General features: G+C 43.3%; 43 protein-coding genes (1 of these 43 only partly in view). 24 read left to right on the forward strand and 19 right to left on the reverse strand.

Annotation, left to right across the window (positions count from 1 at the left end; translation table 11 throughout):
• The 4 genes from DN068_RS20090 to DN068_RS20105 all read right to left on the reverse strand — a co-directional run.
• Positions 1 to 346, reverse strand: partial view of a pyruvate dehydrogenase complex E1 component subunit beta gene (locus DN068_RS20090; RefSeq protein ID WP_111000738.1) — the 5' portion only. It extends 638 nt beyond the left edge of the window; only the first 346 of its 984 coding nucleotides appear in the window; it begins with the start codon at positions 344 to 346; the stop codon falls past the left edge of the window.
• A gap of 134 nt (positions 347 to 480) precedes the next feature.
• The gene (locus DN068_RS20095) at positions 481 to 1,002 is read right to left on the reverse strand and encodes a hypothetical protein (protein WP_123985425.1); all 522 of its coding nucleotides are present in this window, start codon (positions 1,000 to 1,002) and stop codon (positions 481 to 483) included.
• 182 nt (positions 1,003 to 1,184) lie between these two features.
• Positions 1,185 to 2,252, reverse strand: coding sequence for a DUF4476 domain-containing protein (locus DN068_RS20100; protein ID WP_111000740.1), 1,068 nt, complete (start codon positions 2,250 to 2,252; stop codon positions 1,185 to 1,187).
• Position 2,253: 1 nt separating this feature from the next.
• Positions 2,254 to 2,754: a biotin/lipoyl-containing protein gene (locus DN068_RS20105; protein ID WP_111000741.1), complete on the reverse strand. Its 501-nt coding sequence runs from the start codon at positions 2,752 to 2,754 to the stop codon at positions 2,254 to 2,256.
• Positions 2,755 to 2,966: 212 nt separating this feature from the next.
• On the opposite strand from DN068_RS20105, the gene DN068_RS20110 reads away from it, so the two are divergent.
• From DN068_RS20110 to DN068_RS20120, 3 genes are all read left to right on the forward strand, one after another.
• Complete coding sequence (locus DN068_RS20110) at positions 2,967 to 5,552, forward strand: M1 family metallopeptidase (RefSeq protein WP_111000742.1); 2,586 nt, start codon at positions 2,967 to 2,969, stop codon at positions 5,550 to 5,552.
• Positions 5,553 to 5,870: 318 nt separating this feature from the next.
• Positions 5,871 to 7,445 carry a T9SS type A sorting domain-containing protein gene (locus tag DN068_RS20115; RefSeq protein ID WP_165836471.1) on the forward strand — a complete coding sequence of 525 codons (1,575 nt, stop codon included), beginning with the start codon at positions 5,871 to 5,873 and terminating at the stop codon, positions 7,443 to 7,445.
• 204 nt (positions 7,446 to 7,649) lie between these two features.
• A complete protein-coding gene (locus tag DN068_RS20120) occupies positions 7,650 to 9,239 on the forward strand; it encodes a T9SS type A sorting domain-containing protein (RefSeq protein WP_111000744.1) in 1,590 nt (529 codons plus the stop codon).
• A 125-nt stretch (positions 9,240 to 9,364) separates the two neighbouring features.
• On the opposite strand, the gene coaE is transcribed toward DN068_RS20120, so the two are convergent.
• From coaE to DN068_RS20155, 6 genes are all read right to left on the reverse strand, one after another.
• The gene (gene coaE / locus DN068_RS20125) at positions 9,365 to 9,958 is read right to left on the reverse strand and encodes a dephospho-CoA kinase (protein WP_111000745.1); all 594 of its coding nucleotides are present in this window, start codon (positions 9,956 to 9,958) and stop codon (positions 9,365 to 9,367) included.
• Positions 9,959 to 9,986: 28 nt separating this feature from the next.
• Positions 9,987 to 10,328 carry a preprotein translocase subunit YajC gene (gene yajC, locus DN068_RS20130; RefSeq protein ID WP_111000746.1) on the reverse strand — a complete coding sequence of 114 codons (342 nt, stop codon included), beginning with the start codon at positions 10,326 to 10,328 and terminating at the stop codon, positions 9,987 to 9,989.
• 25 nt (positions 10,329 to 10,353) lie between these two features.
• Positions 10,354 to 10,848 (reverse strand): DUF1573 domain-containing protein, encoded by a 495-nt coding sequence (locus DN068_RS20135; protein ID WP_111000747.1) that lies wholly within the window; start codon positions 10,846 to 10,848, stop codon positions 10,354 to 10,356.
• Between the two features lie 12 nt (positions 10,849 to 10,860).
• Positions 10,861 to 11,850, reverse strand: coding sequence for a transcription antitermination factor NusB (nusB, locus tag DN068_RS20140; RefSeq protein WP_243630346.1), 990 nt, complete (start codon positions 11,848 to 11,850; stop codon positions 10,861 to 10,863).
• Positions 11,851 to 12,196: 346 nt separating this feature from the next.
• On the reverse strand, positions 12,197 to 12,712 hold the full coding sequence (locus tag DN068_RS20150) for a hypothetical protein (RefSeq protein WP_111000750.1): 516 nt from the start codon (positions 12,710 to 12,712) through the stop codon (positions 12,197 to 12,199).
• A gap of 230 nt (positions 12,713 to 12,942) precedes the next feature.
• A complete protein-coding gene (locus DN068_RS20155; protein WP_111000751.1) occupies positions 12,943 to 14,025 on the reverse strand; it encodes a glycosyltransferase family protein in 1,083 nt (360 codons plus the stop codon).
• A 127-nt stretch (positions 14,026 to 14,152) separates the two neighbouring features.
• Between DN068_RS20155 and DN068_RS20160 the strand changes: the two genes are divergently transcribed.
• The 6 genes from DN068_RS20160 (at position 14,153) to DN068_RS20185 (ending at position 27,039) form a co-directional block, all read left to right on the forward strand.
• A complete protein-coding gene (locus tag DN068_RS20160) occupies positions 14,153 to 16,126 on the forward strand; it encodes an LTA synthase family protein (protein WP_111000752.1) in 1,974 nt (657 codons plus the stop codon).
• A 153-nt stretch (positions 16,127 to 16,279) separates the two neighbouring features.
• Positions 16,280 to 19,636, forward strand: a complete 3,357-nt coding sequence (locus DN068_RS20165) for a glycosyltransferase (protein WP_111000753.1) — start codon at positions 16,280 to 16,282, stop codon at positions 19,634 to 19,636.
• Between the two features lie 41 nt (positions 19,637 to 19,677).
• Positions 19,678 to 19,986, forward strand: coding sequence for a YciI family protein (locus DN068_RS20170; RefSeq protein ID WP_207799067.1), 309 nt, complete (start codon positions 19,678 to 19,680; stop codon positions 19,984 to 19,986).
• A 13-nt stretch (positions 19,987 to 19,999) separates the two neighbouring features.
• Positions 20,000 to 20,602 carry a tRNA-(ms[2]io[6]A)-hydroxylase gene (gene miaE / locus DN068_RS20175; RefSeq protein ID WP_111000754.1) on the forward strand — a complete coding sequence of 201 codons (603 nt, stop codon included), beginning with the start codon at positions 20,000 to 20,002 and terminating at the stop codon, positions 20,600 to 20,602.
• Between the two features lie 327 nt (positions 20,603 to 20,929).
• Positions 20,930 to 26,245 (forward strand): S8 family peptidase, encoded by a 5,316-nt coding sequence (locus tag DN068_RS20180; protein ID WP_111000755.1) that lies wholly within the window; start codon positions 20,930 to 20,932, stop codon positions 26,243 to 26,245.
• Between the two features lie 191 nt (positions 26,246 to 26,436).
• The gene (locus DN068_RS20185; RefSeq protein WP_111000756.1) at positions 26,437 to 27,039 is read left to right on the forward strand and encodes a T9SS type A sorting domain-containing protein; all 603 of its coding nucleotides are present in this window, start codon (positions 26,437 to 26,439) and stop codon (positions 27,037 to 27,039) included.
• 565 nt (positions 27,040 to 27,604) lie between these two features.
• Here DN068_RS20185 and DN068_RS20190 read toward each other — a convergent pair.
• Positions 27,605 to 28,537 carry a DUF4249 domain-containing protein gene (locus DN068_RS20190; protein WP_111000757.1) on the reverse strand — a complete coding sequence of 311 codons (933 nt, stop codon included), beginning with the start codon at positions 28,535 to 28,537 and terminating at the stop codon, positions 27,605 to 27,607.
• A gap of 286 nt (positions 28,538 to 28,823) precedes the next feature.
• Here DN068_RS20190 and DN068_RS20195 point away from each other — a divergent pair, with 286 nt between their 5' ends.
• A complete protein-coding gene (locus DN068_RS20195) occupies positions 28,824 to 31,103 on the forward strand; it encodes a T9SS type A sorting domain-containing protein (protein WP_111000758.1) in 2,280 nt (759 codons plus the stop codon).
• A 119-nt stretch (positions 31,104 to 31,222) separates the two neighbouring features.
• On the opposite strand, the gene DN068_RS20200 is transcribed toward DN068_RS20195, so the two are convergent.
• A complete protein-coding gene (locus DN068_RS20200) occupies positions 31,223 to 31,996 on the reverse strand; it encodes a L,D-transpeptidase family protein (RefSeq protein WP_123985426.1) in 774 nt (257 codons plus the stop codon).
• Between the two features lie 307 nt (positions 31,997 to 32,303).
• Here DN068_RS20200 and DN068_RS20205 point away from each other — a divergent pair, with 307 nt between their 5' ends.
• Together DN068_RS20205 and DN068_RS20210 are read left to right on the forward strand one after the other, a co-directional pair.
• Positions 32,304 to 34,142, forward strand: a complete 1,839-nt coding sequence (locus tag DN068_RS20205; RefSeq protein ID WP_123985427.1) for a hypothetical protein — start codon at positions 32,304 to 32,306, stop codon at positions 34,140 to 34,142.
• A 10-nt stretch (positions 34,143 to 34,152) separates the two neighbouring features.
• Positions 34,153 to 35,061, forward strand: a complete 909-nt coding sequence (locus DN068_RS20210; RefSeq protein WP_123985428.1) for an OmpA family protein — start codon at positions 34,153 to 34,155, stop codon at positions 35,059 to 35,061.
• Between the two features lie 87 nt (positions 35,062 to 35,148).
• Here DN068_RS20210 and DN068_RS20215 read toward each other — a convergent pair whose 3' ends face one another.
• The 3 genes from DN068_RS20215 to DN068_RS20225 form a co-directional block, all read right to left on the reverse strand.
• Entirely contained in the window at positions 35,149 to 37,458 is a 2,310-nt protein-coding gene (locus DN068_RS20215) for a PKD domain-containing protein (RefSeq protein WP_111000762.1), read from the reverse strand.
• A gap of 363 nt (positions 37,459 to 37,821) precedes the next feature.
• A complete protein-coding gene (locus DN068_RS20220; protein WP_111000763.1) occupies positions 37,822 to 39,615 on the reverse strand; it encodes a PKD domain-containing protein in 1,794 nt (597 codons plus the stop codon).
• Between the two features lie 291 nt (positions 39,616 to 39,906).
• On the reverse strand, positions 39,907 to 40,701 hold the full coding sequence (locus DN068_RS20225; RefSeq protein WP_123985429.1) for a hypothetical protein: 795 nt from the start codon (positions 40,699 to 40,701) through the stop codon (positions 39,907 to 39,909).
• Between the two features lie 162 nt (positions 40,702 to 40,863).
• On the opposite strand from DN068_RS20225, the gene bla reads away from it, so the two are divergent.
• Positions 40,864 to 41,754, forward strand: coding sequence for a class A beta-lactamase, subclass A2 (gene bla, locus DN068_RS20230; protein WP_111000765.1), 891 nt, complete (start codon positions 40,864 to 40,866; stop codon positions 41,752 to 41,754).
• 50 nt (positions 41,755 to 41,804) lie between these two features.
• On the opposite strand, the gene DN068_RS20235 is transcribed toward bla, so the two are convergent.
• Positions 41,805 to 42,566, reverse strand: a complete 762-nt coding sequence (locus DN068_RS20235) for an SDR family NAD(P)-dependent oxidoreductase (RefSeq protein WP_111000766.1) — start codon at positions 42,564 to 42,566, stop codon at positions 41,805 to 41,807.
• Positions 42,567 to 42,654: 88 nt separating this feature from the next.
• The gene (locus DN068_RS20240) at positions 42,655 to 43,407 is read right to left on the reverse strand and encodes a carbonic anhydrase family protein (protein ID WP_207799069.1); all 753 of its coding nucleotides are present in this window, start codon (positions 43,405 to 43,407) and stop codon (positions 42,655 to 42,657) included.
• A gap of 184 nt (positions 43,408 to 43,591) precedes the next feature.
• Here DN068_RS20240 and DN068_RS20245 point away from each other — a divergent pair, with 184 nt between their 5' ends.
• The 11 genes from DN068_RS20245 (at position 43,592) to DN068_RS20295 (ending at position 55,655) form a co-directional block, all read left to right on the forward strand.
• Positions 43,592 to 44,800, forward strand: a complete 1,209-nt coding sequence (locus tag DN068_RS20245) for a retropepsin-like aspartic protease (RefSeq protein WP_111000767.1) — start codon at positions 43,592 to 43,594, stop codon at positions 44,798 to 44,800.
• A gap of 180 nt (positions 44,801 to 44,980) precedes the next feature.
• Entirely contained in the window at positions 44,981 to 45,544 is a 564-nt protein-coding gene (locus DN068_RS20250) for a TetR/AcrR family transcriptional regulator (RefSeq protein ID WP_111000768.1), read from the forward strand.
• 1 nt (position 45,545) lies between these two features.
• Positions 45,546 to 46,991: an MFS transporter gene (locus DN068_RS20255; RefSeq protein WP_111000769.1), complete on the forward strand. Its 1,446-nt coding sequence runs from the start codon at positions 45,546 to 45,548 to the stop codon at positions 46,989 to 46,991.
• A 55-nt stretch (positions 46,992 to 47,046) separates the two neighbouring features.
• The gene (locus DN068_RS20260) at positions 47,047 to 47,571 is read left to right on the forward strand and encodes a methylated-DNA--[protein]-cysteine S-methyltransferase (protein ID WP_243630350.1); all 525 of its coding nucleotides are present in this window, start codon (positions 47,047 to 47,049) and stop codon (positions 47,569 to 47,571) included.
• 14 nt (positions 47,572 to 47,585) lie between these two features.
• Positions 47,586 to 48,272, forward strand: coding sequence for a DNA-3-methyladenine glycosylase family protein (locus DN068_RS20265; RefSeq protein WP_111000872.1), 687 nt, complete (start codon positions 47,586 to 47,588; stop codon positions 48,270 to 48,272).
• 213 nt (positions 48,273 to 48,485) lie between these two features.
• Positions 48,486 to 48,956 (forward strand): hypothetical protein, encoded by a 471-nt coding sequence (locus tag DN068_RS20270; RefSeq protein ID WP_123985430.1) that lies wholly within the window; start codon positions 48,486 to 48,488, stop codon positions 48,954 to 48,956.
• Between the two features lie 269 nt (positions 48,957 to 49,225).
• Positions 49,226 to 50,260, forward strand: coding sequence for a helix-turn-helix transcriptional regulator (locus DN068_RS20275; RefSeq protein WP_111000771.1), 1,035 nt, complete (start codon positions 49,226 to 49,228; stop codon positions 50,258 to 50,260).
• The gene (locus DN068_RS20280) at positions 50,247 to 51,251 is read left to right on the forward strand and encodes a helix-turn-helix domain-containing protein (RefSeq protein ID WP_111000772.1); all 1,005 of its coding nucleotides are present in this window, start codon (positions 50,247 to 50,249) and stop codon (positions 51,249 to 51,251) included. Before DN068_RS20275 ends, DN068_RS20280 begins: the two co-directional genes overlap by 14 nt.
• Before the next feature lie 277 nt (positions 51,252 to 51,528).
• Positions 51,529 to 53,529 carry a T9SS type A sorting domain-containing protein gene (locus tag DN068_RS20285; RefSeq protein ID WP_123985431.1) on the forward strand — a complete coding sequence of 667 codons (2,001 nt, stop codon included), beginning with the start codon at positions 51,529 to 51,531 and terminating at the stop codon, positions 53,527 to 53,529.
• Positions 53,530 to 54,048: 519 nt separating this feature from the next.
• On the forward strand, positions 54,049 to 54,522 hold the full coding sequence (locus DN068_RS20290; protein WP_111000774.1) for a DUF4142 domain-containing protein: 474 nt from the start codon (positions 54,049 to 54,051) through the stop codon (positions 54,520 to 54,522).
• Between the two features lie 143 nt (positions 54,523 to 54,665).
• Positions 54,666 to 55,655, forward strand: coding sequence for a catalase family peroxidase (locus DN068_RS20295; protein WP_111000775.1), 990 nt, complete (start codon positions 54,666 to 54,668; stop codon positions 55,653 to 55,655).
• Positions 55,656 to 55,720: 65 nt separating this feature from the next.
• Here the strand turns inward: DN068_RS20295 and DN068_RS20300 are convergent, their stop codons facing one another.
• Both DN068_RS20300 and DN068_RS20305 read right to left on the reverse strand, forming a co-directional pair.
• The gene (locus DN068_RS20300) at positions 55,721 to 56,716 is read right to left on the reverse strand and encodes a sigma-54 interaction domain-containing protein (protein ID WP_243630351.1); all 996 of its coding nucleotides are present in this window, start codon (positions 56,714 to 56,716) and stop codon (positions 55,721 to 55,723) included.
• Positions 56,717 to 56,723: 7 nt separating this feature from the next.
• Complete coding sequence (locus DN068_RS20305; protein ID WP_262508866.1) at positions 56,724 to 57,206, reverse strand: GAF domain-containing protein; 483 nt, start codon at positions 57,204 to 57,206, stop codon at positions 56,724 to 56,726.
• Between the last annotated feature and the right edge of the window lie 465 nt (positions 57,207 to 57,671).

Raw genomic sequence — 57,671 nt, forward strand, 5'->3', positions numbered from 1 at the left:
GGAAAACGATCGGACAGCTAAACTGGCCACCGCTCATAGAAAGCATTTTTGCAGCGTGGTTCAGAATCTGATCCAGTGCCAGTACGGCAAAGTTCCAGGTCATAAACTCAACAATCGGACGGAGGCCGTTAGAAGCCGCGCCTACGCCGATAGCAGCAAAACCAAGTTCTGCGATTGGAGTATCGATAATTCTTTTGGCGCCAAATTCATCAAGCATACCCTGACTTACTTTATAAGCACCATTGTACTGAGCCACTTCTTCACCCATCAGAAATACATTCGGATCACGGCGCATTTCTTCTTCCATTGCTTCACGCAAGGCCTGACGAAAAGCTATTGTACGCATATTTTCTTTTTAGTTTGTTTGTGTTTATTTTTTTGGTTCTTGTAAAGTCGGCTGGTTGCAAATTTGTAAAGTCAACTTTGCGTATGAACAACTTAACGATGTTACAAAAGGCGACCAAAGATAAGCAATCAGCTTTATTTTTTCATCGGTTTGAAAGTTGCTGTGCTGGTAATTCCATCTTCGGTATATTTTAATTTCAATAAGGTATCATTCAGCGTCACAATATCCATTTTTGTTTTGTCGCCAGCGCCTTTCATGGCCATGTCATCCAGTATCAACGCTCCTTCGTCATCAAAATACCAATTTGCCGAGTCGGGATTGCTACCAAAGCTTAGTACTGCTACTTTATCTGGTCTGAATTCAAATATGGTATGTTCTAAAGTATATTGCTGTACCATTTTTGCTTCATCCATCTGTGCACGCAATATGGTTTTGATCGTGTCTGTATTCGGAACGCCATACAATGCCATGTTCATCTCCGGCGTCGTATGCTGTCCCACAGTATCCATAAACTGCTGTTTCTCCGCCATGTCCTTATCGAGCGTCTCGTTTTCCAGACTGATAGCCTGCCATTTTCTGGTGATCAGATCTCTTTTCTGATCGCCGCAAGAAGCAAATACCAAGGTGAAAGAAAGTAATAAAAAGGTATTTCTCATATTCTTATACAGGAATGTGCTTTAATGTGTTTAATATGGTGAATGTGTTTTTAATGGGGGTGATTATTGTGTTTTTAAAACTAGCACATTCATCACATTTCCCACATTCATCACATCATCTCATTTATGTATTTAAGTGTGGGCACACATTCATCACATTGCCCACATCAAACACATTCAATCTATCGTTTTACCAGTTGCTGAAAATAGGCTTTCCACTGTGGATCGGTAAATAAAGCATCAAGATTGCCATAATTGGCCTGATCTGTAGTGCGTGGATACAATTTTTTAAGCAGGGTATAGCGTGCCGCATCGCTGTCCATCGTTTTTGCGAATGCTCCTACCTGTTTTGTGTTGAAGCAACCACCGATCTGTTGGTTCAAATAACCGAGGCGCGCTTCTTCCGAACTCTGTGCCATCACTTTTTGGTAAATCGCATCAAATGTAGCATCGGAGATTGGATCAGGACAGTCGCTATTGACAATTGCGGCTTTGGGTGCATTGTCCGTAGCTGCGGGAGCTGCCGTTGCCGGTGTACTTGCATTGTCTTTATTGTCGTCTGCGTTGTTTTCGGATGCCGGCTTTGCAACGGTACCCACAACTGCGGCACCGGCTACAACTGCCGTCGCCACGTTGCCTGCTGTGTTATGGTCGTTGCTCAGTTCTATATTATCCAGAAACTTCGGCTGCCCGTCGTTTGCTGGTTTCGTTTGTGTTGCCGCTGTTGTTGATTGCGTTGCTTTTGCGGGTTGCGGTGTATCATTTGCTGCTGGTGCAGGTTCGGAAGGTACCGTTGCCACAGGAACCGCGGCGGCTGCTACCACATTCGGTGGCGGCGGCGTTGGCGTTTGTCCTGCATTAAATAAAGGTGCATGATCGTCGGTTGCGGCATTGCCGGCCTGCAGATAAAACTGCTGTTGCAGATCATATAATGCAAACTGGCCATTTCGTTGCGTCAGCATAAAACCACGATAACCGTTTTCGGGAACCTGTACAATAAAATGCTGCGCCGGATAAGCGTTTTGCTGAAAAAGAATGTCAATATTTACCTCGCCGGCAACCAGCTTTGGTATAATGCAGTAGTTTTTGCCATAGCGCGGCAACATTTCGCCCTCCAGCTTTACATAGAAAGGCGTTTGTTTATCGCCCTGTATATATATATAGGAGTACGACTGTGCCGCTAGTTCAGTGATGGAAAAAGCAAACACGAGCAAAAAAAGCAATTGTTTGCTTAGGAAGGTTTTCAGCATATTATTCCATTTCTATAAGAATCGCACCTTTTTCTACAGCGGTACGTTCATTTACTTTGATCGCCTTTACTGTAGCGGGCGCAGTAGCCTTCAGCACGTTTTCCATTTTCATTGCTTCCAGAATCAGCAGGCCGTCACCTTTATTGATCTGCTGGCCCGGTTCTACCAATACTTTCAGTACCATGCCCGGCATTGGCGCTTTGACAGGTTCTATTTTCTGCATGGCTTTCAGATCCAGACCCATGCTCGTGAGCAGTTGATCGATCGGCTCTTTTACCGCCACTTTATATATTTGTCCGTCAATACGGAGCGACAATTCTTTGTTTTTAAGGTCCACATTTTCAACCATCGCCGTATAACTGCCACCGTTGTACAATATGCTGATCAGTCCGTTTGGCTGATGTTGAATATCCAGTTCCGCAGCCTGTTCGTTGATCGTCCAGTTTGTTTCTTCCTTTGCAACGGCAAATCCGTTCTTGTCATTAATAGTAATCTGCAGCATGATGCTGATGTGTTTAAGCTCACAAAAATAGTCAATGTATTTGATGTGGGAAATGTGATTTTAATGTGATAAANNTTTATCACATTAAAATCACATTCGGGCACATTGAATTAACCCTCTTTTTCCCTTACCGCTTAGTTTACTAATTGCACCCAAAAAAACTACTTTCGCATGATCAATCATTTTTTTACTGCAAGCAGCAGTTATTATTTATGAAATACACGCTCCCGATTTTAGGAATAAGCACAGCGCTTTTGTTTAGTTGTGGTCCTTCCAAAAAAGTTGTTACCCAGAATATCGTGATGGATACGCTCACGGTTAGTGCAAAGAATAATCCGCTGGATATTTACAGAGCTGCTTCGCCAATACGCTGGCAGATTGCCAATACCCGCGTCGCACTCAGTTTCAATTTTAAGGAAAAGACGGCAAATGGCCGCGAATGGATCACCATGCATCCTTACAACTATGCACAGGATACCATTTTGCTTGATGCTAAAACGATGAAGATCGACAGCGTGTGCATCGTAAAAGGTATCACCATGAAGCAGATTCCTTTTCAGTATGCAAACGATCAACTGCGTCTGAAACTGGACAGAACATACACCTCCCGCGATTCCGTGCAGTTATATATTCGTTACACAGCGATGCCTTACGAAGCAAAAGAAGGCGGTAGTGCAGCGATTACAGAAGATCGCGGATTGTATTTTATCAATACTGATTATAAAACACCAAACAAACCAACGCAGATCTGGACACAAGGTGAAACCGAAGCCAACTCACATTGGATGGTGACTTTCGATAAACCAAACCAACGTTCTACTTTCCAGATTGAACTTTCCGTTCCGGATAGTTTCCAGACTTTGAGCAACGGTGCAGTCGTGCAAACCAGCAAAGCCAACGGCATGCGCACCGATGTATGGCGGATGGATATGCCGATTCAGGTGTATGCTGCAATGTTTGCCATCGGTAAATACGCGATTGTAAAAGATGAGTGGAAAGGCAAGGAAGTAAATTATTATGTAGAAGAAAAATATGCGCCTTCCGCAAAACTGATCTTCAACAACACGCCTGAAATGATTGGTTTCTTCTCTGACATCACCGGCGTTCCTTATCCCTGGAATAAATATGACCAGGTTATTGCGCGCGATTATGTTTCTGGTGCGATGGAAAATACAACTGCCAGCTTGTTCGGCGAATTTGTAAACCAAAACGCGCGTGAAATTGCGGATAATAATTATGAAGACGTAGTATCGCATGAATTGTTTCACCAATGGTTTGGCGATTATGTTACTGCAGAGTCGTGGTCAAACGTTACGGTCAACGAATCATTTGCCAACTATGGCGAATACCTCTGGCGTAAACATAAATATGGCAAAGAATGGGCGGATCAGCTCGCACTGGCCGATTTGAACAAATACCTGGATGCGTCGGCTTACAACGATCCAACTCTGGTTCGTTTTTACTACCGTGATAAAGAAGATCTTTTTGATCGTATCTCTTATGAGAAAGGCGGCGCTACGCTGCATTATCTGAATGCATTGCTTGGTGATTCTACTTTCTACAAAGCCATGAAAATCTATCTGACGAAAAATGCATTGCGTCCGGCAGAAGCAACTAACTGGCGTTTAGCTGTGGAAGAGGCGAGTGGTGAAGACTGGAACTGGTTCTTTAATCAATGGTATCTGAAAGCTGGTCACCCGAAACTGGATATCAGTTATACATACAATGACTCTGCCAATAAACTGGAAGTAACTGTTGTGCAAAAACAGGCAGACAGCCAAAACAAGCCTTATAAAATGCCGCTCAAAGCTGTCGTAATTTATGGCAATAATGTGTCGGTAATTGACTGGACGGTTAAAGACAAGAAAGAAGTATTTTCTTATCCTTATCAGAATGGTGTGAAACCAGTATTTGTACCAGATGCAGAACATTGGCTGCCGGGCGAAATTGTAGAACACAAACTTCCTGCGCAATGGCTGGCACAATTCAAAAACACCGCTGATTATATCAATAAACAACGTGCGCTGAAAAACTCCTACAAAGTGGATGACAGCAGTACCACAGCGTTGTTTGATCTTGCATTGAACGATAAAAGTAAACTGATACGAAAATATGCATTGAACCTGCTGGCGGTTTCCAACAATAATAAATGGATCGACAGATGGCGTTCACAAGTAATGCAGATGGCGGTAAATGATAACAATAACAACGTTCGCGCAGCAGCATTTACAGTATTGTCTGCATGGAAAGTAAATCAGGCGAAACCTGATATGATCCACGCGGTAAATGACAGTTCTTATTTTGTTGCAGGTGAAGCATTGGCTGGTGTAAACGCGTTCGACAAAGACACTGCTTATATTCTGGCGAAAAACCTGATGCATACGGATCCGCAAAGCACCCTGCGTTCTGCGATTTTCAAAATTATCGGCGACAAAGCCAATGGCAGCGATATTGATTTCTTCGCCACACAATCGACTTCTGTGAGCGGTACTCGTAAGTTTGAATACGCAACCAGTCTGGTTACTTACCTGAAGAACGTGAAAGAAGAAGATGCTTTCGAGAAAGGCATTAAAATGTTGGGTGATCTCTGTGTACAGGAAGCGATTTCTTCTTACAAAGGTTACCTGAGCAATAATATTTTTATGGTGGGTAAATATTATAAAGATAAAATCGGAAAAGCGGACAATGCGCAAAAGCGTCTTGATCTGGTAAAAGTACAGGAGCAACGTATGATCGATGCAGAAACAGATGCTGATGCGAAAAAAGCACTGGAAAAGCAGATGAAAGACAATTCTTAGATACCAGTAAGTTCATTGATTAAAAAAGCTCGTCTCCGCAATTCTGTGGAGACGAGCTTTTTTATGGCCGGTCGATTCCTGGTCGTCTGACCACTCTCTAAATCCTGTACAGGACTTGTTCCATTTCTGTACAGGATTTGTGCAAGTCCTGTACAGAAGTTGACTAACTCTTCCGTATGATTTGGAGAAAAAGTACAGACTTTTTGGTCGCATCTTAAGGGGACTCTTTATCACGCGTTTGTAAATATTTTATTTTCTCAGGTCTAATGCTTTCTCCTTTCCGGAATGTGTATTAATTTAATATCAAACCTTTTCGATATGACCCTCAAAACCTTTACTCTGTCGATAGCGGCTTCGCTATCACTTCTTAGCTTCGGCAACTCAAAAACAAACGCGCAGGCACTGCCCATCGCCTGGCAAAAAGTAATCGGCTGCAGTGGTAATGAAACGCCAAGATCATTTATTGTTGACGATCAAGGCGATTATATCGTAGCCGGAAGTGCGAGTGACTCCTGCGAATTTACAGGACCCTTAACCAGCCTCAATAGCGCATGGATTATTAAACTGGATAGCGGTGGCAACAAAATATGGTCTGCTGCGCCCGGTGGTTTTGGTACGCATGCCTTTAATAAAGTTCGGCAAACACCGGACGGCGGCTATATAGCTGTAGGTTTTGGCGCTCCGGGTACAGCACAGGATTATGATTTCTGGATTGTGAAATTTGAGCGTAATGGCAACATGCTTTGGGAAAAATATTATGGTAGTTCCGCGGCAGATTGGGCGAGTGATGTTGTAGCAACTGAAGACGGTTTTATGATAGCTGGCATAGCCGGGCACTCGGGCAATGTACCCGACGATGGTGATGTGACTGGCTACAAGGGGTTGGGTTCTGACGGTTGGGTCATTAAACTGGATACGCTGGGGAATCTTTTATGGGAGAAAACGTATGGCAGTAGTATGTCAGATGGTCTGACCAGTATTCTGCAGACGACCGATTCGAATTTTGTGGTTACTGGGACGGTTAGTGCAATGGATAGCGATGTAGTAACCCCACTACACGGCGGTAATGGAGCATGGTTGGTGAAAATAAATCCTACAGGGCAGATTTTATGGAGTAAGACTTATGGCGGATCAGGCAGTCAATCGATCTATTCCGTTTTACAAACTCCGGATGGCGGTTATTTGCTCGGCGCTTCGACAAACTCAAATGATTTTGATGTGTCGGTTAACTATGGGAATTATGATATGTGGGCCATCAGAACGGACGACACAGGGAAGATCATCTGGCAGAAAAGCTATGGTGGAAACAATGCCGATAATTTTGTATCGTTCACTAAAAGTATGGAAGGCGGTTATTTGTTGATCGGCGCGTCAAGCTCAACCGATGTGGCAAATACAACAAACCATGGCGCTCTGGATGCCTTCGCTATTAAAGTAGATGATAACGGTGTGGTAGAATGGAATCAGATGTACGGAGGCAGTGCCAGCGAAACGCCTTGCGATATACATCAGCTTTCCGATAGCTCATATCTTGCGGTAAGCGCCAGCAATTCCAGTGATGGAGATGTTCCAGTAAATTATGGTGCTAATGACGCCTGGTTGATGCGTTTAGGCAACAAAATTATCAATACCGGTGTTTCCAATCTGAATAAAGAATTCGGTATACGCGTTTATCCGACAATGGCACAAGATATCGTAACTGTTGAAGCTGCCTATGATATTTCAAAAGCTACTGTACAATTGTTTGATCTCTCCGGAAAGAAAATAAGTCTGCCAATGACTAAGACTGGTCGTCAATTTGTATTGCAGACCGGCAGCCTCGCTTCTGGAATGTATTTTGTAAACGTAAGAACAGGTAGGGAAGAAAGAACGTTCAAGATTGTGATCAATTGACAATAATGGTCGGACGACTCAAAGTCGTCTGACCATTCGGGCGTATCCTTCATCAAGCAGTTGTATGACGCGGATTATAAATCCACAGTATCTATAGTTCGACATGCACCTTCGGCAACATGTCGAACAGCAGGATATAGAACGTTTAAGGTGGTGCATTAAATTGAATCGGAGTATGATTGAATAACTAGCAAAACGCTTCAAATGAATTTCAGATCATCTATACTTTTCGCAACAACGCTGATCGCGTGCTGCTGTTTTTCTATTCCGAAAATAAACGCGCAACCATTAGGTATCGCCTGGCAAAAAACAATTGGGTGCATGGGGATTGAATTGGGTACAAGTTTTATTATCGATGACGAAGGATATTATGTAATAGCTGGTCAGGCAGGGGACTCCTGCGAATATACAGGTCATTACTCTGGCTTCATGGACGGATGGGTCGTTAAGTTGGATAGTCTGGGCAATAAAATATGGTCGGCCACTGCCGGTGGCGATTCCGCTGATGCTTTCGTTAAAATAAAACAAACTTCGGATGGCGGCTACATTGCTGTGGGTTCTACCAGATCCGTTATTGGTGCCAATATCAAGAGGGGGCATGACGATTTCTGGATTGTAAAATTCAGTAGAAACGGTAGCATACTTTGGCAGAAAACTTATGGCACTGCTGATTTTGATTTCGCTTGGGATGTTGCTGAAACGAAGAATGGTTATTTTGTAGTTGGCTTTGCCGGTGGACAAAACAGTGGTACTGTCGATGGCGATCTTACCAATAGCAAAGGTGGTCCGTGCGATGCCTGGATTATTAAACTGGATACTTCTGGCAATTTGCTTTGGGAGAAAACCTATGGCAGCAGTGGCGCCGATAATTATTTCGTCATTCAGCAAACACCAGATTCCAATTTTATTCTGGCGGGCAAAGTAGGCGCGATGAACAGTGATGTAACTGCTCCCGTAAATGGTCACGATGCTATATTTCTTCAGAAAATGGATACTGCGGGAAATATCCTTTGGACTAAAAACTATGGAGGTTCCGTCTTTCAAATACCTCAACTGATCTTTCAGGACCCCGATGGCGGCTATCTGCTCGGTGCAAAAACTACCTCAGATGATTTGGATGTATCGTCCAACTACGGTGGTTATGACATGTGGGCAATTCGTACGAACGATACCGGCAAAATCCTCTGGCAGAAAACATATGGCGGTACTAAAGATGATGATTTCGATGCCATCGTAAAAAGTAAAGAAGGTGGCTATATGTTTTTCGGATCAGCGAATTCAGATGATTTCGACGCGGTGGGCAATCATGGGGCTTATACCGATGCGCTGGTGATCAAGGTAAATGACACAGGTGCTATTGCGTGGCATCAGATGTATGGCGGTAGTCTCGGAGATGGGGCGGGCGATGCATATCAACTTAGTGACAGTTCGTATATATTTGCTGGCGGAACGAATTCTCATAACGGAGATGTGGTTTCAACCTTGCCTAATGGTGGTACCTGGATTGTTAAACTGAAGAAGGACGTAAACACCGGTGTCGCCAACCTGAACAAAGAATCAGGCCTTCGTGTTTATCCAACGATCACACAAGACATCATTACTGTTGACGCTGCCTATGATATTTCAAAAGCTTCGGTACAATTGTTTGATCTCTCTGGAAAGAAAATAGCTGTTCCATTTACTAAAAGCAATCGTCAGTTTGTTTTGCAGACCGGCAGCCTCGCTTCTGGAATGTATTTTGTAAATGTAAGAACAGGTAGGGAAGAAAGAACGTTCAAGATTGTGATCAATTAACAATAATGGTCGGACGACTCAAAGTCGTCTGACCATTATTGTAGGAATTTTATACCAAATAATATTGACATTTGACATTTCACATTTCACCAAACTGTCAACTGTCAACTGTCAACTGTCAACTGTCAACTCTCAGCTGCCAATTGAATAAGCGAGGTATGTAGTTCCAGTACTTGCGGTATCACCGCCACGGTATCATCGTTCGTAATTACATACCGACAGCGACTCATTTTCTCCTCTTCGTTCATTTGTTTGGAAAGTCGTTCCAAAACTTGTTCATGGGAGATGTTATCCCTTTTCATGGCGCGTGCAATGCGCACCTCCTGCGGCGCGTACACACCAATCATAATGTCTACTTCCTTATCGCTGCCACTTTCGAAGAAAAGCGCCGCTTCTTTAATAGCATATGGAGTAGTTTGTATTTCCATCCAACGTTTGCCGTAGGCGATAGTAGCTGGATGTGTGAGTGCGTTTAATGCCTGTAGCTTTTTACGGTCATTGAATGCCACCGATGCGATAAACGGACGATTGAGCTTGCTGTTTTCATAGGCAGCTTCGCCAAACAATGCTTTGATATCAGATATGAGTTTTGCATCGTTTTCCATCAGCCATTTGGCTGCATCGTCGGCATTAAAAACAGGAATGCCAAGTGTACGGAACACTTGGCATACTGTAGATTTTCCCGAACCAATGCCGCCTGTAACACCTACTTTAAGCATGATTCTTATGGTTTAGATCTTGAAAAGATTATTTAGTTGTAGCTGGAACGCCTTCTGCTTTCTTACGGGCAGCAGCTGTCATTTCCATAGAAACCGCAGAACGTTCGATAGTCATGAAGCTATTGTTACCTACTTCGATTTTCAGTGTACCGTCGTCGTTGATACGGTTGATGGTAGCGTGGATACCTGCAGTTGTTACGATTTTATCGCCAACGTTAGTGCCTTCAGCGAATTTTTTCGCTTCTTTAGCACGTTTAGCTTGCGGACGGATCATGAAGAAGTACATCACCACGATCATACCGATCATAATAAACAAAGAAGGCATTGCGCTTGGTTGACCTTGCAATAAAACAGTCAGATTTACGAACATATCTAATTTTAATTGTGAAGTTTAATTAATTATTTTCTGCCGGTATTACTTCCGCTTTAATATAAAGCATGAGCGTACCGCGTTTCCCATTTGTATTAATTGTAACCGTTTTCTCCTGATGGTTTGGTTTTCCTGCCGTGTTGAATTTTACTTTCATTACGCCTGGCTGGCCCGGTTGTATTGGCTCTCTCGGATATTCCGGAACCGTACAGCCGCAAGAGCCCATAGCGCCGGCAATAATCAAAGGGGATTTGCCATTATTTTTAAAAGCGAAATCATATTCTACGATCTCTCCTTCATGAACGGTGCCGAAATTATGAAAAGTATCCACAAAATCCATCGTTGGCATTTCTTCCATCGTTTTGGAATCGGTACCGTCTGCTGAATGCGGGTTGTGAACCAGGTCGGTCGACAGCAGGTTTTTATTCTGCATATCGTCGTTTGTGTTTTTGCCCGAATTACAAGCAGCGAGCGCGCCTGTTGCAAAAGTTACCAGAAGAATGTTTTTGATCAGTTTCATCGTGTGGCAAAGTTATGGTTTACGAACACGTTCCTGCTTACGGATAAGATTTTCTTTTTCAAGATCTTTCAGAATATTATCAAGTACGCCGTTTACAAACTGACCGCTTTGAGGCGTGCTGTACATTTTGGCAACTTCGATGTATTCGTTGATCGTTACTTTAGTAGGAATAGTAGGGAAGTAAAGCAGTTCGCAAACACCCATACGCAGCAGCAACAAATCGATCAGGGCAACACGTTCAGCGTCCCAGTTGATCAGTTTCGGCTGAATCAGCTCCATGCAGTAATCTTCTTTGTCCATTACAGTATGCAGCAGTTCATGCGCGTATTCACGTTTTTCGCCAGAGATCAGATTCAGGAAGTTTACTTTAGTGTTGTTCTTGAAAAAGTTTTCCATCAACATAAAAGTCATTTCCTTGTCGTCTTCCCATCCGTTCAGTTCTTCAGAGAAAAACTCAAGCAATGCTTCATTGTTCAGCATCAGGTTTTCCCAGATGTGCTGAATAATCGCTTTCTCTGTTTTTGGATTCCGTTGCTGTACTGCTATATAATCCAGGTACTCGTCTGTTTTGGCGAGCTGCTGGTACAATTTCTTGATCCATTCTTCGTCCACAAACGTTTCGAGGCTGGCGTCTTTTACTTTACTTACAAAAGTAGCGTTAGAGAGGATTTGCCACAGGTATTCATTGCCGGCGATCTTAGTACTTACAGATTTATCTTCTGAAGTTGGCAGGTATTTTGATGCACGCTGCAATGCGTCCGTTTCGGAATATTGCGCTACGCGTGTTACATATAAAATAGTAGTAGTAAAAAGATCTAAAGAGCGGGCAAGCTTATCATTCAGAATATTAGAACCAATTCTCTTGTTCAATTCCTGTTCTCCGGGTTCCATGGTAGCGAGCGTGTACAATGTCTGCATCACCTTCACCCGGATATTTCTGCGGCTTATCATAATACGTAAAGAACCTGTTTTTAGCGGCGCAAAGATAATGTTTTGTGTCAATTTTTGCGCATTTAAGGTAAAATTAGTTTTATCTTAACGCCCAGTTTATTAATAATAATTACTCAGGTAAATGACACAATCGCAAAGGGAAACAAACGATAAAAAACTTAAGAACAGCTATTTAGCAGTGATTGTCATATTTCTTATATGCCTTTTTAATGTCGCCGTTTTCCGTAGTGTACCCAACGCAAAGTTAATCGTTTGGGTATCTTCTGCCGGTGCCTTTATCAGTTTACTCGCATTGGTCCTGCTCTTCGGCCGATTGAAGAAAAACAAATAAGCACAAGAATTACACGTTTTAAGCCGCTTGCGAATATACATTACTAACTAAAACTCCACCAATCAACTATTCTGCCACATTTTTGACAATTCGCTGTTTGGCGAGTTTTGACAGAATAACGCTTGCTTCCTGAGCTTTTTGGGTGCCCAGCAGTAATTTCTTTTCGTCTTTACCAATTATTTGAATGCCCATTTTGCCGGAAACACACAGTGCGCGGCCTTTTCTTTTGCCCATGGAATAGCGGATGCCCCAACCACCATATTCCAGTATTGCGTTGTATTCACGTACGTAGACGTTCTCTACCTGCGACCAGAGCATTTTCTTTTTACCAACCAGCGGGAAAAAGCTGAACGTAATGCCTTCTTCATCAATTTCTACGTCCATCCGGGCCGAATACATTAGTAATATACCGCCCAGTGTCGTGATAATAAGTATAATGGAAACCCACATCGGCATTGGTTGCTTACCTGGCTGTGCGCCGGTAATTATGTGCGAATACACAGGCCACAAAAGGCCTAATGCTATAAACATGATAATGAGCCAAAGCCAGGGCTGACGGAATTTCTGAGTCTCGCGGAACATATTTTACTTGAAATCTGCTGCAAATCTGCAAAAAATTATGGTAATTTCGCACCGGTGCCAAACCTCGAGATGACAATGATAATTCCGTATCTTATTGTCACATAGCCTCAAGCGTAAGTTTGAGGCTTTTTTATTTTAAGTCAAAAACAAATACTGACGGCATCTCTCTCGTTATGTGGTTTGAGAAAACCTACTCTTTGGGGGTATTTTTGACTTTTTAATTTTGACTTTTAATTTATAAATCGAAGATAAGATTCCGTTTGCGCTTCCAGCGACCATTTTGGCTGCTGATACATTTGTGGTTTTAGTTTTTCTATCGCCTCCGGCAAATGTTGCAGCACATTTGAAAAGTGCTCCAGAGAATAGAAAACAGCGTTTTCCTGAAAATCCTGGTATTCCTTAAAGTCTTCCAACATCAGCAAGGGCTTTTTGTAAGCAAACGCCATATTATATGCACCACTGATCTGGTAAATTTTGTATTTCATAAAGCCATCGTTGCCCGGATGGATCAATGGTGCCACAATATCACAGACTTTCAGATAGGCATGAAAAAGTGCATTGTCCACAAAACTGTCCCAGAAAATAAAATAACGTTCTACGTCCAGTTCTTTCGCAAGTGCTTTCAGTTCGTCGCCATTAGCGTGTTTATGTTTGCTATTTCCAAGCAATAGAAATCGATAATTCGGTTTTTCGGCTAATGCGGCAAAAGTGCGGATTAGCGTTTCATAATCGCGTCGTTTATTTTCTACCTGACCAGGAATCGCAATCCAGCATTGATCTTTCGGTTTTTCAATGGCAGGTGCGCCGGCAAATTCCGGAAAGAAAATAGAGTAGTAGCTTTTAAAACGGATGCCATGATTCGGAACCAGCTTCAGGTTATCGACCAGATAATCGTTCAGCAAAAACTGGCGGCGCACGCGCGTGCTCATGATGCGTTGCGTAAGGCTGCCTTTGAGTTTATTAATGCCGTGCAGAGTTCCGGCAAAAACGGTTTTCTTCGGAAACGGCAACATCGTAAAATCTCGGATGGTGCGGCCGTGCAACGAATTGAGAACGACTGTACCGATCTGGTTGCCGGCGATATGATTACGGATTTTCCAGAGCAGTTTCAGCTTCTGTAAGTGCGACTGATGATCAAAAGGAAAGAAAAGCACTTCATCGGCGATACCAAAATCAGCTACCTGTTTGCGCAGATTTTCCGAACAGATAAGGGTAACGTGATAATTTCCCCGTTTTAAAAACAAAAGCTGGCTGTACAAACATTCATCGTGTGAGCCGTCTATTTCTATTAAAGCCGCCTTGTTGTGAGTCATCTGCCAAAAGTACAAGTCCGTTGAAAAATATCAAAGAACCGTTAAGAATGATGAAGCTCACCTTTTTACGGCAGAATTAAACTAGTATGACTTAATAATAAATTAACTTTGGCGCAAAATTTAAATAATGTCTTATACACAAAAAGCCTGGCAAAATCTCAAAAGTCTCTTCCAGGTTTATTTGTTGGGAATAATATTTTTCGCTGCTTTCCGCCTGTTGTTGGTTTTGTTGAATATTTCGGAACTGCAATACATTACCAAGAATAAATGGTTCTTGCTGGGCGAAGCCTTTGGCATGGGTATCCGGTTTGACACTGTGATTGCCTGCTATATTATGGCCATTCCGGTTTTTCTGACCACTGTATTCTTCTTACTTAAACGGTTTCCGCTTTTTGTGCTCCGGCTTATTTATTTTTTTATCGGCCTGCTTTTCATCAGCGCTTTTGTAATCTGCTGTTTCGATATTCCGTTTTTCAATCATTTCTTTAGCCGTCTCAATAATACCATTTTCAACTGGAATGGTCATGCGGCCTGGGGCATTAAAATGATCTTTCAGGATCCCAAATATTTTGGCTTCTTTTTCGTGCTTGGCGGCTTCAGCGCCATTTTTCTCTATTTTCTGAGAAGAATCCGTAAACAACATCAGTTAGCGTTACCGACACTGGCTGATGAAATGAAAAAGAAACAATATTTTGTGTTCGGGCCTTCTATTCTGCTGTTATTTGGTTTTGTGTTTTTAGGTATTCGTGGCCGTGCAGAAGAAAAATCTCCCATTATTCCGGGCACCGCTTATTTTTCCGATTATCCTTTTATCAATCAGCTGGGGCTGAATCCTGTTTTTACACTCATGCGCAGCTGGCTGGATAGCCAGAATCCGGAGAATAAAGAATTGCATTGGCTTAAAGATGGCGATGCATTGACCACTATGCATCAGTTGTTGGGTGGTGATCCGATGTTACAGTATGTTTCGCCGATTGCGCGTATGCAGCACACTGATCCTGTTTTTAAAGGACGCAATGTTGTTGTGGTGATTATGGAAAGTATGTCGGCAGCAAAAATGGGCCGTTTCGGAAATCCTGATAACATGACACCATTCCTCGATAGTCTCGCTACGCAATGCTGGTCTTTCGATAGCGTTTTCAGTGCAGGCATGCATACTTATAATGGCATTTATACTACCTTATTTGCTCATCCGGCTTTGATGAAAAAACATACGATGGATCATGTGACTGTCCCGCGTATGGCTGGTTTTCCAAATACGTTGAATAAGCTGGGTTATCAAACAAACTTCTTTACAACGCATGATGAACTGTTTGATAATATGTCGGGCTTTATGCTGGCAAATGAAGTAAAAACGGTATTTGGTCAAAAAGATTATCCATCTGCAGAGGTAAGAAGCACACTTGGCGTTACCGACGAGTACTTGTTTAAATATGCAGTGCCGAAGTTGAGTGATCAGGCCGCCAAAGGTCCTTTCTTCGCCGCTTTGATGACCGCTTCCGATCATGATCCGTTTGTGGTGCCCACTGATCAGGGATTTACGCCGCACAATAAAGAGAAGTCTAAGCAGATCGTAGAATATGCCGACTGGTCAATCCGGAAGTTTATAGAATTCGCCTCAAAAGAGCCGTGGTACAATAATACAGTTTTTGTTTTCGTCGCAGATCATGGTGGCTATATTGGTCCGAACGCATATGATGTGGCATTTAGTTATCATCATATTCCGTTCCTGGTATTTGCGCCGGGCGCGAATGGTACGCAGCCGCGCGCGATCAAAACACTGGGTCTTCAGACCGATGTTTTCCCGACAGTAGCAAGTCAGGTAATTCCGGATTTTATCAATAATACATTTGGTATTAATCTGCTTCAGGATAAACGTCCGTATATCGTATTTTCTTCGGACGAAAAGCTTTCCTGTATGAATGACAGCCTCCTTTACATCTATCGCGAAGATGCTAACGAAGGACTGTACCGCTATCGTAATAATGACGTGAAAGATATCAGCGCGCAATATCCGAAGCTGACGGACAGTATGCGCCACGTAGCGTTTGCATGGCTGCAGACTTCGCAATGGATGATCAATAACGGGAAAACCAAATAGCCTAAAAGATTAATATATTAAAAAGTTAAAATGGCGCGAATTTTTGATTCGCGCCGTTTTATTTCCGGCCTTTGTGGAAAAGGCTTTTGGCCTTTAGTTTTAAGCCTTATGCTTTGTGCTTTGCGCTTATAAGTTTTAATCTAATTTTGTGCCATGCAATCCGGCAAGCACCAGGTTTTTCAAACACAATCTCCCACGCGTTGGCAAAGATTTAAGTGGACATTTCGTATCGTAGGTTTTATTGTCATTTTGTTATGTGCCATTCTTGCGGTGGCGCTGGTGAAAGTGTACAATCCTTCACTGCCGCAGTTGAAGGAGCAGGGAGAGCAATACAAAGCCATTCTTCAGCCGGATAAATATGCGCTGATCAAAGAAAATAAGATCAACAAAGAATATCGTGGTTTCCGCAAATACATCAATGCAAAGTGGACACGTGGTAAAAACATAAAATACGTTTCAAAGGCGGATAGTATGCATGCTATTGGTGCGCCGATACGTGCGGCGTTTTATGTGGCGTGGGATGCACAATCTTATTTTTCGCTGCGCAATAACATTTCCAAGCTCAATATGATCCTGCCGGAATGGTTCTTTATCGATCCGGTGGCTGATACATTAAAGACCAATATGGATCAGCGCGCATTGTTCCTGGTAAAAATGTCGGGTGTAAGAGTGGTGCCGGTGCTTTCCAATTTCTATCATGATAATTTCAACGGCGAGTCTATTCACCGCATTATGACTACGCCTGCTAAAAAAGAGCGGCTGATCAACGATCTGGTGCGCACGTTGAAACGCTACAAATTTTCCGGAATCAATATCGATTTCGAAGAGTTAAAAGAGGAAACCGACGAAGCAGTTATCGCATTTATGCGCGATGTATACACGCGTTTGCATGCGGAAAACTTACTGGTTACGCAAGACGTTTCACCATTCAATGACGATTATAATTATAAAGAGCTGGTCAAATACAATGATTATATCTTTTTGATGGGTTATGATCAGCATAACAATGGCACCAAGGCAGGACCGATTAGTTCGCAGAAATGGGTGGAGGCTGCAGTTGATGAAGCAACCAAACACGTGCCGCAAGACAAGCTGATTCTTTGTATGGCTTGTTATGGTTATGACTGGCCGAGAAATTCGCAGGGTAGAGATTTAACTTATGAGGAAGCGCTTTCAGTCGCAGAACATTCCGGAGCGAAGGTTGATTTTGATAATGATACCTACAATCTGAAATACACTTATAAAGATGATAATGGCATAGACCATGATGTTCATTTTACCGATGCCGCAACCAATTTCAATACGATGCGCTTTGCCGTTGAATACGGACTGGCAGGCGTTTCGATCTGGCGTTTAGGTGCGGAAGATTCACGTTTGTGGTGGTTTTACAATAAAGATTTAAGTAAAAAATCGCTAACGACTTTCGACTTTAACCTGATGAACCGCGTGAAGGCCAGCAATGACGTGGACTATATTGGCGAAGGTGAGGTTCTGGATGTTTTGAGCACTCCGAAAGATGGTAGTATCAGCATGGAAATTGATTCTTCAGAACAACTGATCAGTGAGGAGCATTACGAGAGTCTGCCGTCTATGTTTGTTGTAAAGAAATACGGTAATGCAAAAAAGAAAATTGTATTGTCTTTTGATGACGGACCTGATCCTCTTTACACGCCTCAAGTGTTGGACATTCTGAAAAAGGAAAAGGTGCCTGCTGTATTTTTTCTGGTGGGTATCAATGCGGAAAATAATATTCCGTTGGTAAAACGTATTTACCGGGAAGGTTATGAAATCGGCAGTCACTCGTTTACCCATCCCAACATGGCTGAGATCAGTCACAGGCGGGCTGTATTGGAATTGAACGCAACCAGGCTGCTGATAGAATGTATTACCGGGCATTCGACGGTAATGTTCCGGGCACCGTACAATGCAGACTCGGAGCCCGAAACCATGGAGGAACTTCTGCCGGTGGCACTGGCCAAGCAATATAATTATCTGACCATTGGTGAATCCATTGATCCGAATGATTGGGAACCCGATGTTTCAGCCGATTCTATTTATAGCCGTGTGTTGCAACAGCAGGATGAAGGCAATATTATTTTGTTGCACGACGCAGGCGGCGACCGCAGTGCGACTGTAAAAGCATTGCCGCGCCTCATTAAATATTTCAAAAGCCAGGGCTATCAGTTCACAACGATTGCTGATCTGGTAGGAAAAAAGAAAGATGAATTGATGCCGCCAGTTCCGAGAAGCAGTGGTTACTATTTTGTACAATTCAATTACTATATCGCGGCCATAGGTTACTGGGGCGGCCGTATCATTTTTGCCACATTCCTGGTTTGTATTGTGCTGGCGATGTTGCGTACTCTTTTTATGGCAGTGCTGGCTTCATTAGAACACAGAAGAGAAAAGAAAGAAAACCTGCCGTATCTCGCAGATAGTCCGCTGGTGAGTATCATCGTTCCTGCATATAATGAAGAAGTCAATGCGGTTCGCTCAGTGCAAAATCTGCTGAAAAGCGACTATCCGAACTTCAATATCATTTTTGTGGACGACGGAAGCAAAGATGATACCTATGCACGTGTACACGCAGCTTTTGAAAATGATAACCGTGTAAAAGTATTTACCAAAGTAAACGGAGGTAAAGCATCGGCACTCAATTTTGGAATTTTACAGGCCGAGGCGGAATATGTGATCTGTATTGATGCTGATACGCATTTACCTGCCGACGCATTGAAAGAACTCATGAAGCATTTTGCAAATGAGGACGTAGGTGCGGTAGCGGGCAACGTAAAAGTGGGTAACGAAGTAAACATGCTCACGCGTTGGCAAAGTATCGAGTATATCACCAGTCAGAATTTCGACCGTAAGGCATTTGCTTATATTAATGCGATTACCGTGGTGCCGGGTGCAATCGGTGCATTCCGCAAGGAAGCAATTGAAGATGCAGGCGGGTTTACCAGCGACACCTTTGCCGAAGACTGTGATCTTACGATCCGGATTTTGCGCAGCGGTTATATTATTAAAAACGACAACAAAGCACTGGCATTAACTGAGGTTCCGGAAACGCGTAAAATGTTCCTGAAACAACGTTTCCGCTGGACATTCGGCGTGATGCAGGCATTTTGGAAAAACCGCGATGCGTTATTTAACTCAGCCTATAAAAGTCTGGGTTGGGTGGCATTGCCTAATATCCTGATTTTCCAGATTTTGATTCCGATGCTGGCACCGCTGGCAGAAGTATTTATGATCATCGGTATTTTAACAGGAAATGGTCTTCAGATACTGGAATATTACGCGATCTTTATGTTGGTAGACATTGCAGTAGCGGTCGTCGCTTTTATGTTTGAACGGGAAAAGATCCATAAATTATTATGGCTGATTCCACAACGTATCGCGTATCGCTGGCTGATGCTTTATGTATTGTTTAAAGCTGTTCGTCGTGCGATAAAAGGTGAACTGCAAAGCTGGGGTGTATTGAAACGCACAGGAAATGTGGCATTGACTGACTAAGGGCTTGTTCAGGTATTGGACAGGCTCCAAAACCAACAACTATGAGCAAATCAATTTTCATCGTCAAGATTACGTATGTAAGACCAACCGAAGAGATAGATGCCTTGCTGGAATCACATGGAAAATTTCTGGAAAAGCATTTTCATACAGGAAGATTTATCAGCGCGGGCCGGCAGTTGCCAAGAACGGGCGGTATTATTCTCTGTCATGGTGCCGATAAGCTGGAGGTTGCCCAATTACTTACAGAAGATCCGTTTTATGTGAATAAAGTAGCCGATTACGATATTATTGAATTTACGGCTTCTAAAGCATCCAACGACTTCCGGACATTGCTTGATAATTTAGGATAAGGAATAAACATAAATGAGTACTGCAGAAAATTCTATTCTCGGTCTGAAAATGCCTACCGATCCACGCTGGGTAGATCTGGCCTCTATCTCGTTAGAAGAAGTATTGACCGACCATGCGTTTTGTGAACAGAAAGCGGCGACGCAATGTATTTCGCTAATTCAGCGCTATCCGGAAAAAATTGAACTGGTAAATGCACTGGCGCCGATTGTCACTGAAGAGTGGGGGCATTTCAGAATGGTTTGGGCGGAAATGAAAAAACGTGGTTTTACTTTGGGCAAACAGCGTAAAGATGATTATGTGAATCTGCTGTTGCAAAACGAACCGAAAGGAATTCCCGGCGAGGATAAACTCTTGCATAAACTGATGATTTGTGCGTTGATTGAAGCACGAAGCTGCGAACGTTTTCGTTTGCTTTCCGAAAATCTGGAAGAAGAGGCACTGCGCAAATTCTATTATAAATTCATGATCTCCGAAGCAGGTCATTACCGTTTGTTTATTGATCTCGCTTCGCAATATTATGACGCGGTGAAAGTGCGCGCTGCCTGGCAGCAATGGTTGCAGATCGAAGAAAAAGTGCTGCAGGAATTAGTGCCGAGGGGAGACAGAATGCATTAAAAAATCAAAAGTCAAAAAACTCAAAGACGAAGGTTTTTTCTGGCGCTTGTCACCCCGAGCGGAGCCGAAGGGTAAAAACCTCAAACATAGCACTTACCACTTAAAACATAGAACTCTTTCCATAGACCATATATCCAAAGTTTTCCGGGAGCCGATTGTTGTGTTGCACAACGAAGATTAATACTCCCGGAATGTTTCGTTTGTAAACTAATTTTTAATGTTTCATAGGCTATATCCAATCGACAATGGGCTGACCTTAAAATAATTAAAAAATCGTACCTTGTTTTTTAAACGCGATCATTGTTTTAAGTCTTATAACTGTCTATTATGGATATGTTTTTACATAATAAAAGAGCTTATATAATACTGTTCTTTTTCCTTTTCCCTGTCTTTCGGCTTCTGTTGACTGATGTAAATGCTCAGGAAACTAATTATAATATCGTTTTAAAGAAAAAAACGATATCTAATCCAGTGCCAAATGCAAGTGTATGGATCGATAGTTTTAAGCAGACTAAACCTCAGGAAGCATCGCAAGTACTGGTTCAATTCAATCATTTGCCTACGGCGGAAGAAAGAAATCTTTGCCTGCGAAACGGCATTCAGTTAATGCAGTATATCTCCGGCAATGCATTTATTGCGCTCATTCAACCGAACGTAAACAATGCTGCTGCGCAATCACTTCGTGCGATTATACCGATGGATGGTAACTGGAAAATTGATCCTTCTGTAAAAATTACTCCAGGTAAAAAAATAAACGTCACTGCCACCTTTCTAAAAAGTATTTCAAAAGAAGATGCGGAAAAATGGATAGTACATTGCAATGGCTCCGTTGTTGACTATTCACTCTGGAAAATGAACAGCTGCAAAGTTTCGGTTCCGGCAAATAAGCTGGCAGAACTTGCCGGTTGGTATGGAGTAGAATATATCAGCCATGAAGTAAATATTGTTCCGCTCAATTTTGAATCGCGCAATGCGACAAAAGCAAATGCACTGACACGTGCCGTACAATACGGTGGTCGTGGACTTACAGGTGAAGGTGTGACAGTAGGTGTGGGCGATAATGTATCTGGTGTTTATCACATCGATTTAAAAGACCGTATTACCAATTTCAATCCTTCTGCCTATACTGATCACGGACAACATACCAATGGTACTGTAGGTGGCGCAGGCACCGTAGATCCGAAAGGGGAAGGTTTTGCACCGCATGTGCGTTTGCTCGATCACTTGTACGATGTGGTGCTGACAGAAACACCAGGCATGCATCAGCAGTACAACATGACGCTGACTAATAACTCGTATGCGGCTATCATAGGCAATTGTGCTTATGCAGGTACTTATGATGCGTTGGCCCAGTTTACCGATCAGTTGGCTTTAGATAATCCGGAAGTACTGCATGTATTTGCAGGCGGCAACGATGGCTACATGACTTGTGCACCGTATGCTCCAGGGTTTGCGACTGTCACTGGCGGTTACCAGCCGGCGAAAAATGTTTTGGATGTGGCCGGCATCTGGAAATACCTTAATACATATACCAGCTTTTCGAGGGGACCGATAAAAGACGGACGTCTGAAACCTGAAATTTCGGCTGTAGGTGTTTCTGTATATTCTACAAAAGGTGGCGATGCCTACCTTTCTGCAGGCGGTACCAGTATGGCTTGTCCTAATGTGACAGGTTCTGCCGCTTTACTGACGGAACGTTATAAACAATTGCATACCGGCAATCCAAAAGCTTCCTTGCTGAAATGTCTGTTGATGAATGGCGCAACTGATATCGATAATCCGGGACCCGATTATATGGCCGGGTTTGGTATTATGAATGTGGCGCATTCTTTGTCTATGTTGGAAAACAACCGCTACGCAATCAGTACAGTCAATCAGGGTAGCCAAAATACAAGCACTATTACCGTTCCTGCAAATACGGCGCAACTTAAAGTGATGCTCTACTGGCCAGATAGCGCAGCTAGTCCAATTGCGGCTACACAGCTTATCAACGATCTGGATCTGCAGGTTACCGATCCTTCTTCTGTAACACATTTACCGCTGATTCTTGACCCGACACCTGCCAACGTGAATAACCTTGCTGTAGAAGGTGCAGATCACCTCAACAACGTGGAACAGGTGACAATCAATAACCCTGCAGCCGGTACGTACACTGTTAATGTAAAAGGATTTTCCGTTCCGGGTGGCACGCAAGAATATGTGCTGGCTTATGATTTCATTCAGACCGGATTAAAAATGATGTATCCGGTTGCCGGCGATAACTATTATACGGGTGATTCGCTGCGTATTTACTGGGAAGCTTCTAACGGCGCCGATCCTTTTCAATTGGAATTCTCTTCAGATAACGGTGGTACCTGGACGACCCTCAGCAGTACTATTGATCCGAATGCCCGGTATTTCTCATGGTTTACGCCAAACATTAGTTCAGAGCAATGCAAATTCCGTTTAACACGGCCCGGCCAGCAAGACGTGGCTGGTAATTTCGTAATTGCACCGCAGCCTGTCGTAACACTCAATAGTGTGCAGTGCCCTGGGTATATTTCTATTGGTTGGAATTCGGTTCCGAATGCAACTAGTTATGAGATTCTTCGCAAAAATGGATTTTATCTTCAGGCGGTTGATACCGTTACTGCTACCAATTATGTGTTCTCCGGACTCTCGCTCGATAGCTTTTATTATGTAGCTGTTCGGCCATTGATCAACGGTGGGGCCGGCTGGCGTAGTAAAGCAATCAGAGTACAGCCGAACACAGGAACTTGCGCCGGCAATATTTCTGATGGAGATCTGAGCGTTTATAAAATCACCAGTCCGGGCAGTGGTCGCAAATTTACCAGTTCGCAATTAGGTGCCAACGAGCCAATCACAGTGCAGCTGCGTAATCTCGACGATGTAACGGCAGCCAACTACAAGCTTTCCTGGAAAATCAACAACAATGCCTGGCAATCGATCAATATGACCAATCCATTGCCGGCTAATAATTACACAACACTAAGTTTTACAAACGCTGATTTCTCAGCGCCGGGTAACTATACAATCACTGTGGCTGTTACTAATCTGGCAATGACTGATCCGGTACATGGTAATGATACTGCTGCGTTCACTATTCGTCAGTTGAATAATGATACCATGCATCTTACCGGAAACGGTTATCTGCAGGATTTCGAAACCGCAGGAACCGAAACCGTGACAAATGATTCACTCGGTGTACTTGATGATGAACATTGGGATTTCAATCATCTGAATGATACTTCCAGATTGCGCTTTGCGGTAGCACCAGATGTAAGCATTACAGGCAATAAATCTGCGAGTATGGATTTGAGTCAGGTACTGTTCACACCTGCGAATAACTATCTCACTGGTACTTTCAATATGGGGGCTTATGACACATCCAAAGATGAAGTACGCCTGGAGTTTGATTATCGCTTGTCGGGTCGCCCGAAATATCAGGATGGCAATCAGGTTTGGATACGCAGTAATGATCAGGGTGCCTGGTACAATGTTTATAACTATGATACAATTCAGGCCAATAGCCAGGTTGTTAACTCTGGTTCATTGTCGTTGACATCGGTACTTGCAGCGGCGCACGAAAACTTTACTTCCAGTATGCAGATCCGTTTCGGGCAAAATGATACCGCTGTTATTTCAACTTATAACTATGGTAACGGCGTAACACTCGACAACATTAAACTCTATACCGTAAAAAATGATGTGGCGCTCCTGAGTATCATACAGCCAAAAGCTAACGGCTGCAGTTTAACCGCTCAGGAACCTTTATCTGTACAGGTTTATAATAACTACTTCCAGGCACAATCTAATGTCCATATTTATTATCAGCTAGATGGAGCCACTCCGGTTCAGGAAACAATTGCTTCTATTGCAGCAAAGGATACCATCATTTACAATTTCACGCATACGCTCGATCTTTCTGCATTCGGCAGTCATACTTTAAATGTATGGCTCGTGGCAAATGGAGATACTTATCCGGCGAATGACAGTATCATGGGTACGCAAATCCGCAATCAGCCATTGCTTTCGTCATTCCCTTATCTGGAGAACTTTGAAAATGGCACTGGTTATTGGTATGCGGCAGGAACAAACAATTCCTGGGCATTCGGAACGCCTGCATCTGTAAAAATCAAAAAAGCCGCAAGCGGTACCAATGCCTGGAAGACAAATCTGACTGGTTCTTACAACGCGTTGGAGCGCTCTTATCTTTATTCACCTTGTTTTGATCTTACGAATCTAACCAATCCGATGCTGAGCTTCAGCATGGCTTATGATCTCGAAAACTGTGGTTCCGCAATCTGTGATGTGGCTTACGTAGAATATGCAATCAACGACACAAACTGGACCAGACTTGGCGCTTATGGACAAGGCACAAACTGGTATGATTCTAACCAGGTCTGGAACGAACAAGATATGACGCGCTGGCATGTAGCATCTATCCCGTTGCCAACATCATTGCAGACGGTGCGTTTCCGTTTTGTACTGAATTCTGATCAGGGCTCACAGCGTGAAGGTCTCGCAATTGATGACATTCATATTTTCGATCTGGCCTATCCTGTTTATCAGGGCGACAATTCCGGAACGGTAACGCAAACGGCCAGTGCCGGACAATGGACCAACTTTATCAAAAACGGCCAGTTATTAGCACAGATCAATGCCGTTCAGTCGCTCGGACAAACGGACGTGTCTGCCTATATGCACGATCAGTTTTATGACACCAGCAGTGCGCAATACTATTTGCCAGAAAATTTCGTGGTGAACGTGGCGACCCAACCAACTGACAGTGTAACTGCAAGATTCTACGTCAGCGATTCAGATGTCGTACGCATGGTTGGCGGCACTGGTTGCAGCGAATGCAATATTCCACAAGATGCTTATTCACTCGGCGTTACCCGTTATCACAGCGATTCGAAAAATCTCGAAAATGGTTCACTGACAGATAACGTAAACGGTACCTACAGTTTTACACCGTATGCGCAGATCAAGTGGGTACCTTATGACAAAGGTTATTATGCAGAATTAAAAGTGCCTTCATTCTCCGAATTCTGGTTCAATGACGGAATGCCGGGACTGCAATCTCCTTTAGGTATCTCCAATATTGTATTTGACGCCCGTAAAGCGAGTACTACAACAGCTTTGGCAACCTGGAGCGCATCGATTGACGCCTCTGTAGACCACTACGTATTACAACGCTCTACAGATGGAAGCAGCTATACGGATATTTATACGGTCGGCAGCCAACACAGTACTTCGCAGACCTATAACTATGTAGACACGCCAAACGTTGCATTAGGCGGAACGGTTTATTACCGTGTACATTATTATATGCAGAGCGGCGACGATTATTATACCTATTTCCGCAAAATAGTTTGGACGGAAGCCAATCAGCTGATCAGCCTGTTCCCGAACCCGATTGTGGATGGTACTATTACTGTAGTTTGGAGCGCTAACCCCTGTACTGCAATGGATGTAAATGTGTTTGATCTTTTAGGCAGAAAAGCACGCGAGTTCCATGTGCCGGCTACCGATTGGAACAATGTCTCTAAACTTAACATGACTGGCTTCGGCACCGGAATTTATATTTTCCATATCGCTATTGGCGACAACAAATACAACCAGCGCGTATTGGTTCATTAAAAAATAATGCCTGATTTTTATTCAAATTAAAAGTTGTTACATCTAAAATCGATAACTTAGTATAAGAATTTAGATATATGTCTTAAACGTAGCGAAAATATCCGGTAGAGATCTTTAGCATAGGGCTTCAAAAAACACCACATACATAACAAGTAGTCTTTTTATTCTTCACATAAAAAACACGGATTATTATGAAAAAGTTTTTTACGCTTTTATCTGTTTCAGTCTTTTCACTGTTTGCAGCGGAAAGAGCCACAGCCACCACGCACATGGTCATGGTTGCGGATTTCACTTTCAATCCGAATCAGTTTACAATGAATCTGGGCGATACCGTGCTCTGGATGTGGTCTAGCGGAACGCACAATACCACAAGTACCAACATACCTAGCGGCGCAGCTTCCTGGGGAAATCCAATTGATGGATCGCATACCACTTTTGCATACGTACCGGCCGTCGCTGGGACCTATAATTATGAATGTACATTTCACGTAAGTTCAGGTATGACTGGAACATTTATCGTTACCGGTTCTACTAATGTACCGGCAGTAAATAATCCAACTCCATTTAGCGTAGCGCCAAATCCTGCTTCCGGCATGGTAACGATTCAAACAGATATGATCAATCCATCAATCAGCATTTACGATTGTGCAGGCAGAGCTATTTCGCTCGTGCATATCGTGAAAAACGGCAATCAGATGTTGTTGGATGTAGCACCGTTTCCTGCAGGTATGTATGTACTGAGACTTACTTCCGGCGATCAATCGCAATTGCAGAAGATTGTTGTCGTGCACTAAATTAATTGAGATTGAATCTTTGTTGACCTGTGTTTGATATGCGAATCCAAAACCAGGTTTTTAGTAAACAAAATGCATAACTAATAAACAGGCGATAATGAATTATCGCCTGTTTTATTTTCGGGTGTATCTATTTTATACCTGGGAAATGTGAGTATTCCTGAAGCGTTTTTGACCGCTGTCTCAGCTCAAAAAACAGACTTTCAGGATCCGCTCCTGTGGCTGGTTCTAGACACTGCCAAAAATCGTCCTTAGGATTTGCCCAACTCGTAAGGACGAGTTGGCAAAGTCTTCCTTACGAGTTGAGCAACTCGTCCGTATGATTTACTCCCGTTGTCATGCTGAGCGGAGTCGAAGCATTGTGTGATGGTCCTTCGACTCCGCTCAGCCTGCCGTTTTTTGCGGAAACCCATGTATTACACTCACGTTTGTCATCCGGCATATTGTGTACCCACATTATACAGGACGTCTCCTTAAAACGGCTGACATCGGCAACACACACAGGGTCATCCCACGGAATATAAAACCCGCTGTAACTTAAAACGCACAACTCAAGACTAGAAACTTACAGCGGAATTACAATCGATTTGTACGTAGTGCCGTAGCCCGCCCAGATACCGAGCGCTCCGCCGAGGATATTAGTTTTCACATTGACCGGAGAAACAAACGGACTACCAACCGTTCCGGTAGAATATTCCAGCGTATTGTAGAAATTATAAACGCCTTTATCAATCGCACACCATTTTATTACAACCGTATCTCCCACACGCGCTTTTCCGACAGAATCAAAATCCGGATTTTTGGAATGATCATAACCCAGGTTCATGCGGTAAGACACCGTAGATCCATTGATGATATCATCATTAAATACCGAATTGATCCACGGATAAAACGGTCCGCCATTCGTACTCGTAAAGTAACGGAAACTATTGCCGAGCGTGTCAGGGTCTGTATATTTAAACCAAACCACACGTATATTCGGCGTGTTTACTGTATCCGTTTTTTCCGCCCAGAGTGAGTCTAGCGGCTTAGGGTTCGGAATCTTTGTAGTGGATGTGTACGTTTTTCCTTCAAACGCAATATTGAGCGTGTAATAATGTTCCAGCTGACCTACAAACGAAAACGAGGTTGGGTCGCTCGAATCTACACTATAGATATAAAAACTATAGCTTACGTTTTGCACCACAGAATCGATCTGATATTCCCGGAGTTTTACCGTTCTTGACCCATCCGAAACGGAAATGACGGCGCCGTGCACATAAGTATTCGCAAGGGTAGAAAGGTCGACGGTAGGCGAGTAGCCGATCGATTTGCTAAGAATCACATATGGTGGCAAACCAGTCTCTATGACGCCTTGCACCACTAATTGCGATTCGCCGTTGCTAAGGTTTATATGTACTTCTTTCTCGCAGGAAACCAGACTCAATATCAAAATAAAAACAGCTGCTAATCCAAAGCTGGCATAACGGCTGCGTCTATTTCGAATCCGGTTCATCATGAGTCATTTTTCCTATTACAAATCTAAGGAAGTTGCATGTTATAAGTCGTAAGATTTACGCTAATGTATAGTTAGCGTTATTGGTAGTTATTTCAGCAGCAGGACAGTCGTGCGTCATCAGCTTTCGTCCCGCTGTACACTATTACTCCTCGCTCGTTCCTCGCTGTGGGGTAACCGTTTCCATCGGGGCTATCATCCCGGCAGCAGCATTTCAATTTTACAACCAGTACTTAAAACTGTGTAATCGAATCCAACCGTCATATTGAAAAGTTCCGTCTATACGCATATGAAAAACCTATTACTCTTTCTCAGCGCCTTGTTGCTCAACGCTGTCCTGTCATCAGCCCAAACCATTGTTCGTGTTACGCCCTTAGGTGGCGGCACAAAAGATGGATCTTCCTGGGCCAATGCTAAAAGTGCTGATTCCTTGCAACCGATCCTCCGGCGATTAGGTGCCGGAAACGAAATCTGGGTAGCTGCAGGAACCTATAAGCCGCACCATTTCTCGAGGGACACTTCCTTTGCCATTAGTAACAAATTACAGGTCTACGGCGGTTTTGCCGGTACCGAAACACAACGCAGCCAGCGAAACTGGAACACCAACGTAACCATCCTTTCCGGCGATATCGGTGTACCAAATGATTCGACCGACAACAGCTTTCATGTGGTCACATTTGATTTCAACGATTCCACCACCGTCCTCGATGGGTTTACCATCCGCGACGGACAAGCGGATTCTAACGGTAACTGGCACTATACCGGCGGCGGTATCCGGCTGACCAGCGTCAGCTTTGTAAATCCGCAGATATCCAACTGCATCATCAGAAATAATTTTGCACTGAAAGGCGGTGGTGGTATTACGGCAATCGCTTTTGGAGAAGTCGCGATGCGGCTGAAGAACTGTTATTTTACCGAGAATTCGTCTGCGGGTAGTTGGGGCGGCGGCAGCATTCTGCTCTATTCTCTTTCCACTAATGCCATTCAGCGACCCGTTATCGACAGCTGTACATTCTTCAGCAATTACGCTACAGATACACTGCAAGGGGCTGGCGCCGGTATTTGTATGATTTCATATGAGGGTACACGCGCAAATCCAGTTATTAAACACTGTCTGTTTCAGGCCAACAAAGCAAGAGGTGGCGCTGCGATCTGTGTTAACTCGGGATACATGAACACATCATCGGTTGGGGCTATTTATACCACAACTACCATTGACAGTTGTGTATTCACGCAAAATTCCGGTACGATAGCACCTGCTGTATTCAATATAAGTGATAAAACAACACATGCCAGCCTGCGCGTTTTACACTCGCAGATCTACAATAATTCTTCTTACCCGAATGGTGTCATCTTTTCATCGGATGATGAGGCCGCAGGTACGTATAATGTTTATGAAGGTTGCATTTTCCACGATAACAGCGGTTATGGTGCATTAGATCTTCGTCCCGGAAACGGTACCAATGACACAACACATATTACCAACTGTCTTTTCTATAATTCGCTGCAGTCGGGTATTATTGGTTATTCGGTGGGGGACGGCGCCCATGGGCATCTGTATGTAAACGGCGTGACAGCCTATGTTGATTCTACCCGGGCACAGACGATTACAGACGGGCTTGTGCTTAATGGGGCCAGCAACAGTCCAGGCATGCCATATGGCCCTTGCTCTTCAGAAGCATATATCAGCAATTCCATTCTCTGGTACGATACACCCTGGTGGATGGTTGGTCTTTTCGCACTATCTGTAAAGACAGTTCAGTACGGTCAGAGTGCCGTCGCTACCACGCATGTGAACAACAGTATCGTCAGAATGGTGAATAATCAGTGGCCGAACGGAACTATCGGCGGGCAATTTGACTACGGCATAAATGGCGGGGGTAATAAAAATGCAGATCCGAAATTCCGAAATTATGCACAGTATGATTTCCGGCTGCGTTGCGGATCACCGGCAATAGATTCAGGCAGCAATGCATTGGTGCCTGCAGGTATCACAACAGACCTCGCTGGTAACGCCCGCATCAGCAATACAACAGTAGACATCGGATGTTTTGAAGCAGATTCATTACCTGCGCCAATTGCAATGCCAACCGTTACCGATACTGGCCTGGCGGCGCACTGTACCGCATCTTTTAATATGACACCAGACAGTGTGCGCTGGGATTTCGGCGATGGACAAAGCAGCACAGCAATGAACCCCGTACATACTTATACAAGCCCGGGCATTTATCAGATTTGCCTCAAAATTTACACCAGCTGCGGCAGCGCACAAACTTGTCTGGCCGATACAATCAAACAGACTTCGCCGACCTCCGTCAATAACGTAAATAGTATTGCCGCAAAACTGAGTATTTATCCAAATCCAGTTCAGAACACAGTCCACATTGATGGATTGACAGACCAGACGATTGCGCGCATATACAATCTGACGGGCAGCCTCGTAATGGAACAGACATTAAATGCGGGTGAAAACGAAATAAATTTGGCGCCACTTTCTTCGGGAATGTATGTACTGAAATTAAGTGCGGCAAATGAAGCACAGCAAACATTCAAGCTCGTTAAGCAATAGATGCGGCGAGTGGTACGTTTTAAGTAGTAAGTATTGAGTTGAATAAAATGCAAAGAAAAACGCCGGACACATCGTCCGGCGTTCTCTTTATATCTATTAAATAAGCGATGATTCGCAGCTTAAAACGCGTATTTCCCATCCGGTGTATACATTACCGGCAATAGTTTGTGTGTCCGTTCAAAATAATCATAATCACCTTTCAGATTTACCCAGAATCGTTGTTTCGTAGTATCTGCTGCATACTGACGACCCAGGAAGTTAAGACCCCTGCGATCAAAACGCACCGGATAGATATGTACCGGAATATAGTTTTCGCCGTTCAGTTTAGCGTTCATACAAAGAATGTAAATCTCCTGGATCACAGGATCTGTCATCGGCAAACATCCGATCGTTACACAGCCACCATGAATATAAACATCACCGCCCGGACGTTGTTTATCGCCCAGTATCATGTCTGAATAATTCGGATAGTTCAGCAGCAGTGAGAGATAAAAATCACTTTTCGGATTAAAGTCGTCGATGAAATAAAGCCCTTCCGGTACCTGACGGTCACCTTCATAGCGTTTTGGTCCGAGGATGCCGGACAAAGCACATACACGATACAGTTTCACCATTTTGTATTGTGCGGTATCAACATCGCGGGCCCAGAGTTCCATTTCATTCTGGCCTTTAAAAGCACGGATGAAAATATCTTTAGGCGGATAAGCCAGCCCTTTTTCCTCAAACATTTTGCGGAGGCTGTCATTACATTTTGCCCATGCCTGAGATACACGGGTAAAAGAGAATTGGAAATTTCGGAACGTCGACGCGTCATCCTGCGCTTTAGCGCTCAAAAAACAACAAACGGCGAACAGACTTAATACTACGTTCCGGATCTGCTTTATATACATCATGAAAAAATGGCAATGATAAATGAACCCCGCATACAATCAGCGGGTTATTGCAAATATAACTTTTAGCTGAAAAACTATTTCTTAAAACAAAGTAAAAAAGCATAAAGTCCAAAGATTCAGGCACAAAGCATAAATTTTTTCACGTCGCATGCAAACATGCCCCTGTTGCCGGTTTTTTCTTGAGCGGCGAGCGAGCTGCCTTCTGTATTGCGCTTTGCGTGGAAAAAACGGCAGGGTTTTTGCTCAGCTATAAACTAAGGCCCGGGCCCCGAAAAAATAAATTGATTCTTTTACTGAATAACATTCAATGACGCTATTTCATTTAAGGTTATGCGATGCCATCAGAAATGATGGATTGAAGTCTTTTAATCAGGACATGAATGGGTATTTCCCCCGCGACCAGGACGGAAATCCATTAGTAGTCGACAGTGGTAATGACGACGGGAGTATTACCATAGGATATATACAAGATAAAAAAAGAAAAGCAATTAAGGTCTGGGAGAAAACAGATCCGGCACGTACGGCACAATATGCTGCTGCGGCAGATATACTTGGGCGGAGTCCTTCCCGTTTCTTTATTCCATATAAGTTTCGCGAAAAAGCTTTGTTGCTGGAACAACAACAGCTTGATATTTTAATCACCGACTGGATCAATCACGATTCGCTGAAAGACTATATTTCGAGATGCCTCGGCAGACCGGAACGACTGCTTATAATTGCTGATGCGTATGCCCGGATGCAGATGGAATTACAACAAACATTAGATCAATATTATTTTGGTCCGGAATCCATCATCGTTACTTCTGATGCACAGCTTTTGATTGGCGATTATAAATTCCGTGAGGCAAACCATTCAGGAAATAAAAGCGGATTCCGTTACGATGGTTATGCATCAACATTGTGTACCTATATTTCAATTAAAGCATTTTCCGAAAAACCACACCTCTGGGATCGTTACTTGCTTAGTACACGTGACGAACTACTTTTTAATCGTGTGGATTTGGCCGATGTAAAACATTCGGCGATTTATCTGAGCTTAAAAGGAACATCAGTTGAAATAGACGGATTACTGGAAATGCTCGTGAATTATTGCGATAATGAAATAAAAACAGATTGGTTGTCTGTTGCGGCGACCCGGCATACAACCAAACAACCATCTTCGTCGAATCAAAAAATTGCGTCGCCTCCTAGAGAAATGGAATTGGCTGCAGCAATAATTGAATCAACACCAGTTTGTGCTCCCGCCGATAAAAAATTAATTGTTCTTACAGATCCTTCGCTTGAGGAACCGTTATCATTTAGCGCAACTGAATTCAAGCCAGCCGATACAAGCAATCCAGTCGATCATCCAACAGCTGAAACATCATCGATACCGATAATTTCAACAAAACGGGAATCAGATAAAACAATAATTGTCCTTACAGATCCTTCACTCGATGAACCGTTGCCGCTTAGCATAACCGAACTAAATCAGGCCGATGCAAGGAATGCAACGGACCATCAAATACCCGAGATCTCGTCGGTAACCGTAGATTCAAACAAAACGGAACCTGATAAGAAAATCTTCACCATTACTGATTCTTCATTTGAAGAGCCGCTTCTACTTGGCTGGCAGGAAGAATTGCAATCCAGGAAGAAGCAGAAACTAATTGAAATTCCAATTGCTGCGCCTCAGCCGGATGTAGCGCAACGAACAAAATCAAAGCAGAAAAGAAAACATAAGAAAAACATCCGCCTTAATCTTAACCTATATAAAGTTGCAGCATGTGCTGTTTTGGTAGTAGTAGGCGGTTATTTTCTAAAGGATAAATTTTTTGGGGACCATATTGCCGTAACGGAGCAAAATGCCGTTGTGGCAAATATTCAAGGTGCTGTTTTGGAGACACCGGTAAGCAAGACGCCGCAAACTAGTCAGAAGCCTAATGTGACTAAAAAGATCACGGATACAATTAAGCATACTTCATTGAGCGTTGGAAAGAAGGTTCAGGTTTTACCAGCTCAGCAGATGGTTGCCAAGTCATCTTCCAAACAAGAGCGCAACGAAGTCCGTTCGCATAAAGAAGTACCGGAGCTGTCAGCCAGCGCATATGTTGCACCCAATCAGCGTAGATCCGGACAATATTATATCAGCAAAACGCCACAATAATAAAAACTAAATGAAACGTATTTTTTACGCGGGTGCTTTTCTTTTGTGCCCTATGTTATTACTTTCCTGCGCAGGCAGTAGAAAGGCGAAAGTGACCAAAGTTGTCAATGCCACCCAGCGAAACGTCGATAAAGAGAATCGCCAGTTAAATGACCTGGATAAAAAATTGCAGGCGCAACTGAAAAACGGAAATGTAGACAGTGCCCTGTTACGTGCATTGCAGCCAAAACTCGATAAGAAACGGAAAGAAAATGCTCAGATGGAAGCCATCGTAGCGGATCTGGAAACCTCGATGAATCATCCGTCGGCTTTCAGAAAGGATTACAAGAAAAAAATGAAATCGCGTGTAGACCTTTTGCAGGAACACAATAAAGGTTCGGGCCACCGTAGTGCTAATTACGGCATGATCGAGGAAACGTTGGAACTTGCCAAACCAGAGACATACGGCTTGAGTGTATTCTTTGGCTCCGGTCAGTACAAAGTGCCGGAACAGCACAAAGCAGAAACAAATAAAGCATTCAGTCCGTTGTTGGATGGTGTTGTAGCAGCGTGCAATAAAAATCCTAAGGAAAAGAAAGATGTTTACATCGTGGTAAGGGGATATGCCGACGAGCAAAATATTCAGGAGGGTACTCCGCTGTATACAGATTTGGTTGCCCAGTTTCAACTTAAGTCGCCCGATCGTCAGCAATTGAATCTTGCCTTGTCTAAACTACGCGCTGACGAATTGAGCCCGGTGATTCAACGACTGTATCGTGAAAAAGCACGTCATAGTAAGAATGCCCGCAACGCGAACGCCTCTTTTTATCAGGAAGGATATGGTGAAGCATTGCCCAATTCCAAAATCAAAGATTATAAAAGTGTGGATGAACGACGGAGAATAGTAGTTGTTTTCTGGAATGTGCTGCCACAGATATAATGTTGTGACAGATCGCAAAAACTTAAGCATACAAAAGAGGCTGCCTTCGGGCAGCCTCTTTACGTTCATAACAAAAAATCAAAAAGATTAATGTTGGATAGCCAGTTTTGTCACTTCCTGCGTATTGCCAGACTCAACTTTGATAAAGTAAAGTCCTGATTGCAGTGAAGAAACATTGATCTCAGTGTTGCCAGACATTTTTACATTTTCTGACTGATACACTTTGTGGCCTGCAATATCAGTGATAACAATGTTTGCGGTACCATTTACATCGCCCCAGCGAACAATCACTTTATTGTTGGCCGGATTTGGATAAAGCAGGTAGGTTGCTTTCGTTACGTTTTCAACGCCGGTTGCTTTCGGTTTAATTTCGTTGGCAGTTTGTCCGAAGCGATAACCGCTGGCAGACGGCTGCGCGCTGGTGATGGTGATATTTGCAATAGGTGTGGTTATATAGTTCATTGATTCAGGGTAAAGTGAGTATGTGCCCAGCGGAATATTGTTGAAAGAGAAATCTCCGTTTACGTCTGTATAAGCAGATGCTACCAGTTGATTATTGTAATCACGCAGATAAACAATGATTCCTGCAATGCCGGTACCTGTTCCTTTATTGGCACCCGCGCTGATATTACCTGAAATAAAGCCCGGACCGCTTGTTACTACACCGTGTTGCATACGGATGTGTTTATCTACAGTGCCCAGACCATTGTGGTAAATTGCAGTTGCAGTACTCCAGTACAAAGACTGTTCGTGGTACGTTGGTACATAACCTGAGCTACCAACTGTCTGATCCAGCATTTTGGCTTTAGTATAATACACACCTGCAGGTTTGTTGCTGAATGAATAATAGCTCCATAAAGAACCGGAAGTATACATAGAGTCAACAGCTGAGAGTGTATTGCTTAATGAATCATATTGGATCAACCATACTTTAAAGCTGTCGATCGATGGGTTGTTAGTAGAATCCACTTTTACATAACCATCGATGATATTGCTTACCTGAATCTGATGTGTCAGTGAATCAACGCAAATCACATTGTTGTTGCTGTCAGTCCATCTAACTTCCAGTGTGGCATAATAAGAACCCGCTGCAGCGTAGGTATGTGTTGGATTCAGCACATTCATTGCTGAAGTTCCGTCACCAAAATACCAGTTGGCATGTTGTACCTGATTAGGGAAATTCGGAGAGTAGTTATAGAACTGATAGCCGCCGCTCACCGGACCGGAAGCAAACGATGCATAGTGACCAGCGCATGGATTGCCGGACTGAATAGTTACAATGTGAGAAACGGAATCAAAACAGCTTTGACCTGTTACTGTTGAATCAACCCAGTATACACTTAAACGTGCTGTATAAGTACCGCCTGCAGGATAAGTATGCACAGGGTTTGCAGCGGAGCTCATAGCTGAACCGTCGCCGAAATTCCACACATAGTTTACAGCCTGGCCTGGATTACCTGATGTAGAAGTGTTGTGGAAAGTAACTGTGTTACCCGATTGACTTGTGTAGAATGTAGCGTGATTGTTAGGGCAGCCTGTACCGGTACTATATGTTGTAACACTCTGGAACATGCTGTCAGTACAAACAAGATTAGTAAGAGTATCTGTAAAAGTTTCGATTAACGTTACATAGTGAGTGCCTGCTGTAGTATAGGTGTGTGTAGGAGACCATGCGTTTGAAGAGGTTCCGTCGCCGAAGTTCCAGGATATGGCAAACTGTGCGCTGGAAGGAGCACTCGATGTGTTTTGGAACACAACAGTGTTGCCACTCACCAATGGATTGAACGTAGCATGCACACCATTACAGGTAATCGGATTTACAGACTGATAAACAGTATCAGCGCAACTGCCATTTGTAGCTACCAGTCTCACTGTGTAGTATCCAAATGAAGCATAAGTGTGTGTGACAGGATTACCTGTGGCAACATTACCATCGCCGAAATTCCAATAATAGGTCATGCCGGAAGTGCCTGCAGGTGTGTTTGCTGTCAGTGTTACAGCACCAGTATTGCCCGAAGGGTAAACAAGAGAAATAGTGCTTGCGCACGGAGGTGCCGTTACTGTAATGGTTTGTGTAGCGGTATCGGTGCAGATGACCGTGTTGGTAAGGCTATCTGTAAGTCTCATGTAGAGTTTTACAGTGTAAGTGCCGGCCGCTGCGTAGTTGTGTCCTACAACGCCCCATACATAAGATTGTGTGCTGCCGTCGCCAAAACTATAACCATAGGTAGGGTAAGCTGTGCCGGGCGCACCTGTAAACGTGGACGTGTTGGTGAAGTTTACATTGTACAGCGATGTGGCGGTAGGCGCTGCTGCATGTGTAAACGACGCCGTACACGTGGCATTACTTGCGTAAGCCGATAGAAGTACTGCTAAAAACAATAAGAGTTTTCTCATAGGTCGTTAGTTTAAAGATTTGAAATTTGATTCAATTATATTGACGCGGAGCTATTGGAAAATGTTAGGATATTTTTAAAAATAATTCTAAAAGGTTTCAGCTAATTCTTGATAATGGTCGTTGTTCGGATTGTAAAGTATTTAAAACCTGAATCTTATAAAATTTTGATCCGGGCCTGGTAGCTCCGGTCAATCTTCGTTGCGACGCAGTACGTTCATCTGCAGCATTTCTATAAAACTCCCCCCAGAACGATAATTTTCAATGACAAATCAATAAATGAACAAAGCCGTTTCCTGAGAAACGGCTTTGTATTATAACGGCAGATCACGATTTGCGCGCTGCAATATCAATCAATCTAAGGACTACAATATCGAAATCTTCACAGTCTGTTGTGTTGTTCCGGTTTGAATTTTAACGAAATAAAGACCTGACTGCAACGCAGCAACATTCAGTTCCGTAGTGCCAGTCATCGGGATGTTTTTTAATTCTTTAACCACGCGACCTGCAACATCAGTTACCGTAATATCAGCCGCTCCGCCAGTTTGTTCCCAACGGATAAAAGTCATGTTTTTAGCAGGGTTAGGGTAGACTACGAAATTGTTTTTCACTACACCTGCAACGCCTGTTTCCTTCGGCTTGATTTCATTGGTTGTTTGGGTAAATACCAGGCCTGTCTGTGAGTTTGAACTACTTGTGATCATCACATTGCTAATTGGCGTAGTCACATAATTCAGCAGTTCGGGATAAACGGAATACACGCCCACAAACAATGTGCCGAATGAGTAATTACCATTCGCATCAGTGTAGGTGTATTTCATCAGCTGGTTATTGATATCGCGCAGCAAAACCAGAATGTTCGCAACACCGTTACCATTTACATCGGCCACTGTGCCAGAAATCGTACCAGGACCAAGTGTCATGGTGCCGCTTTGCATGATGATATCTTTACCAGTAATGGTTACACCTGTATGCACAATATCCGTTGCCTGACTCCAGTAGAGACTTGCACTGTAATATGTCGGTGCGTCGTCCATGCCGGTTTGTGCGCCGGTAGTACGTTTTGCTCTTACGATATAAGTTCCGGAAGGTTGATTTTGGAAACCATAATACGCAACGTAGTTGTTGAGATTATTTTTCTGCGAATCAACTGCCTGATACAAACCTGAAGCGTCTTTTTTATACAGCCAAACCTGTGCAGTATCAATATTTCCCAGCGGTGTTCCTAGTGAATCAAACACGACGTTACCTGAGATGATATTTTGCGGAGCCAGTACTGTTACCGGATTGGTAGTAGAGTCCATACAAATTATATTCAGACTGTTGATGTCGATCCATTTTACTGTCATTTTCACATTGTATGTACCGGCCGCTGCGTAAGCATGTGTTACGGCAAACGTTGCGTTGGAAGTAGCGCCATCGCCAAAGTCCCAGTGTGTTTCCAGCGACTGGCCCTGGAAAGTAGCAGAGGTGTTATTGATGTTTGCAGTAGAGTAGCTGATGCTTACAACATTATAATTTGCGATGTGTCCGCCGCAAGTATTAATCACCTGAATAACATTGCTAACGGTGTATACACAAGCCGGATTGCTGGCAGAGTCGATTGCTGTAAGCGTTACGGTGTAAGTGCCGGTGCTGGTATAGTTATGCGTTACATTAGCGCCTGTTCCTGTATAGCCATCACCGTAAATCCAGCTGTAGTGCATGTTCTGTGTGCCGGAAGGATTGCTGGCAACAAATTGCACGTCTCCGTTATTGCTGGCGTCAATCGCAGTGCTGAAAATACTTTGACACGGCGTTGCAGGGCCAGTAACGGTTACTTGTTTATCTGCTGTATCGGTACATACCAGCAAACCGTGGATGGTATCAATAACCGATATGGCAAGTTTAGCATAGTAAGTTCCGGGCGTTGCATAAATATGGTTGGTCGTATAATTTCCCTGGCTGGTGTAATTAGCGCTGCCATCGCCAAATACCATCGTCAGAAATGCGGCATTACCAGTGGGAAGTGGTGTATTCCAGGTTGCACCGGTTAGAAAATTTACATTTTGGAGACTGGCGCTGACTGGTGTTTGGGTAGCGGAGAAACCGGCCGAGCATTGTGCGTCGGCAGAATAGATGGTCAATAGAGCGGCAAAGAACGTAAGGATTTTTTTCATAGGCTTTTGAAATATGTGGTATAAAAATAACAAAATCGCTGATATCTGATGTCTTTCGGTGTAAATGGCAAGGCTATCAATGAGTATCAAACGTGTTTCATCTTACTTTTTTCTGAAAAAAAAGCAACCAAAAATTCAAAGCCTAAAGAGATTCCGGCTAAAATGAAAAGGTAAACAGTCGTTGTGAGAAGGTACAACGCAGCAATTTATAGCTTACTACCGAAGAGATGTATGCTTTTAACGCCTGCGTTTCCTCAGGCCGGTTGTGTTGCGTAAATTCTGTTTAGTTGATTATCGCCTGCTTGCTTGTGTAATTTCATTTTCAATGCGCAGCTGAAGTTCGGACAATGCTTTCTTGCAATCGTCAACCGTTTCTTGTGCCCATTTTTTATTGATTCCTGTCTGCGTTTGTGTTTGCAGATCATTGTAACCAAAGGTGGTCCAGGTCGGATGATCCTGCGTGCGGTTTTCAAAACCTGCATCTTTAAAGCTCAACCGGTATTTGCCATTGGTCGGAGTAACTACAATTTCCACTCTCATCCTTCGTTGCTCCGGCATAAAAGAACCTGCTTTATCACTCATTGGAATGATGGCTCTGTAAACAATGCGACTGAGGTCATCGTCTTCCGAAAGCATCATGCCGTTACCATCATTAAATACTTTGTCCAGTGCATTTTTTACCGCCACACCCAATGCATTTGCAGGTACACCATTCGCATCAATCACCTGATCCACATCAAAACCGTCGTTGGCCAGTTTGTAGTTGTAATGCATCAGCGTATGGTTATCGAGCTCTTCTGTCAGATCAATTTGAAACGTACGTTTCCCGTCATACAAGCCGGCATAATAAAATGGCGCATCTTCCTTTACGTACTTCGTAATATTTTTGATTGTTCCGAAATACTGCTCGTTATTTGTAAATAACGAATCTCCGACCGCTACTTTTTCGCCGTTGTACATCAAATATTGCAGGTGCTTCTGGTATTTACCGATCTTGTCGGGATTGATTGAAACACCTTCTTTCATTGTCTGTGCAAACACAGAACCCGAGGCCGACAGCAGTAAAACAAAAAATAGTCTTCTCATGTAGTTCATTGGAACGATGACAAATTACAGCAAATTGCATCAGCTTTCAGCGGCGCCGGCGCAAATTTTCACAACAGTTTACCAGAATTTTTGCGAAGAAGGTAAATATTCCGCAGGAATTAGGTAATTTTTATAACTGAAAAGCCATTCAATCCAGTTTCAATGAAAATAGCCTCCATCCTTACTGCCGGACTTTTGGCATTATCCTTCGGTGTATTTGCGCAAACCGAAGATCTCAAACAAAACATTCAAAAAATTACGGCAGGTAAAAAAGCCGAAGTTGGCATATCCATACGCGGCATCGAGAATGGGAAAACGGTCAGCATCAATGGTAATAAGCATTACCCGATGCAAAGCGTATTTAAATTTCCGATTGCGCTGACTGTATTGCATCAGGTAGATGCCGGCAAATTGAAACTGGAACAGCTGATCACCATCAAACGAAGTGAACTATTACAAGATACCTGGAGTCCGTTGCGTGAAAAATATCCGAAAGGCGACGTGAAAATTCCGTTGTCTGAAATTATTCAATACACAGTATCGCAGAGCGATAATAATGGTTGTGACGTGTTGTTGCGGTTAATTGGCGGACCGGCTGTGGTTAACGATTATATTCATAGCCTGGGCGTTAAAGATATCGCTATTAAAGCAAACGAAGAGGCGATGCATAAAGACTGGAATGTCCAATTTACAAACTGGTGTGCTCCCGATGCAATGACCGCTTTATTAATCAAGTTTTATCAACAGAAAATTTTGCAGCCAACGACACATGCGTTTTTGTGGAAGACAATGGCAGAAACCACTACAGGCAAGAATAGAATTCGGAAACTATTGCCTGCCGGAACAATTGTGGCCGATAAAACAGGATCTTCTGGTGCCAATAAACAGGGGATTACAGCTGCGCTGAATGATGTCGGAGTCGTTACATTGCCCAACAGCCAGCATTTTGCAATCACCATATTTGTGTCTGATTCTAAAGAAAACAATGATACCAACGAACAGATCATTGCAGATATAGCAAAAGCTGCCTGGGATTATTTTATAAAATTATAGAGACGTTGTGCGCAACGTCTCTAGTTCATGATCTTTAGTAATGCTAAAGGTTACAGATTAACCCCGCCTGATACCTCAATTCTTTGTCCCGTAACCCATTTGGCATCATCAGTGCAAAGAAAGGCTACAACACTGCCAATATCATCAGCTTGTCCTACACGACCAAGGGCTGTTTGCGAAGCGAGAAAGGCTTTGCGTTGCGGATCTGTACGTATAGCTGCGTTGTTGAAATCTGTTTCTGTAGCGCCCGGAGCAATCACGTTAGATCGAATGCCACGGTTGCCCAGTTCTTTAGCGATATACCGCGACAACACTTCAACGGCACCCTTATTGGACGCATATGCGGAATAACCCGGTACCACAAAACGTGTAGAGCCTGATGAAACAAATACAATACCACCACCGTCATTCATAACTGGCAATGATTTTTGCGTCAGGAAATAAACACCTTTAAAATGGACGTTGGTGAAATTGTCAAAGTCTGCCTCGGTAACCTGCATAAACGGAATCGTTGCACCCATACCACCGTTATTGATCAGGAAATCGAATTTGTCAGTGCTCCAGTTTGTTTGCAAAGTTTCTTTTACCTGTTGCACAAAACCATCCAGCGAAGCGATATCACCAACATTAACCTGTAGCAGAGCAGCCTTTCCGCCCATGCTTTCCAATTCCTTTACTACTTTTTCACCTTCTTCTTTGTTGCTATAGTAAGTCAGGATCACGTCAATGCCTTTTCTGCAAAGAGAAAGCGCCATATCTCTGCCCAGTCCACGGCTGCCGCCAGTTACCAGTGCTATTTTTTTCTGTGCCATAAATTGATTTAAATTGGTTCACAAAGCTATCGCTGGTCCGGGAACCAGCGATAACACAAAGCAAACAATAAGTTAAGAAATTCAAACATTATAGAAAGCTTACCGCCCCGGTTTGAATATTGTAATAGGCGCCCACAATTTTTATTTCTCCTTTATCTTCCATTTCTTTCAAGATCGGACTGTTAGTTCTTATTTCACTGATCGTGTGCAATACGTTGTTTTTGGCAACTTGTTCTACATAAGCTGGATTTTTTGAAGTCTTTTCTCCCGAAAAATCCGCAGATTTTGCCACCGCCGGTTGAATGTTTGCCAGCATACCAGTGATATTGCCCAGTTTCACATTATCAATAGCGCCTTTAACAGCACCGCAGGATTCATGTCCCAGTACCAGGATTAATTTGGCGCCGGAAACCTTACAGCCAAATTCCATGCTACCCAATATATCTCGGTTCGAGAAATTGCCAGCTACGCGTGCCACAAACAAGTCGCCAATTCCTTTGTCAAATACGTCTTCAACCGGAATACGGCTATCGAGACAAGAAAGGATTACCGCTTTAGGAAACTGACCCGGAGCTGCATTACGCACCATCGCCGAGTGATCGCGCGAGGTAATATTGTTGGTCATAAACCGCTGGTTGCCTTCTTTCAGACTTGCGATAACCATATCTGGTGTAAGCGCTTTTTGCTCTTCGGCCGTGAGTACTCTTTCGCGTAATGGTGGTGGCGCCGCTTCCGGCGCGGTTTTGACCGTGTCAGTTTTTGCGGTGTTGTCATTGCTGGGATTGCTGCATGCAAGCAGTGTGGTGGCTATCGCGATAGCCATAAAAAAAGTGTTTTTCATGTTTGATGGTTAGATTTGAAAGTTTATAAATATAATAAAAATCAAAAAGTCAAGTATTCGCTGTATCATGAATACGGATCAATAGCTTTGAGCTGTTGCGTTGTGTTAAGAACTTTCTTAAACAAGGCGAACCGTCCACTTATTACTGATAACTTAGAACTCAGAACTCAGAACTATACCAAACATGAAACTGCTCCGTATCATTTTATTAACCGTTCCCTTTCTTTTTGCATTCCGTAAAGAGGTATCGGCTCAAAGCATACCCAGTTTAAATCAGGGTGGCACACAACAGGAAAGTTATTTCACCACTTTGCCTTATGAGCTCGTCAAAGGGAAAATCGTTATCACAGTTACCGTTAATGGTAAAGCCCGGAAATTTATACTAGATACAGGTGCGCCGCTTTCCATCACAGAAAGCTTGTATGATGAATTGCATCCAGCTACGCTAGGGAATGTTGAAATAGCCGATCAGTCGGGCAAAAAAGATAGTATTGCAGTAGTGCGTGTACCTGCGGTGGAAATAGGTGGTGTTACATTCTCTGATGTACCAGCGATTGTTGCCAAAAATGCGAAGATTCTTTTTGAATGTTTTGGTGTCGACGGATTTATTGGAAGTAATCTGTTGCGCAATTCTATAGTGCAGTTTGACGACCGTAATAAACAGGTCACGCTTACGAATGATGCTTCTAAACTTTCACTCAGCAAGAAAAAATCGATGCCGCTGGAATTAACTCCCGGTCAAAGCAATCCCTTTATAAAAGTCTATTTGAAAAAAGGCAAACAAACCGTTTCCGATAATATCCTTTTTGACTCAGGCGCCGATGGATTTTATGAGATCTCTATGAATTCCTATAAGTTGTTTGCTGAAAAATCGACCGTCATTGATAGTGTTGTCAAAAGCTTCGGAAGCTACACGGGTGGCTTATACGGCACCTCCATCGCGCAGGAAAATTATATGATGAAAATCCCCGAGTTTGTCGTTGCAAAAATGAAATTTACGAACGCCATTTCAAGAACTACTTACAGTAAAGAATCCCGAATAGGAAGCAAAGTGTTGAACTATGGTAAAGCTACACTCGATTATAAGGATAAGCTGTTTTATTTTGAACCTTATGGTGGTGTAACTGTTGCAGATCTCAGTGAAAAGGTATGGCCAATTCAACCTGCATTAGGCAACGATAAAATGATTGTCGGCATTGTATGGGATCAATCACTGGCCGGAAAAATAAATGCTGGCGATGAAATTTTATCTTACGACGATCTCGACTATTCCAAAATGAGCGTTTGTGAAATGATTGTTACAGAGCGGAAATCAGAAAAGGAAAAAGCAATGCTTGTACTTAAAGACGTGAAAACCGGAGCAGAGAAGAGGGTAGAGATTGAGAAGAAATAAACTTTATTGTTGGCAGCTAGCTGTTTTTTTGAAGAGGCACAACATAGGGAACAGATTTCGTGTTTAATGCGCGCGTTATGTTGGAGACTTGTCGTAATCTGATTTGGCGTTTAATGCGCCATAGAAAATTCCAATACATCAAATAGACAAGTCTGTCTATTTAGGTCCTACCTTTGGGTCATGAAACCAAGAGGACAAATCGTGACAGATAAAATACTCGACACGGCCGAGCGGCTTTTTTATGCCCAAGGTTATTGTAATACGGGTATTAATCAGGTCATAGAAGAAGCAGACATCGCGAAAGCCTCTCTGTACAAACATTTCGAAACAAAGACAGATTTGCTGGTAGCATACGTTCAGCGCACACACGAGCGCTGGTTTGAACGATTGGAAACAGCCATCAACAAAGTAACTGATCCGAAGGGCAAACTGCTGGCAATTTTCGACCACCATGCAGAACGCCAGAAAGTCCGCGAATTTGGCGGATGTCCGTTTATCAAAGCAAATGATGAAGCAGGCATGAGTGATCCGCGCGTGCTGGAGGAAATCCAAGAAGCGAAGCTGCACAGCAAAGACATCATCAAAAAGCTCGTTGCGCAATCAGGACATAAAAAGCTACTAACTGATCAGGACTTAACAGAATTAATATTCCTTAGTCTGGAAGGTTCCATTACGTCCGCTTCAGTTTTCAAAACTTCCGCCGATATACTCGCTGCAAAAAAAATCATCCAAAAACTGCTTTAAGATGAAAGAGGTAAAGAACAAATGGCTGGAGCTGATTATCGTGCTTTCGGCCCCATTACTTTCCGTAATAGATGTGTTCATCATTAATGTTGCCATACCTGCTATTAAGAAAGGAGTACATGCTACAGATGCCCAGATCCAGCTCGTTATAGCCGGCTATTTATTGGGTTATGCAGCATTTCTGATTACAGGCGGCAGAGCGGGAGATCATTTCGGAAGGAAAAAAGTATTCTTCTGGGGTATGTTTGCATTTACACTTGCATCGTGTTTATGCGGACTGTCAACTTCTGCATTACAGCTGAATGTGACGAGATTTTTTCAAGGTTTAAGTGCCTCATTTATGGTACCGCAGACGATCGCCTTTGTACAAGTACTTTTTACCGATACCAAAGAACGGGCGAAAGCGTTTGCGCTTTATGGTATTACGTTGGGAGTTGCAGCTGCAATCGGCCAGGCACTGGGTGGTTATTTATCTGATACACACTGGGCCATTGCGGGCTGGCGGCTCATATTCTTTATTAATCTTCCGATCGGCATCCTCACACTTTGGGCAACGCATAAATATGTGACTGAAACGAAGAAGCATCAAAACACAAAATTTGATTATTCCGGTATTGCGATTCTGACTTTAGGATTATTTTGTTTGATTTATCCATTGATCCAAGGTCGTGAAGCGGGATGGCCATTGTGGAGCGTTGGCCTGATTGTATTATCATTCGGTATTTTTTCCTTCTTTATTTACAATCAGAAACGAAAGCTGGCGCGGAATGAAAATCCATTGATAGACGTGCGACTGTTCCGTATAAAGGATTTCAACATTGGGCTGTTAGCGGTACTGTTTCATTTTATGCTGCATACCGCCTATCTGTTGTTGAGCGCTGTATATCTTCAAAATGGTCTGGGTGTTTCTGCGCTTGATTGCGGATTGTATTTTATTGTACCGGGATTGTTATTCGTTGCCTCTTCTGTATTGGCTTCGAGGTTGATTGTGCGGTTTGGGAAACGTGTGTTGCAAGTGGGCGTGGTTATTCTGGCGATTGCATTTTATACACAGATGATGCTTTGGAAGCCCGGAGCTAATGCCTGGCTGATCGTGAGTTTGATGGGTGTCTGGGGATTGGGAAACGGACTGGTTTTGCCTTCGCTTTTAAACCTCGCACTTAAAAATGTACCCGCTCAATATGCAGGAGCAGCAGCTGGCGTATATTCAACTTTTCAGCAAACAGCTTCAGCGCTCGGTGTAAGTATTATTGGCGGCGTATTTTTCTATTATTCCAGGAATGGTTGGCAGGTAGCATATCACGCTGGTGTGGTTGGTTTGCTGGTGAGTCTGGCGTTAGTGAGTTTAATGTTGTATCTCTTGCCGGATAGAAAAGCATCGCAGCAGGGTACTTCGAAAATCAATGCAGTTGAAGCTGAAAAAGCCGAAGTACTGATTCTTGATTAATGATGCGTTCTAAGACGAAATAGCCGCAAATATTTAATATTGGTAATTCCAGGAAATGAAAATGCAAACTGAAGAAAATAAACGTCTGACGTATAAAGATATGCCATCGCCGGTTGGATGTCTCCGGCTTATCGCTAGCGAAGCCGGTCTGACAGCGGTGTTGTGGGAAGGTGAAAATTACCAGCGAACAAAACTTATCGATCCCGAACGAGACGACAATAATTCAATATTGCTGCAGACAGAACAGCAACTAGACGGTTATTTTCGGAAAGAAAGAGTCGAGTTTGATCTTCCGCTTGATTTTAAAGGAACGGAATTTCAGGTGAAAGTCTGGCAGGCACTGCTGGAAATACCTTATGGCGCAACCAAAACATATGGCGAGTTAGCGCGTTTGCTCGGAGATTTGAAAGCCGTACGGGCGGTTGGAGGAGCGCTGAATAAAAATCCGATTTCGATTATTGTTCCTTGTCACCGAATTGTGGGGACTTCCGGAAAATTGGTTGGTTTCGCAGGTGGTCTGGAAAATAAAGCTATGCTGCTTGAACTGGAAAGCGGTCACAGAGCACCCAAACTTTTTTAAATCAGAATTTGATCGTGAAAACAAAGAAGACAGTTAAGAAGGCGCTACCGGAAGTTTTCAATCAGGAAAATTTCTATCGATTATGCGATCATCTGGCCGGTTTGGATGAGGACTTGAAATTGATTTTAGATAAGCACGGCTATCCACCCATGTGGACACGCGAAAACAGTTTAGAAACACTGGTGCACATTGTGCTCGAACAACAAGTGTCGTTGGCATCGGCACTAGCAGCCTTAAATAAACTGAAAGAGAAAATAAAAATCATTACACCTGACAACATACTTCAGTTGACGGATGATGAAATGAGAGCTTGTTTTGTAAGCCGGCAAAAAACAATTTACATCAGAGGAATGGCCCAGGCCATCAAAAGCAATGAAATCAATCTTGAGGTATTACCTGATTTGCCGTCTGATGAAGTTCGCAAGATCCTTATCAATCTAAAAGGCATCGGCAACTGGACAATCGATGTATACCTTATGTTCACGCTGCAAAGAGCAGATGTTTTTCCTATTGGGGATCTGGCTGCTGTCAATGCGCTGAAACGATTAAAGAAGCTTGATCCTGAGATGAATAGGGAAGCGTTGCTTGAAATCACTCATAACTGGAAACCCTTGCGGTCGGTGGCTTCTATGATGTTGTGGCATTATTATTTGTCGCAGTCAAAAGTCAAAAAAACAGAGAAGAAACAAGATAGAGAATAATGTTGCAGCATTGTATTTTATTGACGTGATTATATACTAAGGGCACCAACGTTTGCTTATTGGATTTCGCGTGGTAAGAAGATTGGCAAATACGAATCGGCGTTGAACACGACTTATTCGATTTGATTTTTGAGGGATGTTTTAATGTTCAGTTGTGCCGGTATATCTGAATAATTTTGCTTCTAATTAGGCTGTAGCACAACAAAAAGCATTGTGGGAATTGCTTTACTCGCATGGATTTGTTTGATGCTTCTTAAACAGCATAAAAACAAAGCAATGCAAGAATTTAAATTAGAGAATGATTTTGATGAAAGGTTGAAATCGAAGAAAAACGAACAGCTTGCAAATGATTTCTCCAACAATTGCTACACTGCGAGAAGATTTTATTCGAGTAATAACTGGGATAACATAATTGCCAAAGTGATAGAAGCAGCTGGTTACCCGCTTACAGTAGAAGAAATTCGCGAAGTTCTGGAGCACAAGTCGCTTCTTCCGATTCCTGTGGATTCAACAAAGCACGTATATCCTAAAATATTGCATGCCCAGAAAAGGGAAGTTATTGAACAATATCGCATTTCCGGAGATCGAAAATTGTATTACTGCCTTCCTTCATGGATAGATTCATACGAACTTTTAAAAGAGGAGTTTAGGTGTAATGCATTGGTTTTAGAAGAGTCGTGTTAGGCGTCTCAATTGGGTTGTTTCCCAATCGATCCTGGTTTTAAATTGAATTTTGCAGGTAATGTGAAAAGGATGGAAGATAGTTTCTGCCCTTTGATTTATACCTTTTATACGTCCTTATTATTCGTTTTGTCTGCTAAGAATTTTGGCTACTATTGAATCCTGATGTGCATGTCAGATCTTGTTTTTTTCGCCTAACTTAGGTAAACATAAAACCGAAGCCAGGTTTTATACAATTGCACCGAAGGTTTTCAGCGGACAAAAATTCAGCGATGATAGAGATAGACTATACGCTAACACCGGACGCAGGATTTCTGGAACGTATCGCCAGTCAATTTAGCAAAGCCTATGGCGAAGAAGTATGTATCCGGAATAACGGACTGGTGTTTCCTCCGGCACTGGCTACGGGCAAATACGAGTTCTACAGCATCGATCCTGGTTTGGGCATGCTTATCGTCGATTGTCAGTTTCACCGGGGTATAAAATTCAAACGTCAACCCGCGCGTATCAATTATTTTCATGCGCTTAGTTTTAATCTAAGCACAATTTCGCTGCTGGTAAACCGCCAGGGCAAAACATCAGTGCATATCGGCGATAGCTGGAAAAAGAAAATTTTGTACAGCACATCCGAAAAAGATCTGGAATGGAGTGCTCCGGCTGGCAGTTCCATCAAAATGGTGGTGATTTATCTTACCCGAGCGTGGTTGCAAAAACACTATAGGATAGAAAACATTCCGGATCGGCTACCATATTCTAAGGAATTTTCAATGGATTTACCACTTCAGTTCAGCCTCGATCTGGATCTGGAGTTCCTTTTGATCTTACAGGATATTATTCACAACCCCGCACCGCGGTACATGAGCAAGCTCTACTACGAAGGCACTATCCGCAGATTGATTGCGGTGGCGGCCAGTCGGTTGGCATACCATCCCGAGGCAGAACTGAAACTTCATTATTCCGATGTAGTAAAAATCGTCAATGCGGTAGCGCAGATTGAGAACGTACCAGAGTTGCAGCTTCCTGCCCTTGACGATCTCGCGCAGCAATGTCTGATGGGTCGGTCAAAATTTGAAAAGTTATTTAAAGCCATCTATGGAAAGAGCTACCTTGATTTTTTTCATGGCCAGAAAATGAAAAAGGCCGCCGCGCTGTTGCAAAAAGAGTGGGGCATCTCCGAATCTGCTGCTGCTGTGGGTTTTAACGATCTCAACCATTTCACGAAAGTTTTCAAAAACTTCTTTAAGATCACGCCAAAACTATACCAGTTAAAAACAAAAAAGCAAACTGGAAAAAATGATAGAGATTGATTTTTATTACAGCGTCAGTAAAAACTATCTGATAAAATTTGTGGAAGTCTTAAACAAGGCTTCCGGCGAAAAGGCGACGCAAAAAGGAAACAGGATTTATCTGCAGCCTTCAATAGCAGATGGATTTCTTGAATTTCATGAATTTCAAGAAGGTATTTCTGTTTTAATCACGGACTGTACGCTCCGGCAGGAGCTTAGGTTTCGGCAAATGAATGTTTCCGGCAACGATACTTACCGGATTGTATTTAATATAGGTCAGCCAATTCCGATCATTATGGAAAATGGTCAGAAGATAGTATTGGGCAGTGATTTTGCCGAAGCTGTAATGTTCACATCTCACACTGCTGAATTGAGCGGTATTGTGGCGACCGGTACGGTAGTAAAAACGATCACTATTATTTTCCACAGAACCTGGGCCATTGATCATCTGCTGCACAATGCGGTTCCGCTACGGGTGACACGGCTGCAACTGTTTGCCAACAATATGCCGATGCAGTTCACCACGCACCTGGATCTGCAGTGCTATGAACTGGCTTGTGAAATGCTGACACAACGCGCACCGGCAATGGTATTGCCACACCTGCTGGAGGGATATACTTACCAGATGGCCGCTTTATTTTTCAATAGCGTAGTGGAGGACGAAGTCGGCGAAAAACGTTTTATCTCAGAAGCTGCCATGCGGGTCATTCAATTGAAAGAACGGCTGGAACAGAATCTCAGTGAAGAATTGCCAACGCTCAATGATGCCGCAACTATTTGCCTTATGAGCAAAAATCGTTTTGCAGACATGTTCAAATCCTTATTTGGTAACAGTTACGCGGCATTTTTCCTCGACCTGAAAATGAAAAAAGCAAAAGAGTTGCTTCGCACAGGCAGTTCTGTTGCAGATACTGGTTATGAGGTTGGCTATTCTAACGTAAGCCATTTTGTAAAAACATTCCGAAGGCATTTCGGCATTACTCCTGGCGTTTATCAGGCACAACGTGGCTGATATCTTACCTCTTGCTCAGTTGTTTTCTGTTTTTGCATGAAAAAAATGGGCTAAAAGCACATCAACAAAAAAAGAACTCACGAAAACAACTCTAAACAAGTTGCAGATCCGTGGCTTATCCCTTTTTGCATCATTTCACATTTTCCGCAATCACCACGTTTTTAAGGTTTCAGGCAACATTCATTCCGTTTTACCTGCCGGAACTTTGCAGTAGCAATTGCAGCTAAAAGCGCCCCACTGTGAAGGCATCCGCACCGGCGGAGTAAAAACGAAAACAATGAATAAGACAAAAATTAAGATCGCAGTTACTGACGATAAAAACATGAAGGGGATTTTGAGTGCTTCAATCCTTAAAATACGCAAGTGCTTACAGCGGACGAAAAGCCTTTCTCTGGCAACGGTCACACTGGGATTTTCATTAACAGCAGCAGCTCAGGCAACACCACCGTTTAATGTTTGTACCTACGACAATACAAATGGTGTATCGGGTGCAGTATCGGTTTACAACGCATATGAAAACATTCAGCTGACCAATTACCAGACCGTCATAGGTTCGGTGAGCGGCTCGGATGGCCTATTCTCGGGAAACTTCAACTTGAAGAATGTTTCCGGAAGTGATTATTCCGACGTAACTATTATTCTTACCGAGGCAGGTTATTGGTCACAGACTTACTTTAATAACAACAATTTTAAGTTTACATGGAATCCCACCGCAAAATGGTGGACAAAAACAGCGACTGACGGCACTGCAATGACCATCAGGTTGTATAACGTGGCAGTGAATGGAACTTATCTTCCAGCCTCACAAGTTCATATGGTGCCGGTGGCGCTTACTCCGAGTGCCGGCTATTCACCAGTTCTGTTCGAAAGCACGGCAGACATGGTACTTAATGCCAACTTTTACGACGCAGGAACCGGAATCACGCACAACGCAGCAGCAGTAACGCCGCCGACGCCGGCCAACTATATTACTATTGATCTCGGTCCTCTGGCCAATGGTCAGTCGCTAAATAACATAGTCATCACTTACGCTGTTTCATATGCCGATGGCCGGAATCCGTACACACTCTATCCGGGCGACGGCAGTCCTTCGGGAGATATTGATTATTATGTGTTCAATACACTTACTCCTGCTGTTTCTGGCTATGATTATGGTGATGCACCAGCGTCTTATGGCATTGCACGTCACGCTCCGCATGCAACAAATGTAAACAGTTTTTGTCCCGGCACAGGAGCCATTTACATTGGCCCGGCGCGCCCCGATTATGAATTGTCAAACAAACAAAGTGCCGCATGCAATGGTGACGATACCACCACCACTCAATACACTAACACAACCGGATACACAGATGAAGGCGGCACGCTGACGAATTATACCGGCGCAGCATCTTACAGCATGACACTGCCTTATGTAAACAACAGCGGCGCTTCTGGTACTTTAAGTACATGGATCGATTGGAATAACAATGGCATATTCGACGCTTCAGAAATGGCGCTGATAACCGTACCTGCCGGTAGCGGCAATGCAACGTTAACCTGGAGAAAAACAAATCCGGGTGCGGGTGAGGGAACCATACCAGCATCAGTAGTTTCGGGCAATAAGGTAGTACGTTCCAGAATCGGTACGATACTTTCAGAAATCAATATACCAACCGGTACAGCTTCAGACGGAGAAGTAGAAGACTGCCTCCTTTCTGTTGCCATTAATCCGCTGCCGATTACGCTTGTTTCATTTACAGGAAACCGTGTTCAGGGAAATGATAGGCTGAGCTGGACGACGACTAAAGAACAAAACTCAATGGACTTCGAAATTGAATATAGCGTCAATGGAGCAGATTTTACAAAAGTGGGCACCGTAAATGCCGCAGGCACGACCACTACAGAACAGCAATATCATTTTACAAACAATAATGTAAGCGGTACTTCTTTTTACAGATTGAAAACCGTTTACACAGATGGAAGTTCAGATTACAGCCAGGTAATTAAACTGACGGGAACAAGCAGTGCAGCCAATGGCAGTGGCACCATTACAATGGCCGACATTTATCCGGTTCCGTTTCACGATGAATTGAATGTAGGTGTAAACAGCAGTCGCGAAACACCAGCTTCGATCAGATTGTTTACGTTGGATGGGAAAAAAGTTGCAGAACAAAATGTAAATCTGTCGTTAGGGCTCGCACACTACGCCATACACAATCTCAGCGCACTGCCTGCCGGAATGTATGTGGTACGCGTGCAAACGGATGCCGAAGTATTAATGGGAAAGGTGATCAAGTAATATCAGTTTCTCCCTTTCAATCAAAGCGCAGCCAGGTAGCAATCAATTTTAGAAAACCATACAAATATCGAGCTACATTATTCGTTTTATGTTTAGGGGTGTTTTCGTAAAAAAGCCCGGGCCGTTTCACCCGGGCTTCCCTATCACCTTTTTAATTTGATTATTTTATGCTTTCGATATAAAGGATTTTGCCGAAAACTTATCGATGGAAAAGTTAGCATAACTTTTATCCGTCAGCACCGCGCGTGGCTCTTCTTCTAAGTTGTATACCGATTAGAGACAATGCGCAACTTTTTTGCCGCGGTCAAATCGCTGCGTAAATTTTGTTTCTGCCATTATTATTTTTCTTGTCGTTCAATTCTTTCGTACAGGCGTTCGTCGTTAGACGAAATATCGCATAAACAACTGTTAGAATGTTTTTGCAATGTTTTGACATTCAATGCCCGTACAAAATGGTTCTTTTTTTGACACGATTATAGTTGCATCGCTATTGATGCGATAATCGTTAAACAATAAAAAATGAATCGGGATCAAAACAGTACATCGGTTACCCGGCAGATCGTAACCGAACAACAATTTCGGGAAGGTGTAATGCCTCGTGCCCAACTATCAAAGCTGGCATGTGAAATTGCGTTGGGAAAAACAGCAAATGCGGATGTGAAGGAGTTTGCCGGATGGGAGTTAATGGAGGCAAATACCGTGATTGATGTGCTTCAAGACCTGGGAACTGCTCTATCAACGATGGACACTGCCGCTGCCGCTTTTATCGAGCAACTGAAGGGACTTTCCGGAAAAGATTTTGACAAGCAGTACATGGCAGCGGAATTATCCAACCACGAATACTTGCGTGACTTTGCCCGGAACTATCTCGACAATGCCGAAGGAAAGCCGACGGGTAAAGACAAAGAAACATGGCACGTCGCCGGCCTGGCATTATTTGCGTTCACGGAACACGTCGGTCTTTGCGAAAAAATTATTGCCGCCGCGAATTAATTATCGGCTGTGCAATTCGTTGCTGCCTGTGTTAAAACATAATGGCCTGCGGCGAAGACCGGCTGTGGCATTATAACAAACCCCGGTTCCGCTTGCAAGCATTATCTCCATTTATTTTTACATCAACTATAAATTAACTTCTCATGAGACGATATCTCTTTTTATATTTTACCATCACACTCCCGGCTTTCTTAATTTCCATCAGTCACGTACATGCGCAAACAGACAGCTTAAAACGCAGTCCGCAAGACCTTGTCAACGCCCTGCATACAGCTTTTGGCGAGCATCATGCACGTGCCGTGCATACAAAAGGTATCTTTTTTGAGGGAACGTTTACTCCTTCCGGAGAAGCGGCAACTATTACCACAGCCAAGCATCTGCAAAAGGAGCCCTCAAAGATCATTGTTCGTTTTTCCGATTTCACGGGAATCCCGGACATACCCGATAATGCCGGTCCTGCCAACCCGAGAGGAATGGCGATCAAGTTTATTATGAAGGACGGATCGACTTCAGATATCGTCGGTCATAGCTTTAATGGTTTTCCGACCGCGAATTCCGATCAATTCCGAGACTTATTGCTATCTATCGCTCACAGTGGGGCCGGCGCATCAAAGCCGACGGCACTTGATAGTTTCCTGTCCACCCATCCACTTGCGAAAAGATTTCTCACCACACAAAAACTGCCGGTAAGCTATGCTACTGTCAATTATTTTGGTGTGAATGCGTTTAAGTTTACAAATAGTAAAAACAGCGCGTGTTTTGTCCGGTATCAATTTGTCCCGGAAAGGGAAGAACTCCTGACATCCGCGCAGTATGAAAAGGAAGATGTTAACTATCTGATCGACGAAATTCAAAAACGTATTGCATCGAAGCCTGTCGTATTTAAAATGTATGCGGAAATTGCTACGAGCGATGATAATATTAATGATCCCTCCATCGCATGGCCTGGCAGCCGACGGAAGGTTTATCTTGGAAAGCTTACGATAACAAAACTCGCTGATAACTCTGTCGTGGCAGACAAAGCATTATTCTTTATCCCGAATAATGTCCCGGCAGGCATTGAACCTGCTGACCCGATGATCAACTTCAGGTCGGCAGCATACCCCATTTCGGTTAAGGAAAGACAACAGTAGCGATTATATGACATGCAACAGGAAGTATGCATAACAAAAAGGAGCAGCTGTTCGGCGATTCCTTTTTATGCATGCGTTTTGGTAATCCCTAATTTTTTCATTTTTGAGTGCAGGGTAGTCGGGGGAATGTTGAGTATGGCTGCGGCCCCGTCTTCGCCTCTTATTTTGCCTTTGCACTGCTGCAGTATTGCGATGATGTGTTCTCGTTCCATTTGTTCAAGGGATTTGTCGATCGCCCCTTCTTGCTGCATGGTCATTTTTTTGGAAGAACGAATAAGAAACACTTCTTCTATAATAGGCCCCTTTGCCATAAGGATACTTCGCTCTATTACATTTTCCAACTCGCGGATATTGCCCGGCCAGTCGTATGTCGACAACTCAAGCATAACGGCCGGCGATACACCGGTAATTTTTTTACCGAGCCTGTTTGATAACTTTTGTATAAAATGTGTGATCAGTTGCTTCATATCTTCCTTACGCTCACGCAAGGCGGGCAATACAACGGGGAAAACATTCAGCCGGTAATAGAGGTCTGCCCTGAACCTGCCTTCCTCTACTTCCTTTTGCAGGTAGCGGTTGGTAGCCGCGATGATGCGAACATTGGTTTTAATAACGGTCTTTCCCCCGATGCGCTCGATTTCCTTTTCCTGAATGGCTCTCAACAATTTGACCTGAAGATCGATGGGCATTTCGCCGATCTCATCTAGAAACAAAGTACTGTGGTCTGCCAATTCGAATTTCCCCGTTCTGCGCTCTGTCGCGCCGGTAAAACTTCCCTTTTCATGGCCGAACAACTCGCTTTCGATAAGCGTTGGAGGAAGGGCAGCGCAATTTACCTTGATCATCAGTTGGTCCTTTCGCGGGGAAGCATTATGAATTGCTCTGGCAATAAGTTCTTTGCCGGTACCTGTTTCGCCCATGATTAATACACTCGTGTCGCTGTAGGCAACATTCGATATCAGTTGAAAAACATTTGTAAGCGAGGAGGCGGAACCGATGATTTCGCTATGGTTGTTTTCAAAGCTGATCTGTTCCTGGAGATAGAGATTTTCTTGCTCCAATTTCGATTTATATAAAATGAATTTCGGCGAGTTGTCCTTCTATTTTCTCGTAAGCCAATACATTCGAAATGGCGATTGAAATGTGGGAGCAAACGGCTTGTGCGAGCTGAAGTTGCTGTGGCGTGAAAAACCTTTTTTCTTTTACATACACGTACACGGCGCCAAAACTTTTGTTATTGATGCGAACGGCAAAGCCGATTAGTTGATTAACGTTGAGATCATAGAAGAAGTCGACGTAATAAGGTCGTTCGCGTCGTCGCATCAGGTCGTACATGTCAAATATAACGGGCTCCTGAGATTGCTGGATAGTGTCGTAAATGCCGTCTTTGATATGATATTTCATCGCCGCACCTCTTGCGAAGTCCGGGTGATGCATGGTTTCGTCAGTAATGGTATGTATGTAGTTAGTGTGTGTAAGGTTGTCGCTGTTATCCAGACAGATCATGATCTCGTTAAACCGAAAATATTTCGATAACCTGTCGGAGACGATCTATTGAATATCTTGTTTGGTGCGGCATGAAGTAATGTCTTTACTCAACAGTAAAAGCAGAGATTTTTCTTGCTCGCTTTCTCGCAGCGATTGTAAAGTCTGCTCATGGGTATTATGGGCAATAAGGGCGGGATCCGGTTTTAGACTTTTCATAATAAGTGTTATCTAAAGTTACACTTATTACGTATAGTTATATGTTCGTTTTGTTGTTTTTGCCTTCTGGTGAATAATGACGCCATAACTATCAATTCTTTAAAAACAAAACCGACACAAGCCCTAGGGCATTCTGCACTTCTTTCAATTTAGTTAATGCTGTTATCAACTACGAGTATGTCTCCCTGCTAATCAGCAGTGGTATAGCGATTGAATTTGATTTATTAAATTTATTATTTAAGGGCGAACGTGATTTTGATGTTTAGAGGTAAGGTAAATGTGGCCCAGTGCAATGCTGTTCCGCCATGACAG

This window comes from Taibaiella soli (assembly GCF_003236175.1).
GTDB lineage: Bacteria > Bacteroidota > Bacteroidia > Chitinophagales > Chitinophagaceae > QKTW01.

Coding starts and splice junctions, on each gene's coding strand:
- DN068_RS20095 (WP_123985425.1), bottom strand. CDS start 1,002: ATGAGAAATACCTTTTTATTACTTTCTTTCACCTTGGTATTTGCTTCT.
- DN068_RS20100 (WP_111000740.1), bottom strand. CDS start 2,252: ATGCTGAAAACCTTCCTAAGCAAACAATTGCTTTTTTTGCTCGTGTTT.
- DN068_RS20105 (WP_111000741.1), bottom strand. CDS start 2,754: ATGCTGCAGATTACTATTAATGACAAGAACGGATTTGCCGTTGCAAAG.
- DN068_RS20110 (WP_111000742.1), top strand. CDS start 2,967: ATGAAATACACGCTCCCGATTTTAGGAATAAGCACAGCGCTTTTGTTT.
- DN068_RS20115 (WP_165836471.1), top strand. CDS start 5,871: ATGACCCTCAAAACCTTTACTCTGTCGATAGCGGCTTCGCTATCACTT.
- DN068_RS20120 (WP_111000744.1), top strand. CDS start 7,650: ATGAATTTCAGATCATCTATACTTTTCGCAACAACGCTGATCGCGTGC.
- coaE (WP_111000745.1), bottom strand. CDS start 9,958: ATGCTTAAAGTAGGTGTTACAGGCGGCATTGGTTCGGGAAAATCTACA.
- yajC (WP_111000746.1), bottom strand. CDS start 10,328: ATGTTCGTAAATCTGACTGTTTTATTGCAAGGTCAACCAAGCGCAATG.
- DN068_RS20135 (WP_111000747.1), bottom strand. CDS start 10,848: ATGAAACTGATCAAAAACATTCTTCTGGTAACTTTTGCAACAGGCGCG.
- DN068_RS20150 (WP_111000750.1), bottom strand. CDS start 12,712: ATGTTCCGCGAGACTCAGAAATTCCGTCAGCCCTGGCTTTGGCTCATT.
- DN068_RS20155 (WP_111000751.1), bottom strand. CDS start 14,025: ATGACTCACAACAAGGCGGCTTTAATAGAAATAGACGGCTCACACGAT.
- DN068_RS20160 (WP_111000752.1), top strand. CDS start 14,153: ATGTCTTATACACAAAAAGCCTGGCAAAATCTCAAAAGTCTCTTCCAG.
- DN068_RS20165 (WP_111000753.1), top strand. CDS start 16,280: ATGCAATCCGGCAAGCACCAGGTTTTTCAAACACAATCTCCCACGCGT.
- DN068_RS20170 (WP_207799067.1), top strand. CDS start 19,678: ATGAGCAAATCAATTTTCATCGTCAAGATTACGTATGTAAGACCAACC.
- miaE (WP_111000754.1), top strand. CDS start 20,000: ATGAGTACTGCAGAAAATTCTATTCTCGGTCTGAAAATGCCTACCGAT.
- DN068_RS20180 (WP_111000755.1), top strand. CDS start 20,930: ATGGATATGTTTTTACATAATAAAAGAGCTTATATAATACTGTTCTTT.
- DN068_RS20185 (WP_111000756.1), top strand. CDS start 26,437: ATGAAAAAGTTTTTTACGCTTTTATCTGTTTCAGTCTTTTCACTGTTT.
- DN068_RS20190 (WP_111000757.1), bottom strand. CDS start 28,537: ATGATGAACCGGATTCGAAATAGACGCAGCCGTTATGCCAGCTTTGGA.
- DN068_RS20195 (WP_111000758.1), top strand. CDS start 28,824: ATGAAAAACCTATTACTCTTTCTCAGCGCCTTGTTGCTCAACGCTGTC.
- DN068_RS20200 (WP_123985426.1), bottom strand. CDS start 31,996: ATGATGTATATAAAGCAGATCCGGAACGTAGTATTAAGTCTGTTCGCC.
- DN068_RS20205 (WP_123985427.1), top strand. CDS start 32,304: ATGACGCTATTTCATTTAAGGTTATGCGATGCCATCAGAAATGATGGA.
- DN068_RS20210 (WP_123985428.1), top strand. CDS start 34,153: ATGAAACGTATTTTTTACGCGGGTGCTTTTCTTTTGTGCCCTATGTTA.
- DN068_RS20215 (WP_111000762.1), bottom strand. CDS start 37,458: ATGAGAAAACTCTTATTGTTTTTAGCAGTACTTCTATCGGCTTACGCA.
- DN068_RS20220 (WP_111000763.1), bottom strand. CDS start 39,615: ATGAAAAAAATCCTTACGTTCTTTGCCGCTCTATTGACCATCTATTCT.
- DN068_RS20225 (WP_123985429.1), bottom strand. CDS start 40,701: ATGAGAAGACTATTTTTTGTTTTACTGCTGTCGGCCTCGGGTTCTGTG.
- bla (WP_111000765.1), top strand. CDS start 40,864: ATGAAAATAGCCTCCATCCTTACTGCCGGACTTTTGGCATTATCCTTC.
- DN068_RS20235 (WP_111000766.1), bottom strand. CDS start 42,566: ATGGCACAGAAAAAAATAGCACTGGTAACTGGCGGCAGCCGTGGACTG.
- DN068_RS20240 (WP_207799069.1), bottom strand. CDS start 43,407: ATGAAAAACACTTTTTTTATGGCTATCGCGATAGCCACCACACTGCTT.
- DN068_RS20245 (WP_111000767.1), top strand. CDS start 43,592: ATGAAACTGCTCCGTATCATTTTATTAACCGTTCCCTTTCTTTTTGCA.
- DN068_RS20250 (WP_111000768.1), top strand. CDS start 44,981: ATGAAACCAAGAGGACAAATCGTGACAGATAAAATACTCGACACGGCC.
- DN068_RS20255 (WP_111000769.1), top strand. CDS start 45,546: ATGAAAGAGGTAAAGAACAAATGGCTGGAGCTGATTATCGTGCTTTCG.
- DN068_RS20260 (WP_243630350.1), top strand. CDS start 47,047: ATGAAAATGCAAACTGAAGAAAATAAACGTCTGACGTATAAAGATATG.
- DN068_RS20275 (WP_111000771.1), top strand. CDS start 49,226: ATGATAGAGATAGACTATACGCTAACACCGGACGCAGGATTTCTGGAA.
- DN068_RS20280 (WP_111000772.1), top strand. CDS start 50,247: ATGATAGAGATTGATTTTTATTACAGCGTCAGTAAAAACTATCTGATA.
- DN068_RS20285 (WP_123985431.1), top strand. CDS start 51,529: ATGAATAAGACAAAAATTAAGATCGCAGTTACTGACGATAAAAACATG.
- DN068_RS20290 (WP_111000774.1), top strand. CDS start 54,049: ATGAATCGGGATCAAAACAGTACATCGGTTACCCGGCAGATCGTAACC.
- DN068_RS20295 (WP_111000775.1), top strand. CDS start 54,666: ATGAGACGATATCTCTTTTTATATTTTACCATCACACTCCCGGCTTTC.